Source organism: Noviherbaspirillum phoenicis, assembly GCF_047237965.1.
Classification (GTDB): domain Bacteria; phylum Pseudomonadota; class Gammaproteobacteria; order Burkholderiales; family Burkholderiaceae_D; genus Noviherbaspirillum_A.
In genome coordinates this window covers 288358-346028 of sequence record NZ_JBDFLX010000003.1, presented here as the reverse complement: position 1 = coordinate 346028, position 57671 = coordinate 288358, and the positions used below count along the sequence as shown (strand labels likewise).

Sequence of the window (57671 nt, the reverse complement as noted above, 5' to 3'; positions counted from 1 at the left end):
CGCCGCGGCCGGAGTTATTGCCGCCGAGCGCAATCGGATCGTGGCCGCCGATGATGCGTTCGTCGGTCCAGTAGAGCTTCTGCTGCTCCAGTTCATCCGAAGCAAAGTCTTCGAGCGGCCGCCAGAACGGCCCCGCTTCCAGCACGACGACGGAGAAGCCGCATTCAGCCAGCCGGCATGCGAGCGTTGCGCCACCGGCGCCGGCGCCGACGATGGCGAAATCGACTTCCTCGTCGAGCCCGTAACCGCGCATCGGCATCCAGCCTCCGCGCCTGAATATGTCTGGCGCCCTGCCGCTTCCGGCGCGCGGCGCTTCGGCGTTCATGCTCGTTCCCTGCCTTCCCAAGGATCGCGCTCATCGAAGCCCAGGCGCACATAGCCCCGTGGGCTGGCCGGGCCGCCGAAGCCGATTTCGCTCCATGCGGCCGGGTGGGAGTAGTAGACGCCGGCTATGGTCTTGACCAGGATATCGATGAAGAAGCGCTGCGCCGGCACGCCCTGCCACAGCGCGGGATCGGCCTCGTCGTTCGCCAGCGCGGCGAGCACGGCGTCTGCGCCTTCGTTGTCGAGTTCGCGGAAGCCGGCGCCGCGCAGCCGCATCGCTTCGGCGTCGATGGCGGCCAGCCCGCGGCACCAGGCTGCGGGCATGGGCGGCATGTTGTCATGCCTGAATCCCTCGCCGCGTCGTCGGTGCAGCATGTCATCGATCCAAGGCGTGATCGGTATCGGTTCGGCGCGCTCGGGCTGCGGCAGCACCCGTGCGACGACTGCCTCCAGCAGTGCCCATTCCGCCGCCGTGAAGAAACGGCGTTCCGGGATCGCCGTCAACCGCTGCGAGAGCACCGAGCGCGTCTGGTCGTCGAAGGATGGGCTGTTCCACTTTGCGAGCACATCGTAGTTAGGATACGGCGTATTCATCGCTACCTCTCCATCCGCGCCGTTCTTTGCGCTTCCAGCAGCGACAGCGCCGCGCCGCCGGCCAGGGCCAGCGCCAGGAATGCCGGTGGCGCCGGCAGCGGCGGTCCCGACAGCAGGTTCTGGCGCGCATTGCGCCAGCCGCCCATCTGGCGCGCCACGCCATATGCATGAAAGCCCACGCCCGCGATGCCGAGCGCCGCCGTGATGTTGAGCAGCAGCCGCGCTGGCCCGTAGCGCGCTTGCGGTGAGATAACCGCGGCACGTGCCATCAGCAGCGATGCCAGGGGCGGTATGCTGACCGGCAGCCACATGCACGGGTTCTGGAATGCGCCGCGAAAGTGCAGCAGGCCGGCTTCGCCGGCCGTGCCCCCGATGCCGATCGATGTCAGTGCGGCCAGCGCGCGGCCGGCGGGTAGCCCGGACAAGCGCCTTGCCGGCGTCCTGCGCTGCCGATCGAGATGCTGCGCGGCCAGACCCAGCAGCCCGGACAGCGACAGCGCCGATGGTGCGCCGAGCGGCGCGGCGTAGAACAGGTTCATCCAGCACAAGCCGCCCGGTCGGCGCAGCAGGTTGTACACGTGGAACCCGGTTCCGGCCGCGCCGGCCATCACCGCAGTGGCGTAGGCGCCGCTTTGCATGCGCCGGTTCCGCGTCGCGGCCGCGGCCGTGGTTGCGCCGGATACGCCGGCGCCCGTCGCCATCAGCGCAGATAGTAGCGGTGCGAACATGCCCGGGTTTTCGTAGGCGCCGCGCCAGTGGCCCAGCGCGCTGTCGGCCAGCACGGACAAGCCCAGCAGGGCAGCGGCGGCATGCAGCCGGCGTTCAGGTGCCGTTACGCCGGGTACGGCATGCGGCGCCTGCCGACCCTGACGGCCCATGCGCGCAAGCTGCCGGCCAGCGGCGGCGGCGACGGCGACGAACGTGGCGAAGCCCAGCAGCGTTGCCGCGCGCGGCCTTGGGGCGATGCCGGCCGCGGCCACCGCCGGATGGGCGACCGCGTCCATTATTGCTTATCCCCCGGGAGGATCTTTGCCAGCATCTGCTTGGCGGCGCCGACAATGACGCCGCTCTCGTCGGGGTCGCCCTTCCACAGCGTGCTCATCAGGTTCTTCGCTTGCTTGAAGCTGATGTGCGAGGGCAATGGCGGCACTTCCGGATCGGTCTTGAACTCCAGTACCACCGGCCGGTCCGAAGCCAGCGCTTCTTCCCACGCGGCAGCGACGTTGTCCGGCCGGTCGCAGAAGATGCCTTTCAGGCCTATCAGTTCGCCGAAGCGGTGATAGGGCACGTCGGGGATATTCTGGGTGGCGTCGAAGCGCGGGTCGCCTTCCATGACCCGCTGCTCCCAGGTCACCTGGTTCAGGTCCTGGTTATTGAAGACGCAGACGATCCATCGCGGGTCGGACCAGCGCTGCCAGTACTTCGATACAGTGATCAGCTCGGCCATGTTATTCATCTGCATCGCACCGTCGCCGACCAGCGCAATCACCGGGCGGTCCGGATGCGCGAACTTGGCGGCAATGGCATAGGGCACGGCGGCGCCCATGGATGCCAAACCACCGGAGAGCGAGCACAACTGCCCTTCCCGGATCTTCAGGTCGCGCGCATACCAGTTCGCGCAGGAGCCCGAGTCGCTGGTGATGATGGCCCGGTCGGGCAGCCGCGGCGACAGTTCCCACACCACCCGCTGCGGATTGACGGGATTGGCGCTCTGCATTGCGCGCTCTTCGAGCGTTTTCCACCAGTCTCCCATCTGGCTGGCGATGCGTTCGCGCCAGGAAAGGTCGGTCTTGGCCTGCAAGAGCGGCAGCAGCGCGCGCAGCGTCTCGGCCGCGTCGCCATGCAGATTGACTTCTGCTGGATAGCGGACCGATAGCATGCCGGGGTCGATGTCGATCTGCACCGCGCGCGCCTGTCCCTGTTTCGGCAGGAACTCGGCATACGGAAAGCCGGTGCCTATCATCAGCAGGGTGTCGCAATGCATCATCATGTCGTAGCTCGGCTCGGTGCCGAGCAGGCCGATGGCGCCGGTCACCCACGGCAAGTCGTCCGGCAGCGCGCATTTGCCGAGCAGCGCCTTGGCTGCGCAGGCGCCGAGCCGGTCGGCCACCGCGGTTACCTCGCCTGCTGCGCCGATCGCGCCGGCACCGACCAGGATCGCGACCCGCTGGCCGCTGTTTAGCACATCGGCCGCGCGCGCCAGGTCCGCTTCATAGGGCACCATCCTGGGCCGGCTGTAGCCGATGCCGGAAAACACCGAGCCATGTTGGCGCGGCGGATCTTCCCAGGCTTCTTCCTGCAGGTCGTTTGGCAGCACCACCACCGACACGCCGTTTTCGGCGAGCGCGATGCGCATGCCGCGGTCGACGATATGCCGCACCTGCGAAGGCACTTCGGCTTCCTGCACATAGTCGGCGACGTCGCTGAACATGCGGTCCAGGTTCAGCTCCTGCTGGTAATGGGCGCCGCGCGACGTGCGCGGCGCCTGCCCGGCGATGGCGAATACGGGGACGTGGTCCATCTTCGCATCGTACAAGCCCGTGATCAGGTGCGTGGCGCCTGGGCCGCCGGTGGAGAGGCACACGCCGATCGACCCGGAAAACTTCGAATAGGCCGATGCCATGAATGCCGCCATCTCCTCATGCCGCACCTGGATGAATTCGATGTTGCCGGCCCGGTTCAACGCGCCGAGCACGCCGTTGATGCCGTCGCCGGGATAGCCGAAGATGCGGCGAACGCCCCATGCATGCAATCGTTCCACGAAGAAGTCGCTTACTGTTTTGCTCATGTTTGCCTCGCTTTCCGGAACCTGTCTCGATTAGTGGCGCACCGGGCTTGTGTATGGAAGAAATGATTCATTGCACTTGTTTGCATACGCAACGCACGCCCTGCGACCTTGCATGCAATCAGGATGGGCCCAGGCTTACAAGCGGAAGGGCGGCTGTGCTCCACGATGAGCAAGCTGGTGTGGCAATGCGGGTATCAAAAGAATCGGCTTGGCATCCTGATCTTCCGCCGGAGCGTCCTTATATATTTGTACGAACGTTCATATCGACAGCATTTGCGTCATCGAGTTCATTCACCCGAATCTGCATCGCCCACTCTGCCGGAGAAGGGGAACTCGAAAGCGGGCCTCTATGCGGACGGCCGGAAAATACGCGTTATCGCCGCCGATCCGACAATGCTGATGCGGTGCAATCTGTCGCTGTAGCACACAGTGCAACCATGCATCGCTCAAGCTTGCCTCGCCGATCATAAGCATTTGGCCCCCGGCCTGGTGGTCGTGCCCATGATGCGGGCCGGGGGGTAGTGGATAAAGGCCGGGGAGCAAACCCCGTACCGCCATCAAGATCAGGCCAGGCCGCCTCGTCGCGCAGCATTCTTCCCAAGCGCTGCCAGGTCGAGATCGGCGTCGCCCTGATCGACGGCTTCCTTCAGCACTGCCTGGAGCGCATCGCCGAACGCCAATGGCAAGCCGCGGTTCCGTCCCGCCTCGACCGCCAGGCGTACGTCTTTCTGCCCGAGCGCCAGCTTGAATCCGGCCGGGCTGTAGCGTTGTTCGGCGATCATGCCGCCGTAGCCCTTGTACACCGGCGAGCCGGCAAACAGCGTGCCGGTAATCAATTCGATAAAGCTGGCAGGTGGAATCCCATGCGCCCCAGCCAACGCAGCGCCTTCTCCCATGGCTTCGATGGCGCACGCCAGGGTCAGGTTGCAAGCCAGCTTGATCGCATTTGCCTGCTCGGGCGCTTCGCCGAAGCACCAGGTCTTCTGGCCCATCAGGTCAAGCAGCGGCTGCACGCGCTCGATCAGTTCGTCGGCGCCGCCGGCCAGAATGTTGAGCTTGCCGGCAGCGGCCACGTCGACCCGCCCCAAGACCGGCGCCGCGAGATAGCCGATGCCACGGTCCATGTGCAGAGCCGCCATCTCGCGTGCGAACGCGACAGAGACGGTAGCCATGTTGACGTGGACGCTGCCGGGCGCCATCGCGTCGAGCACGCCGCCGTCGACAAGCACGGCCCGGGTAGCGGCATCGTCGGCCAGCATGCTGAACACAATATCGGCGATGCCGCACTCGGCCGGCGTGGCAGCAGGCTTGGCGCCCTGCTGCGCAAGCGCCTGCATGGGCTGCGGGCTACGATTCCAGACGTGGACCGGCTGGCCGGACTTCAACAGCTTAGCGGCCATGTGACTGCCCATGGCGCCGAGCCCTATAAATGCGATGCTCATTGCTCGTCCTCCTTCAATTGTCAGTGTCGCGGTTGGCAGGGAATAGGGGATTAGACCAGCAATCCCGGACACTCGCAGGAAGCAAAGGTCTGACCTTGCGTTACTGCATGAAACGGTGCCCGAATGTCCGCACGTTCCAATGACTCGCAGGTGAGGTAGCGTCGCCTGTTTGCTCATGTAACCGGGCTTGATGCAGCCGTCGCGTTGCGCGAGGTCGCAGGCTAGCTCTGCTTTAACCTGGACAAACTGCCCTTCAGTTTCTGCCCGCTGACGATGAGATGGCACGCATATGGACAACATCCGGTTGCCTCTGGTGGAAACGCGGGCAGACTGTGCGTGACTGGCCTTCTTTGATTCGGAGCAAATAGGCCAGAAATGCAAACCAAGTTGCATTGGCGCTTGCCTGCAGGCGCAAAGCAGGGAATATGAGACCGCCTGTATTTGACGACATTAAACGTTGGGCTAGGCCAAAACTCACTTCGAGTCATTCAATTTTTCGGTTTAACTCGTCAATAAACCCTGCGCTTCAGGAGAATTGACTTCTCGTGTATGGAAAAGCTTTACTTTCCATTCCTTTCGCGATTCCCATAATTTTCTGATGTCGCTCAATCACTGACGAATAGTTATCATAAAGTAAATGCGCTAAGCTTTCCGAAAGCGGCGCGTTTTTTTGCTAATAGGGAAATGTTTACCGTCCTATCCTTAATTATTTGCAATATGAGCGCCCAGCTTTTTTCCTGACATGGAGGAAATCCGCAGGTCCAAATTTTCCATGTGCAATGCTTTATGAGACTTAATGGAGGCTCATGGATACTTACCGAATTGATGTCGATATTCCCCTGGAAGAAACTGTTCGGCGAGAAAATAAGCTGGCTGATCCGGCTTTATCTCCACGTCCTCTCAGCGCGCGTCCCAGCATTTCCGTGGTAGCCCCTGCATATAATGAACAGGAGGTCCTTCCGGAATTTTATCTGCGCGTCACCAAGGTATTGGCAGCTACAGGCATGCCCTATGAAATCGTTCTGGTCAACGATGGCAGCTGTGATCAAACGCTTGCGTTAATGCATCAGCTAAGAGGAAACGATCCACACCTTACTGTGGTTGATCTGTCCCGTAATTTTGGCAAGGAGATAGCATTGACGGCAGGTTTGGACCATACCTACGGCGACATTATCGTCATTCTTGACGCGGATTTGCAGGACCCGCCGGAACTGATCCCGCAAATGCTCGAGGGTTGGTACGAGGGCTATGACGTCGTCTACGGCGTGCGTACGCACCGTGACGGGGAATCTCTGACAAAAAAGGCAACCGCGAAATTATTTTATCGCCTGATCCAGCATGTCAGCCGGGTAAGGATTCCCAAAGATACGGGAGATTTTCGCCTGATGACACGGCGCGCGGTGGAGGAACTGCGAAAACTTCGCGAGGAACACCGCTTTATGAAGGGCTTATTCGCCTGGATAGGATTTCCGGCGAAACCCATGTATTACCGGCGTGATGCACGAGTTGCGGGTAACACCAAATGGAATTACGCCGGCCTCTGGAATCTGGCAATGGAAGGTATTACCTCGTTTACGGTAGCCCCATTGAAGGTCGCAAGCTATACGGGGTTTGCCGTAGCGCTTACCGCCATGCTCTACGGCATATACGTCATCTGGAAAGCCATGTTTTTCGGTAACCCGGTAAAAGGCTACCCTTCCCTGATGGCGGTCATATTGTTTTTGGGAGGCATACAACTTATGTCCATTGGAATCTTGGGGGAGTATATAGGCAGGATATTCCACGAAGTGAAGGGGAGGCCGCTTTACCTCGTGAATCGCTTGCTGCAATCCTCCCTCCAGGAAAAAGAGATTGGTAGGCCGGAATAAAGCACTGTAATCGGGAACTGATTTCACGGATTGCTGGGATTCAAGAACTAAAGCTGCTGCGGAATTGAGCTCTTCAGATGATGAGAGTGGCATGCGTCACAAAACAGCGTCTTGCGACTGAGTGGCGTTTCCGAAAATTTCCCTTTGACGAAAGCCGCTAAGCCCGAGCATTGCGAACAGGAGATAAATGTCGGGAAATTTAATTGCAATCCAGGCAATGCCGTCCCTCAGAAAACACATGAAAGAGGCGGGCAGCATCCATGGTGATGAATGTCTTTAAAAATTTGGAGTTCATTTCATCATCTTTGTCAATATTTCCATACAGATGACCCGAGGCCTTAGGAAAAAAGAAGAAAATTCCATCCCTTTTGGCATTGATTTCGTTTTTGCTGCAGTAATTTTGGCCTTGGTCTTTGCAGTGGCAAACGACAAGCAGTTTGCGACGGATGGGGCATTTTATTTCATAAGGATTTTGCAGGAAAAGGATTTCACTTACACGGACTGGCATAGACAGTTTTCAAACTATCTGTCGCAATGGCCGCTGGTATTAAGTTTGCAGCTTGGCATGAATAATCCAGGATTTCTGAAAACGATCTTTGGTGCCGGCTTTCTCCTTCCTTACTTTGTAGCTTATTTGATTGCACGGTGGCAGACAAGCAGAGGGGTGCCGCCAATTTTTCTGTATTCCTATATTTTTGCACTGGTGGCAATTACCCTTTCGTGAGACTTTGTCTTGTATGGCGAACATCAGTTGGTTCTGCCCCTGACGTGGCCCATCCTTGGATACCTGCTTCATCCAAAAAATTTTCCGGTTTCCAGTTTATGGGTTCCCGTCGTCTTTTCCTTCTTCATGGTCCTGACCTATCAGCCCGTCGTTGTTGTTTTTACTCTTTTTTTCATGGTGCTGTTCGTCTCTTGTCAAAAGGAATTTGCTTTTCGTCGCGAAGCGATGGATGAATACAAGATGGTCGGGTTGTTGCTGTGTATTTTTTGGGCGATTGGCATTGCAGTTGCGTTACACGGGATTCTATTTCCCAGGTCCCTGGAAAATCGAAGTTCTTTCATTGCCGGGATTCACTACACTGCATTAAATCCTGTTCTGCAGACTACGCTGGCTTCATTGGCGGGATTTCTGATCTATCTGCGCTTTCCGAGAACCAGGCCGATACTGGTTGGCATCGGCGTCATTGCGGGAATCTACATATGGCATTACCGGTTCAGCCTGTTTAGCGCATACATCAGCTTCTCTTCTCGCGCACTGGTACTGTTGCTTTTGCCGCTCCTTGTCCTGGTTACAGCGTGGGCGGTCAAGAACTTTTCCATGTCACGCGTTCGCAGCTCAGGGTTCGCCGCGTTCATGATGCTGCCGGTACTGGCCAACATTGCAAGCACCAATGTGTGGCATGACTTTAGCGAAAAAGTCAGGGCGGTCGCCGTGTGCGGTCGTACTGAATTGGTGCCGGCATCCGAGCATCGACTCAATTCCCATCCCGCAAGCTGGAGCTGGACTTTTCCATCTCTGAGTATCGCGCTTGGCAGTCCGAATGTACGATCACTGCTCGAAAACGCAAACGGTACCTGGCAGCCGTTCGACCCGAAATCCACTCGTCCAATACCTGAGTTCGCTGGTTATGCTCAAAACTCGCCAGGCGATAAAGAGCGTCTCTCGCCCCAAGCGTCAGACAAATTGCCGGCAATGTGCGGTAAAAATGGCTTTCTATGGCTGCAATATGCATCGCCTCAATCGTAAGGCTGGCCCGTTACCAGGTTGCACCGCCAAATACTTACCCGAGCTAACGGAGCCAGGCTGTCCTTCGGCGCCAGCGATGCATTACTGTCCTTGCAGCACTCCCATGTGTGCACCGCGCCGACTGGTGGATGCCTGCTTTCGACTCGGGCATGATTGGCCGGATCGCAAAAGGTATTGCGCGGTGCATCCCGATGTCTGACTGTCGGGAGTAACGGATAGCCGGTCCGCCCGAAGGTGATAAGGTGGTTTTCAGCGAGGTGGCCGGCGTAACGCGCATGATGGTGTTTTGCTTACCGGATGACGACGGCGTTCGCCTTTACCGTGCGGCATCGGCAGCGCCAGGTTTCCCGATGCGTTACCCTGATCGTCCGCGGGACGTATCGTCCGGCGCCATGGATGACAGGATCGAAAGAATCTTTGCAAACTTACAGAAAAGGACAATGTGATGGCCCAAGCATATATCGTGGCCGCCGTCAGGACCGCCGGCGGCAAGCGTGGAGGCCGGCTGTCGGGCTGGCATCCGGTGGATTTGGCAGCCCGGGTGCTGGACGAACTGGTGGACCGCACCGGCATAGACCCGGCGCGTGTCGAGGATGTGATCATGGGCTGCGTCAGCCAGGCGGGCGAGCAGTCCACCAACGTGGCGCGCAATGCGGTGCTGGCTTCGAAGCTGCCGGAATCCGTTCCCGGCACCTCGGTGGACCGCCAGTGCGGGTCCTCGCAGCAGGCTCTCCATTTCGCAGCGCAGGCAGTGATGGCCGGCAGCATGGATGTCGTGATTGCCGCCGGCGTGGAAAGCATGTCTCGGGTGCCGATGTTTACGCCCAGCGCGCTGCCGCAGAAGAACGGCCTGGGCTATTACATGAGTCCGAATATCCGGCGCCGATATGAGGGTGTGCCGGACTTCAGCCAGTTCATGGGCGCGGAGATGATAGGCAGGAAATACCAGCTCTCCCGCGACGATGTCGATGAATATGCCTATCACAGCCACCAGCGCGCGATCGCAGCCACCCGCGAGGGCCGCTTCGACGACGAGATCCTGCCCGTGGAAGTGCGTACCGCGGACGGCGCCGGCACGGCCGAGATGCATACGGTCGACGAAGGCATCCGCTTCGACGTCACCCGCGAGGGCATAGGCGGCGTGAAGCTGCTGCAGGAGGGCGGCATCATCAGCGCGGCCAACGCCAGCCAGATCTGCGACGGCGCCACCGGCGTGATGGTGGTCAGTGAAAAGGCGCTGAAGGAGCTGGGCCTGACGCCGCTGGCCCGCATCCATCACATGACCATGATCGGGCACGATCCGGTCATCATGCTGGAAGCACCGATCCCGGCCACAGTCCAGGCATTGAAGAAGGCCGGCCTGCGCATCGATGACATCGACCTGTTCGAAGTCAATGAGGCGTTCGCGCCGGTGCCCCTGGCCTGGCTCCAGGTCACTGGCGCCGACCCGGAGCGGCTCAACGTCAATGGCGGCGCCATTGCGCTGGGCCACCCGCTGGGCGCTTCAGGCACCAAGCTGATGACCACCCTGGTGCATGCCCTCGGGAAGCGCAACAAGCGCTATGGCCTGCAGACCATGTGCGAAGGCGGCGGCATGGCCAACGTTACCATCATTGAGAGGCTGTAGGCCGGCAAGCAATGCCGGGCGTTCGCTAGCCCGGCACTGGGGGGAACCTGGCCGCCTTCACGCCGACGGTGGAAATCTCACGCTGGCTTTGAGTCCCCCAAGCCTGCTGTCGCCAAGCGTGATCTTAGCGCCATGCATATTGACAATGTCGCGCACGATGGTCAGTCCGAGACCGGCGCCGGCACTGTTGACCTGCTGCGCACCCGGCGCCCGGTAGAAAGGCGCAAACACCTGGCTGCGTTCCTCTGCCGGAACGCCTATGCCGCTGTCTTCCACTTCCAGCAGCGCCGTGCCGTCGGGCTCGCGCGCGACGCGTACTGCCAGCCGCCCGCTCGCGGGTGTGTAGCGGACCGCGTTATCCACCAGATTGGCCACCAGCTCATGCAGCAGCAAGGCATTGCCGGTGAGCTTGACTTCTGTTTCGGCGTCGACCGACAGGTCGATTTCCTTCTTCACCGCCGCCATTGCCAGTTCCATGCATACCTGAAGCGCCAGTTCATTGAGCAATACGCCGGCATGCATCTCGTCGGCCGAACCATGCTCCGCGCGCGCCAGCGTCAGCAGGCGGTTGGCCAGCTGCACGGTGGAATCGGTAGTCCGGGCAATGCCTTCGACAACTTCCCGTATCGCCCTGGGTTCCTGCGCCCGCAATGCCAGTTCCGCCTGGGTTTTCAACACCGTGAGCGGCGTGCGCAGCTGATGCGATGCGTCCGCCATGAAACGGCGTTGCCCCGCGATCAGCTGCCGCAGCCGGTCCATGTAGCCATTCATCGCGTGCACCAGCGGCCGCACCTCGCGATGCACCTGCGCCGGGTTGAAGTCGGACAGGTCGCTGGAACTGCGCGAGGCAACGTCCTCGGTGAGCAGGGTGAGCGGGCGCAGCACGAAGCGCACTGCGAACCACGACAGGATGGCCACCGTCAGCACCAGCGCAGCCTGGCGCCACAAGGTATCGACGAGTATCTTGCGTGACAGCACATGGCGGGCTTCCAGCGACTCGCCCACCTGGATCAGGGCGATGCCGCGCATCGTGTCGTCGTACACCGGCTGCAGCAGGGCGGCCACGCGCACCGGCGTGCCACGATAGGTGGCGTGATAGAAGCGCACCAGGGCCGGATAGATTTCCGAGCGCTTGATCCCGGCCGGCACCGGCGGCAGGTCTTCATAGCCCGACACAAACTCCCCGTGTATGCCGGTGACTTTGTAGTAGAGGCGGCCCAGGCTATCGGTTTCGAAACTGTCCAGCGCCACGTAAGGCACGTTGACGGTCACCCGGCCATCGACAACGGCAACCCGCTCGGCCAGGGCGCGGGTGGAGGCCAGCAGGGAACGGTCATAGGCGAGGTCGGCTGCGTCCAGCGCATTGTGATAGGCCGACACGGAATTGATGAGCACCAGCAGCACCAGCGGGAACAGCAGCCAGCGCAGCAGCGCGCCGCGCAAGCTGCCGAGCCGCTGTGCCGGTGCGCTCACTGCTGTTCCTGCAGCAGATAACCGAGGCCGCGCAATGTCGTGATCACGGCGCGCCCCTCCTGCACCGACTCCAGTTTCTTGCGCAGCCGGTGGATGTAGATCTCGATCGCATCCGGCCTGGCGTCGTCATCGAGCCGGAACACTTCGGCAAACAGCTTGTCCTTGGCAACGACGCAGCCAACGCGGGTGATCAGGGCTTCCAGCACCGCATATTCGCGCGGCGTCAGCGACAGGGGCGCGTCGCCGTAGTGGAACATCCGCGACACCGTGTCGAAGCGCAGCGCGCCGCAGCGCAGCGTCAGTGCCTCGTTGCCCTGGCTGCGGCGCAGCAGCGCCTTGACCCGCGCTTCCAGTTCGCTTAGGTCGAAGGGCTTGGCCAGATAGTCGTCGGCGCCCAGGTTCAGGCCCTGCACCCGCTCCGCCAGGCCGCCACGCGCGGTCAGGATCAGGACCGGCGTCTTGCTGCCGCGCCCGCGCAGCCGCTTGAGCACCTCAAGCCCATCCATCTTGGGCAATGTCAGGTCGAGTATCACCAGCGCATACTCCTGGGTGCGCAGCAGGCTGTCGGCCGCATCGCCGTTGACCGCAAATTCCACCGTCAAGCGGGCATCCTGCAGCGCCTGGCCTATCCAGCGCGACAGTTCCAAATGATCTTCAACCAGCAAAATACGCATGGGACACAGAATCTGAAAGGAAGTTGAAAGGCAAACCGTCGTATGGTTTACCGTTAACAAAAAACCGCCGGGAAAAGACCTTATCATGCGCCGTGCCGTGCGCGCTGACCGCCGTTATTTGCAAATCGGTAGCGTGACTGCGGCATGCCGGCTTCCCGGTTTCGCCGCGTAACCCATGTACAAGGCCGGAAAACATGCGATCCACAACATCTACAAGGCCTTTTCAGTCGATGCGCCAACTGCCGAGCAAGGTCTGGCGCGCCTGCCGCAGCGGCGGTTGCGCCCGGCTGCTGCCGCCCGTGCTGTTGCTGGTCTGCGCTCAGGTCTATTCCGCGGAATGCATTGTACCGTCCAAGCCTGGCGGCGGCTTCGACCAAACCTGCAAGCTGGCCCGCAAGGCACTGGAAGGGCAGGTCCTGTTTCGCCTTTCCTATATGCCGGGCGGCATCGGCGCGGTCGCATGGAGTTCCATCGTCTCGCAACGGCAAGCCGAGCCCGACACCCTGGTTGCCTTTTCCGGCGGCTCGCTGCTGAATCTGGCTTTGGGTAAATTGGGCCGGTCGTCCGTCTCCGACGTGCGCTGGGTGGCTGGCCTGGGCATGGACTACGGCATGGTCGCGGTCAGCGTCGACTCGCCGTATCGGACGCTGGGCGAACTGATGACGGCCATGCGCCGCGATCCCGGCGCCGTCACGATCGGCGCCGGCGGCACCATCGGCAGCCAGGACTGGATCAAGATTGCGCTCCTGGCAAAGCAGGCGGACATCGATCCCAGGAAGCTTCGATTCGTCGCCTTTGAAGGCGGCGGAGAATCGATTACGGCCTTGCTGGCCGGGCATGTGCAGGCGGTGTCGGGCGACGTCTCGGAAGCCTCGCTGCACGCCGTGGCGGACCGCATCCGCGTGCTGGCAGTGCTGTCGGACAAGCGCCTGCCCGGCCCGCTGGCGCAAGTGCCGACAGCGCGCGAGCAGGGATTTGATCTCAGCTGGCCGATCATCCGGGGCCTGTACATGGGAGGGCAGGTGGACGATGCGGATTATCGCCGCTGGGTCAGCCGGTTTGAGCGCATCATGGCCGACAAGTCATTCGACCGGCTGCGCGAAGACCATGGCTTTTATCCCTTTGCGCTGACCGGGGCGCAACTGACCGATTACGTAACCAGGACCGAGGAGTATTACCGGCGCAAGGCGGTCGAGCTTGGTCTGGTGCGCTAGGTCCGTACCCGCCCTGCGTTGACGTTCGGACAACCAACTCTCCTGATTCGCGGCCATTGCGAACCCGACATGCCGGACGCCGAGCCCTGCGTTCGCGCAGACGGCGCCGCGCCGGCGAACGCAACATGGCCTGGCACGGAAGACCGGCATCCGACGGATGGCCGGCTGACAAGGTCAAAAAATCAGCGGGTTGAAAGGAAAGTGAAAGCTGGGGCAGCGTATCGTTCGCCTACAAAATCACCACAGACGAGACGACATCATGCGCACCGCCCCAATTTCATCCCGCTAGATTGCCGGCTTCCGGAAAGTGCCGCAAGTCCTGGGCGCTGATGCACATCGTGCATCAGCGCCCGACATCTGGCTGCGAATGCCGGTCCTCAGGATCTCCTCGCTGCCAGCGCTATATGCCTCACTGTATGAACAACAAGAGAAGCGCTTGGTCGTTCCATACGCGGGCTCCTGTAAACCTGTTTCAAATGAGCTTGTCTGCGCCAGACATGGGCAGACCATCCTTGTGCAAGGAGATTCAAGATGTTGACCGTGCTGGCCTATTCAATGGTCGTCGTTTTCATGTTTCTGATCATGACCAAACGCCTGCCGGCGCTGGTGGCCCTGATCATCGTGCCGATCGCGTTCGGCCTGATCGGGGGCTTCGGCAAGGAACTCGGCCCGATGATGCTCACCGGGATCAAGAACCTGGCGCCTACTGGCGTCATGCTGATGTTCGCCATTCTCTACTTCGGCGTGATGATCGATGCCGGCCTGTTCGACCCGGCCGTGCGCAGAATCATCAGGCTCGTCGACGGCGACCCGATGAAGATCGTGGTCGGCACCGCCGCGCTGGCCATGGTGGTGTCGCTCGATGGCGATGGCGCCACCACCTACATGATCACCGTATCCGCCATGCTTCCGCTCTACAAGCGCCTCGGCATGAGCCGTCTTGTTCTGGCCTGCGTGATCATGCTGGCCGGCGGCGTCTTCAATATCCTGCCGTGGGGTGGTCCGACCGCGCGTGCCGCCAGCGCGCTGGGCGTGGAGGTCAGCGACATCTTCGTGCCGATGATTCCTTCGATGATCGTCGCGGTGGGCTGGGTGCTTTTCGTTGCCTACATTCTGGGCAAGAAGGAGCGCAAACGCCTAGGCGCGGTCAGCCTGCCAGCCGAAGCGCATGCCGGCGCCACGGCGAATGTGACGGTTCTGCAGCCGCCAGCCGCCAGTGAGGCAGTGGCAGGGCAGAGGGATGGCACCACCGGCCGGTGGACCGCTTATGCAGGCGCGACCGAGCCCCAGGCCAACGTCGTCCCGGTCCAGGTCAGGCAGCAGGAAGCCAAACCCGCCGTGACTGACCTGGCATCGGCGCCCGGCGGCGGCATGGAATCCTAGGTCACGGCGTCGGACCCGTGCATCGCACGGCCCAGGCTGATCTGGGTGAACTTCCTGCTGACCGTTGTGCTGCTGGGGCTGCTGATCATGGGCGCGCTTCCGCTTCCGGTATTGTTCATGATCTTCTTTGCCATCGCGGCGATGATCAATTATCCGAAGCTGGAGCAGCAGAAGGAGCGGCTTGCCGCGCATGCGGCCAATGTGCTGCCGGTGGTGTCGCTGATCTTCGCAGCAGGCATCTTTGTCGGCATCCTGCAGGGCACCAAGATGGTGGACGCGATCGCCACCAGCGTCATCGCCGCCGTGCCGGCCTGGATGGGCCCCTACCTGGCGATCGTCACGGGCTTCCTGAGCATCCCCTTCACCTTTTTCATCTCCAATGACGCCTTTTACTTCGGCGTGGTGCCGATTCTCGCCAAGGCGGCCGCCGTGTATGGCATCAGCGCTGCGGAAATCGGTCGCGCAGCCATCATCGGCCAGCCTGTGCACCTGCTCAGCCCGCTGGTGGCATCGACCTACCTGCTGGTAGGCATGTCCGAGGTCGAGTTCGGCGACCACCAGCGTTATACGCTGATCTGGTCGATCACGGCTGCACTGGTGATGCTGCTGGCATCGCTTGTTTTCGGCGTTATTCCGTTCGTGGGCCACATTCATTAGAAGACCACGCAAGGCGGGGATTGCGGCATTCGCAGAGCAATAGCAATGGAAATGGATATGGCAGGCCAGCCAGCCTCTTCGCCTGTCTGGCTTGTCTGACCGGTGCCGTCGATTTCTTGCGGCGTTCGGCGAGATGCCTGCCCACGGAAGTGTATGTCCACTGGATTTCAATTTTCAGCATTGCCACATGCAGCATTAGGGCATGCCAAATCTCGCCCGGCCAGGCTGATACCTTGAACCAATGCACTGTTTCGCCATCGAATCGGCATTGCTCCCTATTTCGACTGCGACATGGATTCCCAACTCGGCCTGGTTTGCATCACCCATTCGGAAGAGGTGCGTTACCGCACCATCACGCGCACGCGTTTGCTGCAACTGGAGCCGGAGCAGCAGCGGCCGCGCCTGGAAAGCCTGTATCGTGAAAATCTCGCCCGCCTCAATACGGCGATCGACTACTGCGAACGCGAGCAAATTTCCCTTTACCGCATGCCTTCATCGCTCTTTCCGTTTTTCGACGAGGAAGTAGGGCGCAGCGCAATGACATCGTTGGCGGACGAGGTCGCTCAGACGGGAGCGCGGGCTCTTGCGCGAAACACACGGCTGGTGATGCACCCGGATCAGTTCGTGGTGTTGAACTCGGATTCGCAAAAGGTGGTGGACAACAGCATCAAGATCCTGCAGATGCATGCCGATATCATGGACCTGTTGCAGCAGCCGCGGTCTCCCTGGGCGCTGCTTGAAATCCATGGCGGGAAGTCGGGGCGGAGCCGGGAACTGGTGCAGGCGATTGCCCGGCTGCCGGAGGCCATCCGCTGTCGGCTGGGTCTGGAAAACGATGAATATGCCTATGGCGCCAGCGACATCCATGCCATCTGTATGGAATCCGGCGTGCCCATGATCTTCGATGCGCATCACCACGTGGTGCACGAAGGCCTGTCCAGCTATGAGGATCCGAGCATCGGCGAGATGCTGGGCAAGGCGCGTGAAACATGGGCCAGGCCGGAACACCAGTTGGTGCATATTTCAAACGGCCGGACGGCTTTCGCAGACCGTTCCCACGCCGACCTGATCGAGGTGATGCCCTCCGCCTTTGGCAGCGTGCCGTGGATCGAGATCGAAGCAAAGCACAAGGAAGTCGCGATCCGCAGGCTGCGGGAAAGCTGACTGCGCGCAGGCCGCCCGCCTGCGACTTTCATGCGGATCATGTTGTCTACTAGAATAGCGACAGAAGCAGTTCAGAGCGATCTGGCTTCTTCGGCTGCATTGGTTGACTTCATACTAAAAATTACGCTTCCCTACAAAAATCCCTTACCGCAGAAGCCATGCTCAAATCAACAGTATTTCCTACCGCCTTACTCCTGCTTGCACATGCAGGCTCAACCTTTGCCCAGCAGGCAGAGAACCGCGACGCCTTTTACTGGATCGGTCAAATCAACAAGGCCTCGGCTGTCATCAATACCGATGAAGGGCTGCTGGACAAGTCGCTGTCACCCAAGGTCGCGGCGGGCATCGCCACCGTGCTGGAACAAGGCAACCAGGCTGGCGGCAAGCGTCCTTCAACGGTCATCACCTTCGAGCCACTGCTGATCAAGGCCGCCGGCCCGGAGGTGACCTTGATCCATGCCGGCCGGTCCAGTCAGGACATGCTGTCCACGGTGCGCGCCGCTGAACTGCGGGATGAAGCTCTCAACCTGGCCGAGCAGCTCAACCGGACTTCGATCGCACTGGTTGGCCTGGCGAGAAAGAATGTCGGCACCATCGTTCCCAATTACACGAATGGCGTGGCAGCACAGCCCAACAGCTATGGCCACTATCTCTTGGGCCACGCCGCGGGACTGGAGCGCGACGCACAGCGCTTGCGCGAAGCGTATGCGCGCCTGGACCGCTCGGCAATGGGCACCACCGTGCTGAACGGCACCAGCTGGCCGCTCAACCGCAAGCGCATGGCCGACTACCTGGGCTTTTCCGCAATCGTCGACAACGCCTACGACGCCGCACAATTCAGTCCCGTGGATGCGCCGGTCGAAATGGGCAGCATCGTGGCCAGCATTGCACTGCATACCGGCAGCTTCGTCGAAGACGTGATGACCCAGTATGCGCAGCCGCGTCCCTGGATGCTGCTGCAGGAAGGCGGCGGCAATACCTATGTGTCGAGCGCCATGCCGCAAAAGCGCAATCCGGGCCTGCTCAATTCAACACGGCAGACCGCGTCCACTGCGATCACGCTCTCCATGGGCCCGCTGATCCGGGCGCACAACATCCCACCGGGCATGTCGGACGCAAAGGATGGCCGCGCGAACGGCGAGATGCTGCGCAGCGCTACCAGCACGCTGCAAGGATGGGAAAAGGTGCTGAAGGCACTGGTCATCAATCCGGAGCGCGCGCTGGAGGAACTGGATAGCGACTGGACCGCGTCGCAGGAACTGGCCGACGTGCTGATGCGCAAGTACAAACTGCCTTTCCGGATCGGCCATCATTTCGCCTCCGAGCTGGTGGATTATGCCAAGTCGAAAAACATCAAACCCAGCGCGTTTCCGTATGCAGAAGCCAAGCGCATCTATGCCGAGGCGGTCCACGGTTACAGCACTGATCCGCTGCCGATGAGCGAGGACGAATTCCGCGCAACGCTGGATCCGGTCGCCATCATCAAGCACCGCACCACCGTAGGCGGTCCGCAGCCGGTGGAAATGGAACGCATGCTTGGCGCTGCAGACCAGAATCTGGCGCAGCAAGGCGAATGGATCAAGGCAAACCGCACGAGGATAGACTCATCGCTGGCCCGGCTTGACAACGACTTTGCCAAGCTGCTGAAGAACCGTTAACTGCCATCGGCGCACGTCCGCGACCAGTGCCGGGTAGTTAGGCCTGGCGGCGGACGTGTGGTACGACGAGGTGGTCGGGTCAGATGACGCTGCAGGAACGGGGTGTTGCCCGTGCCCGCTTATGCCAGGGAGTTGTTTGGCTAAGCGCCTTTGGAGCGCACGATGCATGCGACAGCCATCCGCCGCGCGGCATGCGCTGCACTGAATATGGCAGGCAAGTCTGTGGCGCAACTGGTGCCACGGTGTTGCGCCAGCGATGTTTCCGCGTGAAAAACCTGTCCGCATTGAAGCGCCGGGCACTTGACGCGCCTCAGTTATATCCGGCGACAAGGGCATACCATTTTCTTTTTCGCAGTGGAGGAGGGATGCCGTGAAAAAGATCGCCGCGCTATTCCTGATGACTCTGTCGCTGTTTGCGCACCAGTGCCTAGCGTTGCAAGTACCGGTGGAAGTTCCCTATGCGGTCGCCATGCCCACCACGTTCGAGGCAACGCCCGGCAGCACCGTCACGATCCCGTTACGCATTACCAATAACGGCGGCGGCAACCTGGTTTTCGACTGCAGCATCGCACGAATTTTTAACGGTGGGCCAGACTGCATCGGCTTGCGTCCCAGCGTGGGTGGCGGCGGCCCCGGTGTGTTCCTCGAAGGACAGGCGCCAGAGCCGTTTGACTGGACGCTGATCGACTTTACGCCGGGGCCGACTGCCAATAGCAACGATGTTGTCGATCAGTTCAATGTCACGATCCCTCCTGGCGGAACGGCTGACTTTGTGTTTGGGAGATTCGTCGCCGGCGAGTTTGGCCGGGCAGTCAATCTGCTTGATTTTTCCGTTGCACAGCCGGATGGCACCTTCGTGCATTTCTTTTCCACGCTACGGGTAACAGTAGGAGATCAAGACATCACCGGCCCCTTCGTGACACTGCCGGCCACTGTCTATGTCGCAGAGCCCGCGACGGCGCTCCTGGTCGCGCTGGGCGGTGTGTTGGCCGCCGGCCTGACTGCGCGTCGACGCCGGCGCCCCGAGATCGATACGGGGAGCCAGCTATTCGCTGCGCCAGGCATCAGCGGTTGCCCATGCTTTTCGACATAGCCCGGAGAGGCGACCACGACCCGCTGCAGTCCCACAGATTGCGGCTGCGCGGCGACGAATCCTGAAGCCGGCCCATGCGTACCGCGACATCGAAATGATCGTCGATCAGATTCACGTTCGAATCGGATAGCGCGAAGTGCATGGAAATTCAAGGGCTGACGGAACGATATTCCAACCACGTCCCGCACCCCCGGCCACGGTCGGGGCCAAGTCAAGGCGGCGGTGCGCAGCAGGCAAGCGTGGCGCTGCGCGACGGGTGGGAAGTGCAACAAGGCAAGCCGGTCGCCGTATTGCTCTTGATATTTCCGTACGCTGTTGCGCCGCATGGAGGGCTGCGACTGTGGGGTACCCTACCCCAGTGCAGCAAAGCCTTTGCCTTGATCCGTTACGCAGCGATTGCGTTACTTCCAACTACTTCGTAGAATAGTAATTACTAAATATCGTAGTAAATCTTAATACCCTTCATGATGACTGACCACTGGCACTTTGGACGTCCCGAGCTGGCGCAGGATTACCTGGCCACATTTGAACGCGGACTGACATCGGCGCGCGGGCTCTTCGCCCGGCGCCGCATGGGCAAGACCGAGTTTCTGAAGCAGGACCTGATTCCGGCGGCGACAGCAGCAGGTTACCTGACCGCTTACGTCAATCTCTGGGACAACCGCGACAACCCTGGCGAAGCGCTGCTCGGCGCACTTTACGAGGCCATGCAGGCACGCGGGGTTGGCAAGATGCTGGAACGTCTGCGCACCCCCGTGAAGAAGATGAAAGCGTCCGGCAAGATGCCCGGTGTCGGCGAAGGCTCGATTGAAGCAGAACTGTCGGAGCAGAAAGTGCCTGCTGCTTCGTTGCTGACAGAAGCCCTGCAAAAGCTCGACAAAAGGAAAAAGAAGTTGCTGTTGGTAATCGATGAGGCGCAAATGCTCGCTAGTGAGCCCAACAGCAACTTCGCTCATGCCCTTCGCGCGGCCCTCGATATCAGAAAACACGACATCAAGGTGATCTTTGCCGGCAGTTCCGAAACGACGCTTCGAAGCATGTTTGCCCGCCCATCAGCGCCTTTCTACAACTGGGCTGGCCTGGAGCCGTTTCCACTGCTCGGCGAGGAATTTGTGAATGCCATGGTCGGAAAAGTCGCGGCCATTTCGCGGCACCCGCTGAAGCTGGCTGATGCGCTAACGGCGTTCAAGGAACTGAGGAACACTCCGGAATTCTTCCGGCGCTACCTTGACCGCTACCTCGTCAATCCCATCGAAGGCTCCGACGCTGCGCTCACTTATGCCAGGCAACACATTTTCAATAGCGAAGATTTCGAGCGGCAATGGATGGAAATGCTGCCAGCCGATCAGGCGATTCTTGAAATGGTAGCGAACGGCGCCAGGGACATCTATTCCAAAGAGTCCCGCGAGGCGCTGGCGAAAGCGCTGGGACTCGAAGAGCCCGTCAACAAAAGCACGCCGCAAAACGCGCTCACCCGCCTGACGAACAAGAACGTCCTGACCCGGATCGACGTCGGCCGCTACCAGTTCGAGGATGCGGCGTTTTCCGACTGGATTCGGCACCGGGATCAATAGCGGCACCGACGTGGTCAAAGTGGATAGGCAAGAAGTTGCGCAACCCCGGTTCGCGCCAGGTCATTCGTCGCTGGCTGTCGGCACCGCGTTGAACCCTGATGCAGCCTTGGTGATCCGACAGCGATGCCAAGACAGCCGCAGGCCGATTGGAGAAGCCAATGTACAAGCACATCCTGTTGCCAACCGATGGTTCAGCGTTGGCAAGGCAAGCCTGCCAGGCCGGCGTGCGCCTGGCGCAAAGCGTGGGCGCGACCGTGCTCGCCGTCCACGTGGTGCCCGAGCCGCATCCCGATCTGCTGGCTGACTGGTTGCATCATGACCCGGCGCACACGAAGCGCTGGCAGGAACTCATGGAGCAATTCGGCGAGGATTATCTGAAGGCCGTGGCGGACGATGCACGAGCGCATCAGGTGCACTGCATCTGTCGCAAGCTGCACGGCACCGACGTCGCCCCAGCCATTGTCCGGGCCGCGGTCAGCCATGGCTGCGACCTGATCCATATCGCTTCGCATGGCTGGACCGGGCGCCAGGGCGCCGGAGCGGGGAGCGTGATGCTGCGTGTTGTGCAGGACAGCACCGTGCCGGTCCTGGTATGCAAGCGCACCAGCCCCTTGCCAAACGGTTAGAACCGGGCGCTCCCTGCCCCGTAGCAAGCTGTCGGGTTGCAGCGCGCTAGATGCTGGCCGCCGATCTGCACGCTGCCAGTCGGGTTCCCGGCTGGACTAGTGGTCGTGGCTTAAAATGCCGGCTTTGTCAGTACGGTTAAATCATCAGAATGCCTGCCAAGCTTCCCATTTTTCCCGGCCCGCGTACCGCACGTGGCGCCGTGCTCGCGGTCCTGCTTTCCAACGCAGACCAGGCCGGCGCTGCGCCACTGCGCGGACGCGTCACGCTTGCCGCCATCATTCGCACTTTGAAACGCAAGTATCACTGGCCAATAGAAACAATGAGTTTTCCGTCAAATGCCGCCGATGGCCGCGCGACATGGGCAACGGTTTACAGCCTGCCACCGGAGGTCATCGCCGCCGCGATGGATGCAGGCGCATCTGACTGGCTCAAGGCCAGCTTCATGGGAACGGCTCACACCTGATATCGCGGCCCAGATACGACTCTGCGTCCGCCATCGTTAAATGCTGCAAGGGATCTGTTTCGCCGCGCAATCAAGCGTGGACCTTGGCCAGAGTCGTCCAGCAGCTCGTTCGGTACACACTGAAGAATTCCGAAGGGTACGACAACGTCAGATCAATGCATGATGAAACTTCTGCTGCCACCTTTTAACAAGACGTACCCGTCGTCAAAACGCATTTCATATTCAGTTGATTTCTGCGTTTCCGTCCACGTGTTATCAAGCCGTCCTCCATCTGTTTGCTGGCGATAAATCGGGTGGAGAGGTGGCCGCCAAAGGGACGCCACTCAGGCAATGTCGGGGATTTTGGCGGCCCGACCCAACGGCGTGCAGGTAAGGGCCGTCACAGGAAAGCGCGGCATGCAACGGCGTCTTCCACGGCCAGCGACGACAGAGCCCGGGCCCGCCCCAGAATGGCCCAGAGAATAAAACGCTCGGCCTCTTTTCAACCGTCCGGTGGCAGATAGCAACGCAAAAACAAAAGGGCGGCAAAGCCTTTGAATCTCACTGACTTACTTTTTCATTCCTCCGTCTTAGAAATGAAAATGCATAGGTAAGCTTTCAATAAAGCAACGCCAATTTTCTCCACGGCTTAAATAGAGCGGCTAAGAGCGTTCCCTACTGCGCCATGTTAGAGCGCGTCGGTTCACCCATCGTGCGGGCGAAGCGAATCAAAAATGCCTAGACATGCCTGAAAGCGCTGCTTATACTGGATTCACTAAAACAGACATAATGTCTAAAATGGAGACCGCGATGCGTAAAGGATATGGTTTATATGCTGGCATGGGGCTGGCGTTGAGTGCCGCACTGATTCCCCTTTCAACAGCCACTGCTCAAGAAGCAAGTGTTCCAAAGCTGATTAAGATCGTAGTTCCCTTTTCAGCGGGTGGAAGTAACGATCTGTTTGCGCGCGCCCTTGCGCAAAAGCTAGGCGTCAAGCTGGGAACAAATGTCATCGTTGACAATCGACCTGGCGCAGGAGGGAGCATTGGCACTGAGGCCGTAGCGCGAGCGGATGCCGATGGGGCGACATTGCTGCTGACATCTACTTCGTTCGCCACTAACGCCGCCGTGCAAGCCAAACTGCCGTTTGATCCCATCAAGTCGTTTGCTCCGGTTGCCGTGGTCGCCAAAGGCGCGATGGTGCTTGTTGTAGGCAACGGCACGCCATACAAGTCGCCTTCAGAATTGATCAAGGCTGCCAAGGACACAAAGAACACGCTTAATTACGGATCGGCGGGTCCTGGTTCCATTGGCCAGCTGAGTACAGAATTGCTCAATTCGGCAGCCTCCACCACATCGCTTCACGTTCCGTACAAGGGCGTCAGCAATGCCGTTACAGACATGATAGGAGGAAATATCGACTTCATGATCACGACGTTTGCGTCAGTCGGGGGACAACTGAAATCCGGGCAGATCCGGCCGATCGCTGTCACCTCCAGCCAGCGTTCCAAATTCCTACCCAATGTGCCGGCAATCGCGGAAGTAGTGCCCGGTTATCAGGTCGACGTGTGGTGGGCTATGTTCGCGCCGGCCAAGACAGCACAGCCGCTGGTTGCGCAACTCAACGCCGCCGTCCGGGAGGTGAGTGCACAGCCCGAAATGGTGGCGCTGTTTGCGCAAGAGGGTGCTGAACCGACCGGGCTGACGCCTGACCAGACCACCGCCTATGTCGGTGAGGAGGTCAACAAATGGAAAAAGCTGGCGAGAGAGCGCAATATCAGCGTGAACTGATATCACTGTGTAGTTTCAATCGGGCAGGCGCATGCCGGCTGGTTTCTCAAATGGCGGCGCATACAACTTGGTGTTTCCGCCAAGGTCCGTCGTCAGGGACGCGCCTGCCTGCATGACAAAGGGCAGGCAAGTATCGAATGCCTTCTTGTTGAATCGAAACAGAGGAATGCCAAGAGACACTGCGCCGATCAATTGCTGCCTGACTGAGAACACCGGGCAGGCAATTGCGCCGGTCTCGGCATCCCGCTCGCCAAGCGAAATTGCATAGCCGGCATGGCGGATTGTATCGAACGCCGCTCCAGGCTCGCCCGAAAAGGCAAGCAGGACTTTTCCAGCGGCACCTCTGTCGAGAGGAACCCGTTCCCCCTCGCGTAAATTCATCCGCACACTACGCACATGGTGAAGGCGGTGCAGGCAGACACGCTCTTCGCCCTCCCTGACATACAGCGCCGCAGTCTCCCCCGTTTGCTTGACCAGCTCACGCAGCACCGGGATTACATATTCCTGCAACCGGAAGGATTCCTGGTAGAGCATGCCGAGAAAAAATGGCGTGGGGCCGAGCATATAGCGTCCATCGGCAAGTCGCTTCAAATAGCCGAAATGTTCCAGCGATTCGCACAGCCTCAGGATCGTGCTGTGGTACAGCCCGGTTGCATTCATCAGCTCGGTTAGCGTCATGCCATCGATGCTTTGTTCAAATGCCTGAAGAATCGTAAGTGCTCGGTTGACGGCAGCAACGCCCGGTTCGGTGTCCTGTTCGGTTTCGACTGCTTTCTTCAATTTCGATGTTTTGGTCGGCTTGGCTTGCGAAGATTTCATTGCGTGGCGCCCGGGAGCTGCGTAGTAAGAAGAGAGGGCGAAAGAATGAAGGAAAACAAGCGTTCATGCAACTGCGGTGCATCCTTCAACCCGCGGGCAGCAGCAAAAACAAAAATAGACACGATGTCTATTTTTGTTTAGACTATGTTCGACGGTTGCACAAATCGGTCTGTCGGCCAAGGCCGGCAAAGCGCTTACCTACATCGCATTGGCAAACCTGCTCGCGATTTTCTTCGGAGATGACTATGGCAACGCTACGCAAAAAGGCGTACACACCGCAGGCCCGCGGTCCTCTGCATGGCGTGCGCGTGATTGATTTGTCGCGCCTGGTAGCCGGCAATATGTTAACGCTGCAGCTTGCCGATTTCGGCGCAGACGTGATCAAGATCGAGCCGCTCAAGGGCGACACCTTGCGCGCATTCCGCGTCGATGGCATCGAGACATTCTGGAAAGCGTATGCGCGGAATAAGAAGAGCGTATGTATCGACCTGCGCAGCGCCGAGGGCGTCGAACTGGTCGCCCGATTGGCTGCCCATGCCGATGTGCTGATCGAAAGCTTTCGGCCTGGCGTCATCGAGCGCATGGGCTTGGGGCCCGAGGTCTTGCTTGAACTGAACCCACGGCTCGTTTTTGCCCGGATCTCGGGCTGGGGCCAGACCGGACCGTACAGGCACAAGCCCGGTTTCGGCACGCTGGTGGAAGGGTATTCCGGCTTTGCCGCAATGAATGGCTTCGCAGACCGCGAACCAGTGCTGCCGCCGATGTTCCTTGGCGACATGGCAACCGGCCTTTATGGGGCAAGTGCGGTGATGACCGCATTATGGAACGTGAGGGTCAACAACGGACAGGGCCAGGTCGTCGATCTTTCCCTGTTTGAACCGACGTTGTCGATACTCGGCCCCCACGCCGCCAATTTCAAGCTGACCGGAGCCGTCAAGGAGCGGACCGGCAGCCGCTCAAGTACCACGGCGCCGCGGAATGCGTATAAGACGCTGGACGACAAGTGGCTATGCCTGTCGACCTCGACACAAACCATGGCGGAGCGGCTGTTTGTCGCCATTGGTCGGGCCGACATGAACTGCGATAGCCGGTTCAGTTCAAACGCCGCGCGGCTCGCCAACGTCGAAGAAGTCGAACGGGTTGTGCGAGAGTTCATATCGCAAAAGACGCTTGAAGAAAGCCTGGCACTGTTCGATCAAGCTGGCGTCACTATCGGGCCAATCTGCGACGCCGCGCAGCTGATCAACGATCCCTACGTAATCGAACGCGAAAGTATCGTCGAAATTGAAGATGACGAGCTTGGCCTGATGCCGGTACATAACATCGTTCCCCGGCTGTCGGCGACGCCAGGCAGTTTCCGCATGCCGGCGCCCCTGATGGGGCAACACAGCGCCGAGCTGTTAAAGCCGCTGCTGGAACCGGCTTGCTATCAAAGGCTGGTAAGGGATGGTGTGATCGTCGAGGCTGTTCAAGCAGCGGCGACAGCAGCAAACAGGCCAGCGGCTGCGCAGGCATAACCATGATCTAGGCAAGGTTGCCAACCCGCTACCGGGCTTGGCCTCAGTGAGTGATAACCACATTGGAGAAAATGATGAATCAGTTAGGTCAACCGATCAAATCCCAAGGCGTTTGGAAGGGTCCTGCAATCGACTGGCGCGAAGAAGGGCTTCACATCCTCTCGGACGAAGAACTTGGCGAGATCGACCGTGCGCTCAAGCACCTGCTGTCCCTCGGGGAAGTGGACTTTCCGCAGATTACCGCCGAGACTTTTCCGCTTGATAAAGTCGGCAAACTGATGGCCTCGCTTCCGGACCGGCTGCGCAACGGCCGCGGCTTCCTGATGCTGCGCGGGCTGCCCCGGGACAAGTATTCCGATGACGATATGACGCGGATTTACTTCGGACTGGGTGCGTACATCGGCAAGCCCATGGTGCAATCCTACTTGGGCGATATACTCGGGCATGTGGTCGACGTCAGCGATCTTGAACCAAAGTCGCGCGGCTACCGCAAGGGTGGCGGCCAACTGATGCATACCGATTCCTGCGACATTATCGGGCTGATGTGCCTGCGTACGGCGATTTCAGGCGGTGAAAGCCGGATTTCAAGCGCGCTGGCTATCCACAACCATCTGGCAGAGCATCGCCCCGACCTGCTGGATGTGCTGCGTGAGGGGCTGTACCTGAAGCGCACCGATGAAGACGGTCGTCGCGCAACGAAGACCTACAGCACTGAGCGCGTACCATTTTTCTATGAAGAGGAAGGTGAAATCACGTGCTACCTGCCCACTGGCTACGCGCGCCTCGCCGAGAAAAGCGGACAGCGGCCATTCACGCCGATTGAATCCGAGGCGCTGCTCACGGTACGCAAGATCGCGGCATCGCCAGAATTTTTCCTTGACATGGGGTTCAAGGACGGCGACATCCAGTTCCTCAACAACCGTACGATGGTGCATGGGCGCACCGACTATCAAGATGAGAAAGAGTTGTCCAAGCGCCGCCATCTCCTACGGCTGTGGCTCTCAGTCTCGTCATGGCCGAAGATGCCGGAACCGCAGGTGTTCCATACGCCGGAGGATCACCGCTTGTGGGCGCAATACCGCAAGCCGTTCGCAGAATTGCCGTCCGTACATGACCGTAATCTGCTGCAGCCAGACGCTGAGAAGCGGATGGTCGATTAAACTCCGGCAGTGCTGGTCTGTCATTCCAGGCCGGCCGCCGATATCGAAGAGGCGTTGAGCATGCATGACCATCTGGCACACGCTGCCATTCTGATGCGCAGTAAGCTATTTGTTCCTGGATCGAGACCAGAATTGTTTGCCAAGGCGCTGCGTAGCGGCGCTGATGCAATTTCGATCGACCTCGAAGACGCTGTGCTGGAAGAGCGCAAGGAAGAGGCACGGGCATCGACCGCGACATTGTTGGACCAGCGAGCCGGACTCGTCGATGGCATCATCCTTGTGGTGAGGGTAAATGGCGTGTCGACTAGGCATTTCAGCGCCGATCTCGAAGCGGTGGCCAGGCCCGGCCTTGCGGCGGTGAACCTCCCTAAAGTGGAGTCGCCGGACGAAATCCGGGAAGTCGGCAGCCTACTTGATCGATTTGAGCGTCAGCGCGGCATCAACCGGCCCATCGGCATCTTGGCCAATATCGAATCGCCGCGGGGCTTGCGGCTTGCCGCCGAAATCGCGGCTGCGCATCCGCGCATCATTGGCCTGCAGCTTGGCTTCGGCGATTTGTTCGAACCGCTGGGTATAGATCGCAAGGATGCCGCCGCCGTCCGTCAGGTACAACTCGCGGTACGCCTGGCTGCGGGCGAGGCGGGCGTCGATGCCTATGACGGCGCATTTGCGTCAGTAGGGGACATGGACGGATTCCGAGCCGAAGCAGACCATGCCCGCAAGCTCGGATTCAAAGGGAAGAGCTGCATTCATCCCACCCAGGTCCCGGTGGCAAATGGCACGTTTTGTCCAAGCGCCGAAGAAATCGCATTCGCCAAGCGGGTGGTGAACGCTTGGCGGGAGACCGAATCGACAGGCCGGGGCGCAATCGTCGTCGACGGCAGAATGATCGATCGACCTTTTGTGGAAAGCGCGCGGGGGATGCTTCTCATTGCGCAGCAGCTTGAGGCAGTTGGGTAGCTGCCCTAATTGTGGTGCTAAGGTTTTCACTACCGGGATGGCCAAGCTGCTATTTTGCGTATTGAACAGTTCAACGCAACGTGCTCTTTTATAAGCTGTTGGTTCACCACGGATCAAGAGATTTCTGACCCTATGGCTGTCTGATCCAGCCAGCTGTCCTGCTAGACAATTAAACCAGAGAGGCGACAAATACGCGGATTGCGGCAGACGAGTTCTCTTGCCCGAAATGGACAGCGACGATATCCGCGTTCTGTAACGCACAGTCTTGCAGCCCTGCCGGCAAGTCACCGGTGAGTTCGCACTTCAACGAGGCAGAAATCGCTGCCGCCTAGTTTGAAGCATGACTCAATTATCGAACAGGCTTTTACGCTGGGTTTGATGGCATTGCGCGGCACGTGCTGATGCCAGGTTGGCGCCTGGTTCAGATGAGCACAAAAACGCCGTCGTAATGACAAAAATGCTCTTGGAAGGTCAAAACGACGTTGGGCAACCTATCTTCCTTCCTACGTGCCCGACATGGGAACACACCCGTACTACGCATTACCGCAGCTCGGGCGGGGTACCGGTAGCGCCTCGGTCCATTGCCTTCTCCATGCCCTGTACACCGCGCCAAGTGGCCCCGTCGAATCGCGTGCCGACCAGTATTGCATCCTGGAATTGCGTATCGATGAACTTTGCGCCCCGCAGATCGGCACCGCTGAGATCGGCACCCCGCAGGTCGGACGATGCAAACTCGGCGCCAGCCAGATTGGCGCCGACAAGCTTTGCTTCGCGCAGATCAGCGAAACTGAAATCGGCCCGGGCCAGTTCGGCGCCGGTAAAGTTGGCGCGGCGCAGATCGGACGAAACAAAGCTGGCCCGCATCAAGCCCATGGACTGGTTTTTCATGTCGGCGGATCCGCGCAGTCCGGTCAGGTCGGCATCGCGCAGATTGGCGTGCGACATGTCGCCTATGAAGCGCGCTCCCGCGAGTTTAGCGCCTTGGAAATTGGCGCCTTTGAGCTGCATGGAAAACATCATGGCGCCGGACAGGTCGGCATGGCTGAAGTCGGCTCCTTCACCAAAACTCACGCTCAGCTTGCAGTTCGCCAGGTTGGCATGCTGCAGCCTGCTGCCGTTGAGCACGGCTGCCGCCAGATTCGCTCCCTTGAAGTCGATTGCGGATAAATCCAGGTTGGATAGGTTCTTGGCATAGAAGTCCGCTGGAGCCGTGCCTGCTAGCGCCTGCACGACTTTTTCCCTATCCAGCCGCTCATAGCCGGCCCACTCGTCGGTCGCGTCGGCTGCGCTGTGAAGGGCAGTAAAGAACACCAAGGGGGCGAGCGCCATTGGGTGGAAAAGCGCTGCCTTGCGCATGGGTACGATAGCCATCCCGTTCTCCATGGTTGACGTGCTATGCATGTTGGAATGCTGCCATGCTGGCACAGTTGCCCTTTGCCGTGCATCATGCAGAGCCGAAGGGTTGGCCGCATGGAGGACCAATGTCGCCGGCTCCCTATCGTCTGGCAGGGATTCACAATTTACGGTGCAATACTTGGACGGGGGGTTCCTGTGGCAGGAATTCTTGATTGCCCGGCCCAGCCTGCCATAAACAGGGGCATGGCAACTCCTGCGATGCAAGTCGAGTGCCTCAAAAGGCTCGCGCGGTTCACAAGTAAGCTGGCACAGTCACGCACTGCCCCTGCCCAACCGCGACTGTAGTACATTAGACCGCACCTTACACCCGGTTATTTCTCGTTGAAGTCCTGCGGTTCCAAGGACAATTAATCGCTACCTTTTCATTTGTGCGCGCCTTCTCCCGCTTTCATCGAAAACTAGGAACTGGAACACAGGTCGCCGGCCGACGCCTTGCCGTTGCCAAAGCGTTCGCCGGCGAGACAATCATTGCGGTTTTGAAATCGCTGGCGGCGGTGATTACCGGGTCGAGTGCCATGCTGGCCGAGGCTGTGCATTCCTGGGTAAGCCTGATCGCCGACTGCTTCCGTGCAAACGCTTATCTTGTCGCTTCGCGTCCAGCCGACGAGAACCATCCTCTTGGTTACGGAAGGGAATCTTATGTCTGGGCACTTTTCGGTGCGGCTGGCACCTTCGTATTCGGTGCCCAGGTCGGAGTCTGGCATGGCCTGGAGCAACTGCATTCCAAGGAGCCAGTCTTCGGCTTTTCATTCGGCTACCTGGTACTGGCATGTGCCTTCGGCGTGCAGGCGCATTCATTTGCGCAGGCAGTGCGCTTTGTACGGGAAAAAGCGATTACGCGTGGCCTGGGCATGGTCGGACATTTGCTGACCACCTCCGACACGCTGCTGCGCGCGGTTGTGATCGAGGACCTGCTCGCACTCATGGGCCTGGCCATCGCCGGTCTGTCCATGGCCCTCCATCAATTCACAGGCCGCGCCGAATTCGATGGTGCTGGATCGATCGCCATCGGGACGCTGATGGGCATCGTCGGCTTGTACCTGATTGACATGAACCGCCGGTTCCTGGCCGGCGTTCCGTTACCGCCGGCGCTGCGTACCAAGGTGATTGCCAGTTTCAAGCAAGCGCCCGAAATTCGGCGTGTCACCGCATTTTTTGCCGAGTACATAGGACCGGAAAAAATCCTCATATCGGCACGCGTGGAGTTGACCGGGCAGCACGATCAAGCTGAGCTTGCACGACTACTGCGGCTTCTGGAGCATCGCATCATGGAAAATCCGTATGTCGGCCGCGCTGTTCTGAGCCTGTCCGCACCTGAAGAAACAGACTTGGACTAGGAAATTTCAGGATGGCCGATGGCTACGTTGCAGAGGGCAACCGGCGCACATTCCCTGGCCCATTCGAGTTTTCAATTGATGCCGGCGCTGGCGAAACAGTTTGGACGAGAAAGCGTAAGCTGATGATTTTTACAACAATCCAGGCCTGAAAGACGGCGGAGGAGACGAGATGGAAGAAGTGAATCAAGGTCATGACTGGCGCAACGAAGGCGTCAGGGTGATCAGGCATGACACGCTGGACAGCAATACCGCGCAAACGCCGGGAATGAACCGGGCGGCAGCGATCGATCACGCCAGGGTCGGCGCACAAAAAATCTGGGCAGGGACGGTTACCATCCATCCGAACGCGAAGACGGGCGCCCATCATCATGGTGCGCTGGAGAGCGTGATCTACATCGTCCGGGGGCATGCGCGGATGCGTTGGGGCGAACAGCTGGAATTCGTGGCGGAAGCGGGGCCGGGAGACTTTATCTATGTGCCTCCTTACGTGCCGCACCAAGAAATCAATGCCAGCACCGATGAGCCCTTGGAATGCGTGCTGGTGCGCAGCGATAACGAAGCAGTGGTGGTGAACCTGGATATCGCGCCGGTGGAGGCGCCGGAAGAGGTGGCTTGGGTGGATCCTATTCATCGGCATCCTTAGTCCGCGCCGCGGTCACGCGGTGCGTATGGCAGGAACGGCCTTCGCGCGCGATACCGCCATGCCTTGCGCTGCGCGGGAGAATCCAGCAGGCGCGTTGGCCCGGCAAAGCGGCGCATCTTCTTGTTCAGTTTGGCTGGCGATGCTTAGCGGCTCGCTTGAAGCGAGCTACAGCTACCTGATCAACGGCAAGACCATACGGAAGAAAAGCGAGGCGATCGCAGAGATTGCATTGCCTGACGCCGCCTCCGGCTTTGACAGCGATTGCATTTTCATCAATAAGTTTAACCGCGGAAAAACGCTTAATCCTTGAGTAATTGCGCGACGAGTTCGCGCAGCCACTTGTTCGCGGCATCGTGGTGGTAGCGTTCATGCCAGTGCTGGCGGATTTCGATGCGCGGAAATTTGATCGGCGCTTCCAGCACCCTGATGTTCGCTTGCCCCTGCAATGCGGCAGCCATCCGCGCCGGAACAGTGGCGATCGCATTGGTCTGCGCGACGATGGCCGGCAAGGCCATGAAATGCGGCACAGTGACGGCAATCTGTCGCTGCAGGCGCTGCTTCAGCAGGACTTGCTCGACCGCAGTATCGTGCCCGGTCCCGGTCGATGTCACCACGGCATGGGAGGCCGCGACGTACGCTTCCAGGCTGGGCGCGGACTGGATCAGCGGATGGTCGCGCCGCACGATGCACACGAACTTGTCGCCGTACAGTCGCTGCTGGTAAAAGCCGGCCCTCAAGCTGGGAAAAATGCCGATAGCAAGATCGACTTCGCCGGATTCCATGGCCGCCTGCGCGCCGGTTTCCGGCACCCGGCTGACCCTGACGCCAAGACGCGGCGCAAGACTCTGCAGACTCAGCAAAATCTTGGGCAGGAAAACCACTTCGCCAATTTCGGAAAGATAAAAGGTGAATGCCTTGCGCGTGCTGGTGGCAGGATCGAAGCCGGCATCGATTTGCAAGGCCGCTTCCAGCAATTCACAGGCATGCGAGATCGGTTCCGCCAGTTGCTGCGCATACGGCGTTGGCTGCATGCCCGTTACCGTGCGCACGAAGAGCGGATCGTTAAACAGCTTCCGCAAGCGCGCCAGCGCGTTGCTCATTGCTGGCTGGCTCAGGCCAATGCGATTCGCCGCCAGCGTCACATTGCGTTCCCTTACCAGCGCGTTAAAGGCCACCAACAGATTGATGTCGACCGAGCTTAGGTTCATGCCGCGTTTATAGCATGGGAAAGCCCGCTTTCCGCGGTTCTTCATTCACGCGGTGAATGTGGCGCATACGGTTTGCAGCGTAGACAGATACCGGCGCTTTTCTTAGATTGTCTGCACGGCGTACAACGCAACTAACGAGAAGCGAAATGGAAAATACCGATCTGCAAGAACCGATTTCCCCGCTGGCCCGCAGCGACAGCGCCCGGCCAGCGTCCGCTGGGCCGAAGCAACCAGCCCGTTCGCGGCATGGCATGGTCACGAGCCCCCACGCGCTGGCGTCGCAAGCCGGCCTCGATATCCTCAAGGCTGGCGGCAATGCGGTTGAAGCGGCAATTGCGATCGGCGCCTGCCTGTCAGTCACCTATCCGCACTTCACCGGCCTCGGCGGCGATGCCTTCATGCTGATCGGCGATGCTGCCGGCAAGGTGCTGACGGTCTCCGGCATCGGCCAGGCCCCTGCGCAACTGCCGTCCTGGCTCGGCACCCTGCAAACCATCCCGCAGCGCGGCCCGATGTCGATGCTGACGACGGCCGGCAATGTCGATGCGATGGGGCAGGCATTCGAATTGAGCCGCGACCAGTTGCGTGGCACGTTGTCATGGGCTTCCCTGCTGCAGCCGGCGGTTACCCTTGCCCGGGAAGGATTTCCCTATACGGCTTCCGGCGATTTCTGGCTCAATTTCCGCGCCGATGACATGCATGAATTGCCTGGCGTCGCGCGCCACTTCCATCCAGTCGGGGTTGGGAGCGCCAAAAGCGTGGCAGGCCAGTTGTTGCGCCAGCCGCAACTGGCGCAGACGCTGGAAACCCTGGCCGAGCGTGGTCACCGGGATTTCTATGAGGGACGGCTGGCGCAGCGCCTGGCGCAGGGTTTGCGCGATGCGGGATCGGCATTGACCGCCGCCGACCTTGCCCGCACCCGGGCCCGGGTCGAGCCGCCGCTGGCGCAGCCTTACCGCGGCGGCCTGCTGCTGGCGCATCAGCCGCCAACCCAGGGCGTCACCACGCTCGAGATCATGGGCATACTCGAACGCTTCGATCTGGCGTCGGTGCGCGAGGGGAGTGCCGACTATTACCATCTGCTGGTGGAAGCGGTAAAGCTCGCGTTCACCGATCGCGACCGCTATCTGGCCGACCCCGAATTCAGCCCGGTGCCGTGCGCCGATCTGCTGGCCGCGGCCAGCCTCGATCGCGCCGCCTCGCGCATCAGCATGGCGCGCGCGCAGCCCTGGCCGCATGCATTCCGGCACGGCGACACGGTATATGTTGGCGTCGTCGACAGCATGGGAAATTCCGTCTCCATGCTGCAGACGATTTACTTCGACTGGGGCAGTGGCGTGATGGCCGGCGACACCGGCGTGCTCTGGCATAACCGGGGCGCGGCATTCTCGCTTGATCCGGCCCACCCGAATGCAATACGACCTGGCAAGCGTCCCTTCCATACCCTCAATCCCGGCATATACATGAAGGATGGCGCGCCGCGTATCCTGTACGGCACGCAGGGCGCCGATGGCCAGCCGCAAACCCTGGCGGCCATCCTCACGCGCATGATCGACTACGGGATGGACCCGCTTTCCGCGCTGGCGCGGCCGCGCTTTTTGCTGGGACGCACCTTTTCCGACAGCCGCGATACGCTGAAGCTGGAAGCAGACGCCGGCGCCGATGTGTTCGGCGAACTGAGCCGGCGCGGACATGAAATCGGCATGCTGCCAGCGCAAAGCCCGCTTGCGGGCCAGCCTGGCGCGATCATGATCGACCGGGCGCAAGGCTGGATCAGCGGGGCGCATGACCCGCGCAGCGACGGGCGCGCGCTCGGACTCTAACCGCAGCCAACTGCCCAAAGAAGGCAGGGCTGCATCCCTTGGAATCACGATAAATTGAAGGAGACAGGCATGAAAGTCGATTTGCTGATCAGACGGGTATGCGTCGATGACGACCGTCCGCTGGTGGATATCGCCATCCGGGACGGGCGCATCGCTGCGATCGAGGCTGGCATCGAAGTGGACGCGGCGCAGGAAATCGATGCCGCTGGACGGGCCGTGATTCCCGGCCTCGTCGAGCCGCATATGCACCTCGAGAAGGCGCTGCTGCACAGGCGCCTGCCGCCGACGCAGGGAACGCTGGAGGAAGCGATCCGCGTCACCGGCATTCTGAAGAGCCGGCAGGAGCGGCATGATGTGCTGGAGCGCTCGCGTACGGTGCTCGACATGGCGGTCAGAAACGGCACCGTCGCCATCCGTGCCCATCCGGATGTCGACCTGATCCAGGGCCTGATCGGCGTCGAAACACTGCTGGAGCTGCGTGAGGAATACAGGGACCTGCTCGACATCCAGGTCGTCGCCTTTCCGCAGGAAGGCATCATCAAGTCGCCGGGAACCATAGCGCTGATGGAGGAAGCGATGGGCATCGGCGCGGACGTGGTCGGCGGTTGTCCCTACAATGAGCTGAACTGGGACGATACCGTGCGCCACATCGATGCAGTCTTCGAAATGGCGCAAAAGCATGACGCCGATATCGACATGCATGCCGATTTTTCTGACGAAGCGACGGACCAGCGCTTTGCCGCTGCCGGATACATTGCGCAAAAGACGATAGACAGCCGCTTCCAGGGACGCGTGTCGCTCGGTCATGTCACGAGCCTGGGCGCGCTTGATCCTGAAGAACTCAAGCCGGTGCTCCAGCTGCTGCGCGAAGCAGAGATCAGCATCGTTACCTTGCCCGCGACTGATCTGTATCTCGGCGGTCGCAATGACCAGAAGAATCCAAGGCGTGGGCTGACACCGGTGCGGGCACTGCAAGGGGCCGGTGTCAACGTCGCTTATTCATCCAACAATATCCGCAATGCATTCACGCCCTTCGGCAATGCCGACATGCTGTTGATCGGCAATCTGCTGGCACATGCAATTTCCTACGGCACGCCGGAACACCAGGCCGCGATCCTTGGCATGGCGACCGGGAATGCTGCGCGCGCGATCGGAATCGACGGCAGTTACGGGATTGCGGTGGGCAGGCAGGCTGACCTGGTGATCCTGGATACCGCCCGGGTAGCCGACGCGCTGCTGGATATACCCGCACGCTCCTGGGTCATCAAACGCGGAAAGATAACCGTGGTTACCAGGCACACCTGCGACATCCATCGCCACGGCTGCAAGTGCCCGGCGCATGGTGAAAGCACAGCGGAGAACAAGCAAGGTTCCAGCGCAGCAAACGCTTGATATCGGCAATGACATAATCAGGAGACAAACATGAAAAAGCTACCTCACGAAGTCGTCGCATCACTGCTCGCCGTCACTACCGTGCTCATGGCTCAACTGCCCTGGCACCTGCCAGTCTGGGCCATCTTCATCAGCTGGGCCGGCACATTCGCAATGGGAGGTCCGAGCGCTGCGAACCTGAAACGCATCTGGCCGGTGCTCCCGATCGGCGCCATTGCCGGCTTTCTCGTTGTCACAGGATTCGGCCTGGCTGCAAAAACCTTTTCGGGTAACGGCCTGTTGGTCGCCGAGATGGTGATCCTGTTCTGCCTGAACTGCGGCATGATGATGATGGCTCGCCTGCCGGGCCTGGGCTTCATTCCCGGCATGTTCTTTGGCTTCGCATCGTTTTTCGCGACCATGTTCGGCGGCTTTGGCCCGATGCCAAAGGACCCTTTCAGTGCCCTGTGCATCGCCGCGCTGATGAATGCGATCGGACCGTTGTATGCCTGGATAACTGCCAATTTCTCGGTTCGGCACGTTCCGCATGAGAAAGCGTTTCCGGCGGTTCCTCTCAATGAATTGGGACAGAAAGTTTGAGCGAAGGATCCAGCAGTCGTTCGGGCAAGGGTGACACAGTCATGCGCCGCCCTACCTGAACGAGAACCGAACGCCGCGAGACGTGCGGCTCAGACGTCGATCGCCTTCACCGAGCCGGCCTTCTGCCTCAGCTCGAATTTCTGTATCTTGCCGGTGGATGTTTTCGGCAGTTCGCCAAACTGCACGGTGCGGGGCACCTTGAACCCCGCCAGGCTCTTTCTGCAATGCGCGATGATGTCGGCGGCCGTCGTCTGCGCGCCCGGTCGCAATTCAACGAATGCGCATGGTGTCTCGCCCCATTGCGCATCCGGCTTGGCCACCACCGCCGCGGCGAGCACATCCGGATGGCGGTAAAGCACATCCTCGACTTCGATCGATGAAATGTTTTCGCCGCCGGAGATGATGATGTCCTTGCTCCTGTCCTTGATCTTGATGTAGCCATCGGGATGGGAAACGGCAAGGTCGCCGCTGTGAAACCAGCCGCCGGCAAAGGCTTCCGCGGTGGCAGCCGGGTTTTTCAGGTAACCCTTCATCACGATATTTCCCCTGAACATGATCTCGCCCATGGTGGTGCCGTCCGCCGGGACCGGCATCATGGTCAGCGGGTCGATCACCCGTACCTCTTGCTGCAGGTGATAGCGCACGCCCTGGCGCGCATTCAGCGCGGCCCGCTCGGCTATGTCCAGTTCGCTCCATTGCGCCTGCTTTGCGCAGACGACGGCCGGCCCGTACACCTCGGTGAGGCCATAGACATGGGTCAGGTCAAAACCCATGCGTTCCATGCCCTCGATCATGAAAGCCGGCGGCGCCGCCCCGGCAACCATGGCCTGGATGCCGGGCGGGACGCCCGCCTTCATCGCCTCGGGCGCATTGACCAGCAGGCCGTGGACGATGGGGGCGGCGCAATAGTGCGTCACGCCATGCTCGCGCATCGCATCGAAGATCGCCTGCGCCTCCACTTTACGCAGGCAGACATTGACGCCGGCCCTGGCGGCCAGCGTCCACGGAAAGCACCAGCCGTTGCAATGGAACATGGGCAGGGTCCAGAGGTAGACCGCGTGCTTGGGCATGTCCCATTCGAGGATGTTGGAAACCGCGTTGAGCGCCGCGCCGCGGTGATGATAGACCACGCCCTTCGGGTTGCCGGTCGTTCCGCTGGTGTAATTGAGCGAGATCGCATCCCATTCATCCGCCGGGCCGGTCCATGCGTGGTCGGCATCGCCGCTGCTGACGAACGCTTCGTAGGTCGTGCTGCCGATGGGGCGCGATGCGCCCGCATACAGGGCGTCTTCCGCATCGATCACCAGCAGGGGAGAACTGCTGGTGCGCAGCTTGATTGCCCTTTCCATGACCTGCGAGAATTCCGGGTCCACGATGACGGCCCTGGCTTCGCCATGGTCCAGCATGTGGGCAATCGCTTCGGCGTCGAGCCGGGTATTGAGGGCATTGAGCACCGCGCCCGCCATAGGCACGCCGAAATGGACCTCCATCATCGGCGGCGTGTTGGGCAGCATCACGGCGACAGTATCGTTCCTGCCTATGCCGTGCCGCGCCAGCGCGCTGGCCATCTGCCGGCAGCGGCAATATACCTCGCCCCAGGTCCGCCGCAGCGCGCCATGCACCAGGGCAAGCCGGTCGGGATAGACGCTTGCTGCGCGCTCGATGAACGAGAGCGGCGTCAGCGGCGCGTGGTTGGCTTCATTCCGTGCAAGATCCTGATTGAATAGTGAGGTCATGGCGCCTTTCCTTGAGCAATTGAGAAAGCGGATGGAGTTGAGCCATGGCGTCGCATGACGCCATGACAGTGGTCATGATGCCACGGCGCTCCTAGTCCTCCGCATGCCGCCTGTCAAAGTCCCAGACCGCCTCGAATCCCATCATCTTGCTGAAGGCCATGAAGTCGGCCATCGGCGCCGGGTTGTCCAGCGAGCTGCGCGTGCGGTGCAGATGGCCGTACGCGGTCTCGAGCGCATGACCGGCCGACAGGAAGCCCAGGGCGGGATAGATTGCGAGCGCGAAGCCCATTTCTTCCAGCACCTTGGGCGGCAGCACCGGCGTGCGGCCGGATTCGACAATGTTGACCAGCAGCGGCAAGTCGAAGGTCGCGCCTATCTTCGCCAGTTCTTCCTCGCTCTCCGGCGACTCGACGAACAGCACGTCCGCGCCGGCCTTGGCATAGGCCTCCGCCCGGCGCAGCGCCTCATCCAGCCCCAGCGTAGTCCGGGCGTCGGTCCGGGCAATGATCAGCATGTCGCCGCTGCGTGCCTCGACCACCACCTTGATTTTCCTGACCATGTCCGCAACCGGGATCACCCGCCGCCCGGGCGTATGGCCGCACTTCTTGGGAAATTCCTGGTCTTCCAGCTGTATGGCCCCGGCGCCGGCGGCTTCATATCCCTTCACCGTATGCGCGACGTTGAGCAGGCCGCCATACCCGGTGTCTCCATCGCAGATGATGGGCGTGTTCGACATGGCGCACATCGCGCGCACCCGGTCCACCATGTCGGTATAGCTCGCCAGTCCGGCGTCGGGCAGCCCGAGGTAGGATGCGACCGTGCCATAGCCCGTCATGTACAGTGCCTCGAAGCCCATCCTGTCGGCGATGCGCATCGAAATCATGTCGTAGATGCCCGGCGCCGCGATCAGCCGGCCCTTCCGCAGCATGTCCTTCAGCGATGTTTTCCTCATGCCTGTGCTCCCTCGTATTCGTTGCGGTCCTGGTAGACGCGGAATTGCATGCCGTGATGAGCCGCCATGCGTTCCTCGAAGGATTCCACTTCCGGTGTGATATTGACGCCGCGGAATCCGCCCCGCACCGCGCAGGCGTCCACGTCCTTGTAGGCCGATTTCCACGAGGCGGGCAGGGGCTGGGCATCCGGCAGCGACAGCCATAGCCTGAGCAGGTGGCGCTTGCGGTCCGGCTCTTCGTGGTCCACATAATCGGTGCGCGAGTGGAGGATGATGTGATTGTTAATGAGCTGCACGTCGCCGGCTTCAAAGTTCATCCGGAAGCACACTTCGGGACGTGCCAGCACCGCGTCGAAGTAATCCAGCGCCTCGATCTGCTTCTCGGACAGGCGCGGCACTTCGGGGAAGCTCAGCTGCGCCGACTTGATATGGTTGCGGATGTGGCGGCATGCGAAGTGGCCCTGATGGTTGCCCAGGATGGCCGCCTGGTAGTAGGGCGGCTCTTCGGCCGCTTGCTCGCCCTGGCGGCTGAAGGTGAACGGCTCATACAGCAACTGCAGCAGGTCCGGTCGTTCCTCCAGCATGATGTTGTGCGCAGTAATCGAGCTGGCGATCAGGCTCTCGCCGCCGGAAACCGAGGTGCGCAGCACCATCAGGCCGACAATATCGCTGCCGTCGGCATGGAAGTCGAGTGCGGACTTCGTGTTGTAGCCGCGGCCCTGCGTGCTGCGGTAGGTGCCGCCGGCATCGCGCACATCGGACATGAACTGGCTCTGCTTGCCCTGCGGCCGTGGCACGCCGAGGTGCAGGCCCAGGCCCCAGAAGAAAAGCCGGGAGTCCTCGATCGACCAGCGCTCGACCGGGAAGCCGCGCAGCATCTGGAAGCCGCGCCCCTGCTGCGTCGCCGGGATGCAGCTTTTCAGGCGCTGCATCGCCGACTCGCCGAACGGGAAGTCTTGCGGGACAAGGTCATACAGGGATTTGCCGCAGTGTCGCGCATGCTGCAGTCCCGTCTCGAAATCGGCCAGTTCCTGCTCGGACAGCCGGACGGCCCAACTCTGGTCGTTTTGAAGGTCCGCGGCCATCCAGCCGCGTGGCGCAGTGATAGGGGTAATCATGAGAGAGCTCCGTGATAAGGGTAAGGTCATTCGGCTTTCAGGCCGACATCGGCGACCAGGTGCTGCCAGAACTGGTAATCCTTCTGCACCTGCTGCGCGGTTTCGGTAACGGGGGCGCCCACCGGCACCGCAGCCTGGGCGGCCAGGAGCTCGACCATTTCGGGGGTATGGATGGTCGCCGTGATTTCTTTCTGGAGGTATTCCAGCACCGGGCGCGGCGTGCCCGCCGGCGCGAACAGGCTGTAATCGGTGTAGGCTTCGAAATCCTTGGCGCCGGACTCCATCATGGTGGGCACGTTCGGCAGCGCATCCGTGCGTTTCGCCCCGGTTACCGCTAGCGCGCGCAGCCGGCCGGAGGTGATGAACTGTTTGGCCGTCAGCACGCTGGTCACGCCGATGGTGGTGACGCCCGACACCACGTCGGTCATTAGCGGCGCGCCGCCCTTGTAGGGCACATGGACCGGCTCGACGCCCTGCGACTTCACATACATCGCGCCGACCAGGCGCGTCATGTTTTCCGAGCTTCCATAGGAATACTTTTCCGGATTCTTGCGCATCATCTCGGTGAGCTCCTTCACGCTATGTGCCGGGACATCGGAGCTGACCACCACCACCAGCGGCGACGTGGCGACCTTGGTAATGGGCGTCAGGTCCTTGAACGTATCGTAGGGCAGCTTCTTCATCAGCAGCGGATTGAGCAGATGCGTGTTGACGACCAGGACCATCGTGCTGCCGTCCGGCGGCGATTTGGCAACGAGATCAGTGCCTATCACACCGTTTGCCCCCGGCTTGTTTTCGACCACGATGGTGCGATTCAGACGCGTGCGCAGCCGGTCGGCCAGGTGGCGCGCAACGATGTCGGTGCCACCGCCGGCCGAGTAGGGCACCACGAGACGCATAGGCTTGTCAGGCAAGGGGCTCTTTGCGTCGCCCTGCGCATGCGCGTGCGGCGCGAGGACGGCCAGCGCGGCAGCGGCCAGCCCGGCTCCGATGGAGTGAATGGTCAGACGTCTTGCGGCATTCATACAGTCTCCTTACGTTTTTATAGAGCAGCCCTTTTTCACGGGGCCGGTTGCTGATGCGTCGCCGATGCCATTCCCTCAAGAGGCGCGGCGCTCCTTTGATACCCGGTGTGCAAAACGTGTGGCGAAGCAAGCCGAGGGACGGCGTCCCTGGGCACTTGAACCTTTTCTGAAGCCTTGGACCAGGATGGCCATCCCGGTCGTGATTTCTTACATCGTGCGCTGCGGCGCCAGGCGCACGTCCATCTGATAAGTGAAAGAGGCAGCCGGATGGACGGTGCGCGTCACTTCCAGCAGCTGCATCTGCTTGCCGTAATAGCGACGCGTAATCACAAGGACCGGCTGGTCGCGCTCTATGCCCAGGATCAGCGCTTCCTTCTCGGCTGGCATCGCGGCGGCAATCTCCTGCTTGATCTCCACAATCAGTGCGCCAGTCTTTTCAATCTGCGTGAAGATCGGCATTTCATGGTGGGGAAAGTCGCCGAGTGTGAGGCCGATGTCGTAGGGCACGAATACATCGGCCAGCGTCACCGGCAGGTCATGTTCCATCGCAGTGCGCAGCATCACCAGGTGCCACCAGCGGTCCCCCGCGCGGCCGCCGACGCGCTGGCTGAAGCCCGCATCCGCGACGACCTCTGCCCGTTCCAGCATCTCGAACCGCGTGGTCTTGGTGTACTGCAGCAAGTCTTCGACGCTAGTGAACGACTGCGTATAGTGGGCATCCACCTGGCTTGCGCGCACTACGCTGCCGACGCCCGGCTGGCTGCTGATCAGGCCCAGTTCCTGGAGCGTACGCAGCGCTGCCCTGACGGTATGGCGACTTACTTCAAAGCGCGTCGACAGGTCTGCCTCGGACGGCAATATCTCGCCGACGTGAAAGACGCCATGCGCTATTTCATTGGTCAATGTGCGCGCGATGACTGCGTGTTTCGCGCTTCCCATCGATATCGTTGCAGTCGACATGCCATCCCCCGTGCCGGCCTGTCGGCCGCGTCTAGTCTACTTGTGCATACCTGTACGTACAGGTTAGGCGCGTCTGCATTGCGTGTCAACCAGAAAATCGCCGATCGAGGACGCGATGCGCCCGGTTTGGCTAGCGCCTGTTCGCCGCAGACCAGGCCGACAGTTCGCGCAGCAGCAGCGCCAGGTCCTGATAGAGCAGTTTCACGGTCGCTTCCAGTTGGTCCAAGATGGCGTCGCGCGCCTGCAGGTCTTCTATCGTGTATTTGCCGCCTCTTCCAAAGATCAGCCCGGCGCGGCGGCGCTCTTCATCGGAATCCTGCGTGCCCAGCCGCCCGTCGGCCTTCCATTGCGCGACCAGCAGCCGGCTAAGTGGTGTGTCTACATTTCCGCCCCGGCTGTGGTTCAGGAATCGCCATATGGACGCAGGATATGCCGCGGACCCGTTCTCTCCATTCCACAGGTCGGTGAGCAGGTTGCGCTCATGTCGCAGCAATCCCGTCGGCGTATAGGACAGCGTGGCATATCCAGTTCCGGCCTGCGCCGACCCGCCGAGCACGTTGACGATATTGGCGGACGCGGCTTCCGGGCTGTGCAGCGCGATGCCGCCCGAAATGATGGCAGTGGCCGCTCCCAGCACCAGGCCAGCCACCGTAAAGCTGCGCAGGCGTTGCTCCTCCGCCTTCTGCAGCTGATTGCGCAGTTGACCGCTGCGCTCGTTTTCGCAATCTATTTCGCCCGTCACGCTGGCCACCTCCAGCATGGTGAGGGTGACCCGCTCCACGAGATTCTGGCGTGCTGTCAGCAGGCGTTCGAAAGGCAGGCTGTCATCCCTGGCATTGGCGATGACCATCAGTTCCGGCAAAACCCCGATCACGCTCGCGGTGTCGACAGCCGTCCTGGAGAAGGGAGAGACGGAGGGCAGGGGCAATGAGGAACTTCGATCTTCCTGGGTGTCTGCAGGCACTGGAAGCAGGCTCGCCACATGGGATGCGCGAGCACACGTGCCGTCCGGAAATGCCTGGAACGGCGCTTCATCCATGGCATTGCCGCTCATGCCTGCGCAACCTCCCAATGTGACGGTCAGGCAGAGAAAGGCGATGGAAACGCCCCTTGTCAAGCCGGGCTTGCGTGAGCGATTGGACTGCGGGGCACTGGGGGACAAAGGCGGCGGTATGGGCATGGCTCTTTCTGCTCGATGATTCCGCGTATTTTTCCATGCCAGTTTTTCGAGGTTATTGTTAGGGAACATAACAGTTGTTCAATATAATCAAGCTCGGCCGGGCGCAATGCCTTGCAAGACCTGACATACACCGGAGACCTGATCATGAATCCACCATCGAACGAGCTTTCGCCTGTTGCCATGCAAGCTCCGCCGCTACGCCGCCTGTGCCGTATCACGGCGCGCGTTGCGCCGCTGGTCTCGCTGGGAGAGGCTGCCTACGGCGAGCGGCGCTATGTCCCCATCATCGGCGGAGAGGTGGAGGGCGAAATGCTGTCGGGCGCAGTCCTCGCCGGCGGCACGGATTGGCAAATCCAGCGGCGGGACGGAACCCTGGACATCAGTGCACAGTATGTGATCCGCGCTGCCGACGGCGCATTGATCGAAGTGGAGAGCCGCGGCTACCGGCATGGCCCTGCCGACGTAATGGCCCGTCTGGCAAAGGGCGAACCGGTGTCGCCGGATGACTATTATTTCAGAACGGCGATGCGTTTCCAGACCGGCGCGCCGGCGTGGCAATACCTCAATTCCGTGCTGGCGATAGGTAAGGCGATGCGGCGGCCGGATGCGGCGGTGCTCGATGTGTTCCTGGTAGGCTAGCAGCGCCATGCGCATCGTTGGCGGGAAGCTTGCGGTTCCGGACCAGTGCATAGCTTGCCAGGCGCAGTGCTCCAAATGGTTTTTCCAGCATCCCCGACGTATTTCTACGCTCGGAGCTGGAAGCCATTGCCAGGCGCTGCAAGCGTCTGGCCGGCTTTGGCAAGAACCGCCTGCGTAGCCATGCCGCCCCGAGTGCCGTGTCGATCGGCGGTTTCAGCAAGATTTGATTAATAAGAGGAGACGCAAGCAAATGAACAAGAGCCAGGCAAACAGCCGCTTCAAATTGAAAGTGATTGCCGCCATGGTGCTGGCCGGAATGGGTGCGGCAGGCACTGCGCACGCAGACGTGACGATAGGCGTCATCCTGTCGCTCACCGGACCCGCAGCATCGCTAGGCAAGCCGGCTGAAAACACCATACGCATCTGGCCGGACCAGATCGGCGGCCAGAAGGTAAGACTGGTCGTCCTCAACGACAACAGCGATGCGACCGAAGCAGCCAAGCAGGCATCCAAGTTGATTACCGAAGAAAAGGTGGACGTCATTGTCGGCCCGTCGATCACCCCGCCATCGATCGCTGCGATGGAGGTTGCCGGCCGCAATGCAACGCCCATCATTGCGCTGGGCGGCGGCAATGTGATCATCGAGCCGCAGGAAGGTCCTCGCAAATGGGCATTCAAGATGGCTGCCCCGGAATCGCTTTCGGTCGACAAGGCTATTGAGCACATGAAGGCCAGCAACATCAGGAATGTAGCCATCATTGCCGTCACGACCAGTTATGGCGAAGGCTTCCTGAAGGCATTCAATGCACAGGCACAAACGGCAGGCGTCAAGGTCGTCGCGACGGAGCGCATCGGCGCTCAGGACGTGTCTGCGACTTCACAGGTTCTCAAGGTGCTCGCGTCGAATCCGGATGCGGTTTATATATTCAGCTTCGGCACGCCTGGCGCGACGCCGCATATTGAACTCGTCAAGCGCGGCTACAAGGGCGCGATTTACCAGACGCACGGGGTCGCCAATGCGGACTTCCTGCGTATTGGCGGCAAGGACGTTGAAGGCGCCTATATGGCCGTGGCGCCCGTGCTGGTCGCCGAGCAGCTTACGGCCGGCAATCCTATGAAAAAGCAGGGCGTCGAGTACGTGACGCAGTATGAAGGCAAGTACGGCCCGAATACCCGCTCCCAGTTTGGCTCGACCGCGTGGACTGCATTGAACTGGCTGCAGGCCACTGTGCCGGTGGCAATGAAGAAAGCGCAGCCCGGCACGGCAGAATTCCGCCAGGCCTTGCGGGATGCGCTTGAAGGGATGCATGAAGTGGTCAGTCCGGAAGGCGTCTTCAACATGAGCCCGGCAAACCACAATGGCCTGGATGCGCGCAGTCAGGTAATGGTACGGATAGACGGAGGCAAATGGAAATTAGTCGAAGACAAAAAATAAGGCCTCGATTAAGGCTGGAAAATTGGCGCTTAATGAATCAGGATCGCATCCTGGCTTCCATTGCTGGGTATTGCACTTGAAGGAATGTGGCATGTGGTCATTGGTCGTTCGTTATCCTGAACTTTCCGATGACCTTCCTTTGCGCGGGGGGGGAGGGGAGCGATGTTGCGCAGCGCATGCTGCTTGCGTCAGTACCAGGTACGGTCCGGCCCATATCCACGTGAACCTCGGCCCGGGATGACCCGGCGACGTGAACGCAGTGCTCAGGCGAGGCGTCCGCGAAGGCTGGCAACGTGCAAGCCGCATGGAGCGGGTGGCGTCTAGCCTGTTCGTCACGTATCGTGCGCAGGGCGAGCAGGTAGCGAAGCCGCACCCATCCGCGTATCCCTATCTGGCAGGTCGATGACGAACGTTTCCCGGAAGGCTGAATCTTCTCCCTTCTCGGGATAGCCGCGTGGATTGGCGACCACCCTGCAAGAAAACGGTTTGCCATCTCTGACCCCCGACGCCACAAAATCATTTGCGCAGTGCAAGTGACCGTGCATCCAGATATCGGACAAGGGCAATAAATCGTCCAGGGCATTGCAAAAGCCAGCGGTTCCTGGAGCTAAACCGTAGCGCGGGTCGGCGCTGTCCAGGGTGGGAGCAAAGTGGGTGACAGTGACTGTGATGCCTTCAAACGGCGCTGCCAGCGCGGCGCGCAGCCAGTGTTGACATTCGTGCGCAAGCGACCGAATATCTTCGGCCAGCATGGGCTTGCCGTTTCTTAAGGTGGTGTTCTTGCTGAGGTAAAAGTTGGCCGCCCGATAAGCCTTGTGCAGCGCCTTCTCTTGTTCGGCGATGGCGGATTTTAATCGTGACAGCGCTTCGAAGTCACTCCATAGGGTAGTTCCTATAAAGCGGGTTGTGCCTACGGTGATGGTTTCGCGTTCCAGCCATTCAATCCCGAGAATCTCGCATGTGGCACGCAACCTGCGGTAGGTAGCGTCGTAATCGAGTGCATCGAATTCATGGTTGCCGGGCAGGTAAAAAACACGCGGCCATTCTGCGGCAGGTCGGCGAGGCGAAAATCGGCTCAAGCCGAAGTCATCTCCCTTGAGTAAAGAGCCTTGCTGATAGGAACCCACGTCGCCCGCAAGGATGAGCAGATCCACTGCGGGAGCTGCACATGGCATAAAGTCGGGATAATTTTCAAGATGAAGATCGGAGATAAGCTGGATACGCATGCTCCGTATGTTAGCGTATCCAGAGCAAATCCCTAGTTAAGCTATACACCGCCTGCGCAAGCCGTTTCTGGCTCTTTGCATAATAAGTCGCCCAATATGAAAGAGCTTGGGGCCATTCGATACGCTCCATTAAGAGCCGAGTTCTGCCTCCTTCATGTAGAACCCGACATGAAAAGGCCTTGATACTTAATTCGTATCGGAAAACGTAAAACTAATATTGGACCGTCAGTTAAACGGTCGTCTATCCTTTGTCTCGCAACGCATGGCAATAACCGTAAAGAGGGGATAAAGGACCTATGAGAACCGCTCTGGGACATTTAAAGGTGATTGACCTTACACGCGTCCTGGCGGGACCGTGGGCCACACAGAATCTGGCCGACATGGGCGCCGATGTCATTAAAGTCGAGCGGCCGGGGATAGGTGACGACACCCGAAGCTGGGGACCGCCTTTCCTCAAAGACAGCGACGGCCGGAACACTACCGATGCGGCCTACTATTTCTGCACGAATCGCGGCAAGAAATCGATTACCGTCGATCTGGCTTCCGCCGAAGGGCAGCAGATCGTCCGCGACTTGGTACGCGATGCTGATGTATTGGTAGAGAACTATAAGGTCGGGACCCTGGCCCGCTACGGTCTCTCCTATGATGACCTGCGACTGCATAACCCGCGCCTGGTGTATTGCTCCATCACCGGTTTCGGTCAGGACGGCCCTTATGCATCGCGTCCTGGTTACGATTTCATATTCCAGGGTATGGGTGGACTAATGAGCATTACCGGACATGCCGATGGCGAACCGGGCGGCGGTCCTGTCAAAAGCGGCGTGGCGATTTCTGACCTCCTGACAGGTATGTACGCAACGACTGCGATCCTTGCAGCCCTAGAACATCGCAATGTCAGCGGTAAAGGCCAGTACATTGACATGGCCCTGCTGGACTGCATTGTTGCCATCAACAGCAATCAAGCTCTGAACTACTTCCTGTCCGGAAAAATTCCCCAGCGCATGGGCAATTCTCATCCCAACATGGTCCCTTATCAGGTGTTTCGCTGCAAAGAGGGAGATGTCATTGTGGCGGTGGGTAACGATACCCAGTACGTTGCGTTTTGCAATGTCATCGGCAGGCCGGAACTGGGGAGGGACCCGCGCTTCGCAACGGTCGCACAGCGTAATCTGAACCGCGGCGAGTTGATTCCGCAGGTCGCAGAAGCCATGCTGGCGCGCACCATGTCCGAATGGGTGGAGTGTATGGAAGCGGCAAACGTGCCCTGCGGCCCGATCAACAATCTGGAGCAGGTATTCGAGGATCCCCAGGTGCAGCACCGGCAAATGAAATTGACACTGCCGCACCCGGTAGCAGGCGAAATGGCCAATCTCGCCAACCCCATCCGTTTTTCCGATACACCAATCCGCTATGAACGTGCGGCCCCCACCTTGGGCGAACATACGGACGAAGTGCTCGCCACGCACCTGGGCATGCCGGTTGAACGGATAGCATCACTGAAAGCACGGGGCGTCATCTGACGGCCATCAAGGAGGATAGGACACCATGCGAACCACAATTCGAATGAACAGGGTGCAGCCATGACGACATTGCTCAGCCAGTTCCGCCTTGCCCGCCTGCCGGCGGAAGCCGAAGCATTCCGTGCGGAGGTCAAGGCGTTTTTGTCTACCCAGATGCCGCCGGTGCCGCCCGACATAAGAGCGCGCTCTTGGATGGGCTTTTCCGCCGAATTCAGCCGCAGGATGGCCGAGCGCGGCTGGGTTGGCCTGACGCTGCCGCGCGAGTACGGCGGCGCCAGTCTGAACGCGTTTTCCCGCTTCGTTCTTGTGGAGGAATTGCTGGCAGCCGGCGCCCCGGTATCGGCGCACTGGATTGCCGATCGCCAGAGCGGGCCGCTGATACTGAAATATGGCACCGAGAAGCAGCGCCGCTTCTACCTGCCTAGGATCTGCGCCGCCGAAGCGTTTTTCTGCATCGGCATGAGCGAGCCGAACTCGGGCTCCGATCTGGCCAGCGTCGGCACCCGCGCCATACGCATGGAAAGCGGCTGGCGCCTCAACGGCCGCAAGATCTGGACCACGAACGCGGAGCACTGCGAGTACATGATTGCGCTGGTGCGCACCTCCGGTGGGCCGGAGGATAGGCACAAGGGCTTGTCGCAGTTCATCGTGGATTTATCGCTGCCAGGTGTAACGGTGCGGCCGATCCGCGACCTGAGCGGCGACGCCCATTTCTCGGAAGTGTTTTTCGATGACGTGGCGCTGGCGGACGACGCGCTGATAGGCCAGGAAGGCGGCGGTTGGGAACAGGTAACGGCGGAGCTGGCCTTTGAACGCAGCGGGCCGGAACGCCTGTACTCCAGCATCGTTCTCCTCGACCACTGGATCGGCTGCCTGCGAAAGAGTGGCGAGGCCGGTCTGCATGCCGCTACCATCGGCCGCTTTGTCGCTCATCTGGCAACGCTGAGAAACATGTCGATTACCGTGACCAGCCAGTTGGTGTCGGGACAGAGCCCGGTGGTTGGTGCGGCATTGGTCAAGGATATCGGCACGGAGTTTGAGCAGAGCATTCCCGCGGTCATCGAGGCTGCCATCGCTGCCGATCCGTCTGCCGAGACCGATGCCGACTTGTACCGCACGGTGGCTTATCTGAGCCAGATAGCGCCCACGTTCTCGTTGCGCGGTGGCACGCGGGAAATCCTGCGCGGCATGATCGCCCGCGGGCTTGGTCTGCGATAGAAAGGACGACCATGTTTGCTGAAGCAATCGAAGAGATCTTGAAGGACCAATGCACCCCGGCCGCAGTGCGCGCGATAGAGGGCGGAAAAACGCCCGCCCGGCTTTGGTCGGCCATCGCGGACGCCGGCTATCTGGAATTGCTGGCGCCGGAAGAAGCGGGCGGCGCAGGCTTGCCACTGGCCGAGCTGTTTCCGATACTAACGACGCTCGGGCGCTACGCGGCGCCGCTGCCGCTGGCGCAGAGCATCGCGGCCCGCGCGCTGTTATCCCACGCTTCCGAAATTCCGGGCGGCATGCTCACGTTTGCACCGGCCTTGCGACGCATGGAAGACGGCCGCTTGGTCTGCCCATTGGTGCCCTTCGGTACCTTGGCCGAGCAGGTGCTGGCAGAAGATGCGGGTGGCCTGCTATTGCTGGACTGCGCCAACGCGCTGCGTACGCCGACCGGTGTGTATGGCAGCCAGGTGGCAACGCTTGCCTGGAGCGCGGATTCGCCCGGCTGCCGTCTGGTCGGCGCCGGCGCCGAGCTTGCCTCCTTCAGCGCTGCGCTCTATGCGGCGCTGCTGGCCGGCGTCATGCAGCGGGTGTTTGACATGACCCTGCAGTATGCGAACGACCGCTCGCAGTTTGGTAAGTCGATCGGCAAGTTTCAGGCCATCCAGCACCAGATCAGCGTCATGGCAGAGCATGTGGCAGCCGCATCAATTGCCGCCGAGGCGGCCTTCCAGTCCGATACCGGCCGGCCCGCGGGGCTGGCCGCGGCAATTGCCAAGTCCCGTACCAGCGAGGCAGCGCAGCTTGTGGCATCGACTGCCCATGCCGTGCACGGCGCCATCGGCATCACAGAAGAGTACGACCTGCAGCTGTTCACGCGGCGCCTGCACGAGTGGCGCATGGCGCACGGTTCCGAGATGCACTGGGATCTGATCATTGGCCGTGCCGTGCTCGGCAGCGAAGCACCCAGCGTCACGGACTTCGTGCGCGCGCTCGGCGCCTGATCAAACTTAAAACGAAAGGGCGCATACGCCCGGAGGAGACGACTGATGAAGCAACAGAAAACAGGATTTCGATCACTCACGCTGCTTGCGATTGCCTCGGCAGGCATGTTGCTGCCACTGGCACAGGCCCTGGCCGACACCTTCCCATCCAAGCCGATCAAGTTCATCGTGCCCTTTCCGCCGGGCAGCGGCACCGACACATCGGCCCGTTATTTCGGCAAGAAGCTCACCGAACTTACCGGACAGCCAGTGGTTGTCGAAAACCGTCCCGGCGGCAACGGGTTCATCGCGGTGCAGGCGGCGCTGTACGCGCCCGCCGACGGCTATACCGTCTTCGTCGGCAGTAACTCCACGCTGGCTGTTAACGTGGCGTTATTCAAGAAACTGCCCTATGACCCGCAGACCGACTTTGCGCCGCTGTCGATGATGATGCGTGCCCCAGCGGTGCTGGTGGTGCCGCCCGATTCTCCCTTCAAATCCGTGTCGGATCTGGTCAACACCGCCAAGACCCAGCCAGGAAGGCTCAACTATGCGGCTGGCTCGGCCGGGTACCAGTTGATGGCGGAACTGTTCAATGACATGGCTGGCGTGAAGACCGCGCACGTGCCGTACAAGGGTGCCTCCGAGGCGCTGACCGGGGTGGCATCCGGCATGGTGGACCTCACCTTCTCCGACATCACCGCGGCCCAGACTCTGGTCAAGGGCGGCAAGGTGCGCGCGCTGGCGATCGCCTCGGACCGCCGTGCACCCGCGCTGCCGGACGTCCCTACCACCGCCGAAGCCAAGCTGCCCACGTACAAGGCGTATGTCTGGGTCGGCGCGATGGTGCCGGCCAAGACGCCCAAAGCGGAAGCGGAGAAGCTGGCGTCGCTTCTGGCGCAAATCGAGCGCTTGCCGGAAACCCGGGAGTTCTACGAACGCCAGGGTGCCGAGACCATGAACGGCGGCGCCGAGGAAATGCGCCGCTTCCAGGCTGAGGAGATCGAACTGTGGAAGCAGATTGTGATGAAAGCCAAGGTTGAGCAGCAATAACCGGTCATGAGAGCGATCGCAATACAGGGCGACGCACGTGAGCGCGGCGCTAACGCGCTGGTTGACCTAGACCTGACTGCCCCCGCTCCCGAAGCCCACGACCTTCTGGTACGGGTCGAAGCGGTATCGGTCAATCCACTGGACCTCAGGATGCGCAACGCGCGCTCGCAAGCCAGCGGACCGCGCATCCTTGGCTGGGATGCGGCCGGCACGGTGGTCGGCGCGGGCTCCGCCGTCACCCTGTTTCGACCGGGCGACCGCGTCTACTACGCCGGCAGCATCAGCAGGCCGGGAACCAATGCCGAGCTGCATCTGGTCGACGAGCGCATCGCCGGTTCCATGCCGGCGACACTGACTTTCGCCCAGGCGGCTGCACTGCCACTGGCGTCGCTGGCGGCTTGGGAAGCGCTGTTCGAGCGCCTGACTATCTCAACCGCGGCGCCGGACGCAGGCAGGACGCTGCTGGTCATTGGGGGCGCCGGCGGGGTAGGTTCCGTGGCCATCCAGCTGGCCAGGGTGGTGGCGGGCCTGCGCGTGATCGCAACCGGTTCGCACGATACCTCGCAGGCCTGGTGCCGCCATCTGGGCGCTGATTTGGTGCTGGACCATGGTGTGGACCTCGTGCTGCAGCTGGCGGCGCATGGCATTGGCACGGTCGACTACATCCTGTGCCTGGCGTCGCCCGACCGCTATTTCAGCGCCATGGCGCGGCTGATTGCGCCGCAGGGCCATATCTGCGCGTTGGTAGAAAGCGCCGGCCCACTGCCGATGAACGCGTTACGCGCCAAGAGCGTGACTTTCAGCTGGGAAGGCATGTTCACCCGCTCGCTTTACGGCACGCATGACATGATCGAGCAGCACCATATATTGAACAGGGTCGCGGCTCTGGTCGATTCGGGTCGCCTGCGTCATACGGCGCGGACGGTGCTGCAACCGATCAATGCCGACAATCTGCGCCATGCGCACGCGCTGCTGGAAGCCGGCGGCATCGTCGGCAAGGTCGTGCTATCGACGCAGGCGCATTCATGAACAGCCTGCGATGCAGCAGGCAGGAGAATCCATGCTTCCACTAAACGGTATCCGGTTGCTCGATCTGAGCACCGTGGTGTTCGGCCCCTATGCCAGCCAGATGCTGGCCGACTACGGCGCGGACGTGATCAAGATCGAAGCGCCGGAAGGCGACTCGACCCGCAAGACAGGCCCGACCACCGAGCCCGGCATGAGCGCGATCTTCCTCGGAGTTAACCGCGGCAAGCGCAGCGTGGTGCTGGACTTGAAGACGGCGCCGGCAAGAGAGGCGCTGCTCAAATTGGTTGATACCGCTGATGTGCTGATGCACAGCATCCGCCCGCAGAAGCTGGCGGCAATCGGGCTCGACCCGGAAACGCTCCGCGCCCGCAATCCACGGCTGATCTACGTCGGGCTGCACGGTTTTGCGGAGGACGGCCCGTACGGCGGCATGCCAGCCTACGACGACATCATCCAGGGCATGTCCGGCAGCGCCGCACTGATGGAGCGGCAAACCGGCACGCCCCAGTATTTTCCGACCATCGCTGGCGACAAGACCTGTGGCCTGGTAGCCGGGCAAGCCATCCTGGCGGCGCTGTTCCAGCGGGAACGCACCGGTAAAGGGGCGTATGTCGAAGTGCCGATGTTCGAGTCCATGGTCGCGTTCAACCTGGTCGAGCACTTCTACGGCCAGCATTTCGAACCGCCGCTCGCTGACGCGGGCTACCCGCGCGTGCTCAACCGGTGGCGTCGGCCCTATCAGACCATGGATGGCTTTATCTGCGCGATGCCTTACACCGACCTACATTGGCAGCGGTTTTTCACCGAAGCAGGCCGGCCAGATCTCGCGGGCGACGAGCAATTCATGAACATCACGACACGCACCCGGCATATCGAGGCGTTGTATGCGATCGCGGCAGACGTTATCGCCAGCCGCAAGACCGCCGACTGGTTGGACACCTTTGGCCGGCTGGAGATACCGGCAGCGCACATGCGACGGCTAGAAGAGCTGGGGCAAGACGAGCACCTGCGCCAGACCGGGTTCTTCCAGACGGTCGATGATCCACGGATGGGCCGGCTGGTCTTTCCCGGCGTGCCGGTGAAGTTTGACGGCGCACGTCCGCCGGTACGCATGGCGCCGCGCCTGGGCGAACACACTGCCGAAGTGCTGGCCGAAATTGGCCTGGCTCCGGCCCGAACCGAATAACCAAGGAGACCTCGTGAGCAAACTCGAACAGATACAGCAACTCGGCCAGGGATTTTACTGGCAGGACCTGGCGCCGGGGCAGCGCTTCAAGACCTTTCGCCGCACAGTGACCGAGGCGGACCTGATCGCCTTCATCGGTGTGACGGGCATGGTGGAAGCGATGTTCATCGATGCCGAGCCGCTGGCTGGCGGCATTAGCGGGCGCCCGGTCCCGGCGGCGCTTACCTATACCCTGATCGAAGGCTTCCTGTTGCAAACGATGATACAGGGCACCGGCCTGGCCATGCTCGAACTGACGCAGAAGATCCATGCGCCGGTCAGAGTCGGCGACACCGTGCATGCGGTTGTCGAAGTCGATGCCATCCGTCCGACCTCGAAGGGCGGCCGCGCAGTGGTCGATTCCACCATCACGGTATTCAACCAGCATGGCGATCTGGTGATGACCTACACCGCGCGGCGATTGTTGGCCGGACGCGGCGACGCCGGCTGAACAACGGTTCGTCCAATGTCCTGACCGTGACATCGCGGCGGGCCAGCCGGAGTTCAAGCAGGCGCTGTTCCAGTCAGCTTCAACAGATGAAAAGCTGAAATAAAACAAGCAAAGGAGATAGCAAATGGATTCGTTCCGCTTACACACACTTGGCTCACGCCTTGCGCAGGCATGCATGGTCGTTGCGGTCGGCATTGGCGCGTTCGCCGCTCCGGGTGCCCACGCGCAGGCTTCCTATCCCAGCCGTCCGATCACGATGGTCGTCCCTTTCCCGCCGGGCGGCCCAACCGACCTAGTGGCACGCGTGCTAGCCCAGAAAATGACGGAACAAATGGGCCAGCAGATCGTTGTCGACAACCGTGGCGGCGCGAACGGCAATATCGGCTCCGGCTTCGTCGCCAAGGCCCCGGCCGATGGCTATACCGTGCTGTATAACACCTCATCCATCGCACTTAGTCCGGCGCTGTACAAGAAGCTGTCCTACGACGTGCAGCGCGATTTGGTGCCGGTCGCCCTGACTGCGACCGTGCCGCTGGGGCTGGTGGTCAATCCATCGCTGCCGGTGAGCAACGTCAGTGAATTCATCGCGTATGTGAAAGCGCATCCCGGCAAGCTATCGTACGGCTCGGCTGGCGCCGGAAATGTGACCCACCTCGGCGCGTTCCAGTTTCTCCAGACCGCCAACATCGACGCAGTCCACGTGCCCTACAAAGGCAGCGCGCCGGCGGATGCGGATCTGGTAGGTGGGCAGATCCAGTTCATGACAGATACGGTCAACTCGATTGCCGGCTTTGTACGGGAAAAACGGCTTCGCCTGCTGGCCGTGACCACGTCCAAGCGGATAGACCTGTTCCCCGATGTGCCAACGCTGGCCGAATCCGGCATGCCGGGTTTTGAGGTCAGCGCCTGGCAGGGAGTCATGGCGCCAGCCAATACGCCGCAGCCGATCATCAATCGCCTGAATACCGAACTGATGAAGGCGCTGCAAAATCCCGACGTGCAGAAGAAACTGGCGGTCCAGGGCGCGATCCCGCTCGGTTCGACGCCCGAAGAGTACGGTGCGTATGTCAAATCGGAACTGACACGCTGGGCGGGGATCGTGAAGCAGACCGGCGTGTCTCTGGAGTAGCCAGGCACTGATCCGGCAAATGATCGGGCCGCGCCTGCGGCATACGTGCCGCTACGCTGGCAGCGGAAATTCCTGGCAGGCGAGCAAGCGAAAACGGCGCGCCGCCGGGCTTTCCATCTCGGGCCGGTAGATCAGGGCCAGCCCGATTTCGGCCGCCGGCGGAAGGTCATCCAGCGCCCGGTAGGCGATCTTCTCGCTGACGAAGCGCTGCATGACCGATGGCACCAGCGCCACGCCCAAGCCGCTCTCCACCAGCGATAGCACGGTCTGCACCTGTACCGCCTCCTGCGTAATGCGCGGCAAAAAACCGGCCTGCTGGCAGGCGAGCATGGCGGCGCTATGCAGTCCGGCCGCCTCAGTGCGGGTGTACATGATGAAGGACTCATCAGCAAGGTCGCCAAGCGCGAGCAGGCCTTTTTTCACGAACCGGTTGCCGCGTGGCAGGGCGGCGATGAACTGGTCACGCTCCAGCGGCACTAGGGTAGCAGCCGAACTGTGCAGCAGGGGCGTGCGCACCAAGCCGATGTCCAGCGCATCTTCCTCAACCATCTGCATGATGCGAGCCGATGTCGCCTCGCGTAGGATCAACTCCACGCCTGGATATTCGGCGCGATAGCGCGGCACCAGTTTCTGCAGCAAGCCGAAGGTCGTGGAGCCGACGAAGCCGACGTGCAACGCACCGCCGGTGCCTTCGGACGCACTGTGTGCAATCTGGGCGAACTGGCTGCCGTGAAACAGCAGCCGCCGCGCTTCCGCCAGCGCCGCTTCACCGCTGGGTGTCAGGCTCACTCCACTGGGCGAGCGCACGAACAGCTTGGTGTCCAGTTCGGCTTCCAGCTTCTGGATCGACACCGATAACGGCGGCTGCGCCATATGCAGGCGCTCAGCCGCACGGCGGAAATTGAGTGTTTCGGCGACGACGACGAAATGACGGATGCGGCGCAGGTCCATGGCAGGGGCTTTTTCGTAGGCGCGCAGTATAACCCCTTTGCCTGGCCGAAACATGCCGTGTCTGGCGGAACGCTGTTTAGCCCTTGAACACTGGTTCGCGCTTCTCCAGAAAAGCGGCCACGGCTTCGGCATGGTCGCCCGTCTGGTGCGACAGCGACTGGTAGGCAGCCGACAATTCGAGCAGTGTGTCCAGAACGTGAATGAATACCTTCGCGCAGCAGGCGTTTGCCTAGACGGACCGCATGCGGCGGATTGGCCGCGATCTGTTCGGCCAGCGCGCGCGCAGTCGGTATCAGTTCCTCCGGCGCGACCACGCGCGACACCAGGTTCCAGTCCAGCGCCTGCCGAGCGTCGATCAACTGCCCGGTGAAGGTCATTTCTGCTGCCCGCGCCAGCCCGATCACCCGCGGCAGCAGCCAGGCGCCGCCATCACCCGGAACGATACCCACCTTGACAAAACTCTCCGCGAACTTGGCGTTGGTCGAGGCAATCCGGATATCGCACATGCAAGTCAGGTCGAGCCCGGCACCAATTGCCGCACCATTGACAGCGGCGATGACCGGCACTTCCAGGTTGAACAGAGCTAGCGGCAGCCGCTGGATGCCCTGGCGGTATTCCTGCCGGATTTGCAGGCCGCTGACCGCACCGGAAGCCTGGCGTTCCATGTCCTTGATATTGCCGCCCGAGGAGAACACGCTGCCTGCGCCGGTGAGGATGACTGCGCGCACGCTGCGGTCGTTTTCGATGCGCTGTATCGCGGCGAGAAACTCTTGCACGGCCGTGTTGCCGGTAAGTGGATTGCGGCGTTCCGGTTCATTCATCGTCAGGGTAACGATGTGTCCTTGCTGTT

General features: G+C 60.8%; 50 protein-coding genes and 3 pseudogenes (2 of these 53 only partly in view). 33 read left to right on the top strand and 20 right to left on the bottom strand.

Translation table 11 applies throughout. The features are described from left to right. The 5 genes from ABC383_RS23815 to ABC383_RS23795 all read right to left on the bottom strand — a co-directional run. Positions 1-325 carry the beginning of a GMC family oxidoreductase gene (locus tag ABC383_RS23815; RefSeq protein ID WP_413017863.1) on the bottom strand. 1310 nt of this gene lie to the left of the window's left edge, so only the first 325 of its 1635 coding nucleotides appear in the window; its start codon is at positions 323-325; the stop codon falls past the left edge of the window. Then, positions 322-918 (bottom strand): gluconate 2-dehydrogenase subunit 3 family protein, encoded by a 597-nt coding sequence (locus ABC383_RS23810; RefSeq protein ID WP_413017862.1) that lies wholly within the window; start codon positions 916-918, stop codon positions 322-324. The genes ABC383_RS23815 and ABC383_RS23810 overlap by 4 nt, the downstream gene beginning before the upstream one ends. 2 nt (positions 919-920) lie before the next feature. Then, entirely contained in the window at positions 921-1922 is a 1002-nt protein-coding gene (locus ABC383_RS23805; protein ID WP_413017860.1) for a hypothetical protein, read from the bottom strand. After that, entirely contained in the window at positions 1922-3706 is a 1785-nt protein-coding gene (locus ABC383_RS23800) for a thiamine pyrophosphate-requiring protein (protein WP_413017858.1), read from the bottom strand. The genes ABC383_RS23805 and ABC383_RS23800 overlap by 1 nt, the downstream gene beginning before the upstream one ends. A gap of 563 nt (positions 3707-4269) precedes the next feature. Beyond that, the gene (locus ABC383_RS23795) at positions 4270-5148 is read right to left on the bottom strand and encodes an NAD(P)-dependent oxidoreductase (RefSeq protein WP_413017856.1); all 879 of its coding nucleotides are present in this window, start codon (positions 5146-5148) and stop codon (positions 4270-4272) included. A gap of 806 nt (positions 5149-5954) precedes the next feature. Between ABC383_RS23795 and ABC383_RS23790 the strand changes: the two genes are divergently transcribed. The 4 genes from ABC383_RS23790 (at position 5955) to ABC383_RS23775 (ending at position 10393) form a co-directional block, all read left to right on the top strand. Continuing rightward, the gene (locus ABC383_RS23790) at positions 5955-7016 is read left to right on the top strand and encodes a glycosyltransferase family 2 protein (RefSeq protein ID WP_413017854.1); all 1062 of its coding nucleotides are present in this window, start codon (positions 5955-5957) and stop codon (positions 7014-7016) included. Positions 7017-7341: 325 nt separating this feature from the next. Beyond that, positions 7342-7740, top strand: coding sequence for a hypothetical protein (locus ABC383_RS23785; RefSeq protein ID WP_413017852.1), 399 nt, complete (start codon positions 7342-7344; stop codon positions 7738-7740). Between the two features lie 9 nt (positions 7741-7749). Further along, positions 7750-8766, top strand: coding sequence for a hypothetical protein (locus tag ABC383_RS23780; protein ID WP_413017851.1), 1017 nt, complete (start codon positions 7750-7752; stop codon positions 8764-8766). 445 nt (positions 8767-9211) lie between these two features. Then, positions 9212-10393, top strand: coding sequence for an acetyl-CoA C-acetyltransferase (locus ABC383_RS23775; RefSeq protein ID WP_413017849.1), 1182 nt, complete (start codon positions 9212-9214; stop codon positions 10391-10393). A gap of 57 nt (positions 10394-10450) precedes the next feature. On the opposite strand, the gene ABC383_RS23770 is transcribed toward ABC383_RS23775, so the two are convergent. Together ABC383_RS23770 and ABC383_RS23765 are read right to left on the bottom strand one after the other, a co-directional pair. After that, on the bottom strand, positions 10451-11866 hold the full coding sequence (locus ABC383_RS23770; RefSeq protein ID WP_413017848.1) for a sensor histidine kinase: 1416 nt from the start codon (positions 11864-11866) through the stop codon (positions 10451-10453). After that, positions 11863-12540: a response regulator gene (locus tag ABC383_RS23765; RefSeq protein WP_413017846.1), complete on the bottom strand. Its 678-nt coding sequence runs from the start codon at positions 12538-12540 to the stop codon at positions 11863-11865. The genes ABC383_RS23770 and ABC383_RS23765 overlap by 4 nt, the downstream gene beginning before the upstream one ends. A gap of 230 nt (positions 12541-12770) precedes the next feature. Here ABC383_RS23765 and ABC383_RS23760 point away from each other — a divergent pair, with 230 nt between their 5' ends. From ABC383_RS23760 to ABC383_RS23725, 8 genes and pseudogenes are all read left to right on the top strand, one after another. Beyond that, positions 12771-13754 (top strand): Bug family tripartite tricarboxylate transporter substrate binding protein, encoded by a 984-nt coding sequence (locus ABC383_RS23760; protein ID WP_413017844.1) that lies wholly within the window; start codon positions 12771-12773, stop codon positions 13752-13754. 531 nt (positions 13755-14285) lie between these two features. Further along, positions 14286-15794, top strand: a pseudogene (locus ABC383_RS23755) (CitMHS family transporter). Between the two features lie 291 nt (positions 15795-16085). Beyond that, positions 16086-16958 carry an apurinic/apyrimidinic endonuclease family protein gene (locus ABC383_RS23750; RefSeq protein ID WP_413017842.1) on the top strand — a complete coding sequence of 291 codons (873 nt, stop codon included), beginning with the start codon at positions 16086-16088 and terminating at the stop codon, positions 16956-16958. Positions 16959-17116: 158 nt separating this feature from the next. Further along, positions 17117-18616 (top strand): argininosuccinate lyase, encoded by a 1500-nt coding sequence (locus ABC383_RS23745; RefSeq protein ID WP_413017840.1) that lies wholly within the window; start codon positions 17117-17119, stop codon positions 18614-18616. A 370-nt stretch (positions 18617-18986) separates the two neighbouring features. Continuing rightward, complete coding sequence (locus tag ABC383_RS23740) at positions 18987-19709, top strand: PEP-CTERM sorting domain-containing protein (RefSeq protein WP_413017838.1); 723 nt, start codon at positions 18987-18989, stop codon at positions 19707-19709. Positions 19710-20173: 464 nt separating this feature from the next. Then, positions 20174-21283, top strand: a complete 1110-nt coding sequence (locus ABC383_RS23735) for an ATP-binding protein (protein WP_413017836.1) — start codon at positions 20174-20176, stop codon at positions 21281-21283. Between the two features lie 158 nt (positions 21284-21441). Next, positions 21442-21909 (top strand): universal stress protein, encoded by a 468-nt coding sequence (locus ABC383_RS23730; RefSeq protein ID WP_413017834.1) that lies wholly within the window; start codon positions 21442-21444, stop codon positions 21907-21909. Positions 21910-22058: 149 nt separating this feature from the next. Then, complete coding sequence (locus ABC383_RS23725; protein ID WP_413017832.1) at positions 22059-22373, top strand: hypothetical protein; 315 nt, start codon at positions 22059-22061, stop codon at positions 22371-22373. Between the two features lie 280 nt (positions 22374-22653). Here ABC383_RS23725 and ABC383_RS23720 read toward each other — a convergent pair. Further along, positions 22654-22854: pseudogene (locus tag ABC383_RS23720) on the bottom strand (integrase); the annotation flags it as partial. Between the two features lie 242 nt (positions 22855-23096). On the opposite strand from ABC383_RS23720, the gene ABC383_RS23715 reads away from it, so the two are divergent. Next, complete coding sequence (locus ABC383_RS23715) at positions 23097-24143, top strand: tripartite tricarboxylate transporter substrate binding protein (RefSeq protein ID WP_413017830.1); 1047 nt, start codon at positions 23097-23099, stop codon at positions 24141-24143. Positions 24144-24158: 15 nt separating this feature from the next. On the opposite strand, the gene ABC383_RS23710 is transcribed toward ABC383_RS23715, so the two are convergent. Continuing rightward, positions 24159-24962, bottom strand: a complete 804-nt coding sequence (locus ABC383_RS23710) for an IclR family transcriptional regulator (protein WP_413017828.1) — start codon at positions 24960-24962, stop codon at positions 24159-24161. Between the two features lie 245 nt (positions 24963-25207). Between ABC383_RS23710 and ABC383_RS23705 the strand changes: the two genes are divergently transcribed. The 3 genes from ABC383_RS23705 (at position 25208) to ABC383_RS23695 (ending at position 28599) form a co-directional block, all read left to right on the top strand. Next, on the top strand, positions 25208-26479 hold the full coding sequence (locus ABC383_RS23705; protein ID WP_413017826.1) for a CaiB/BaiF CoA transferase family protein: 1272 nt from the start codon (positions 25208-25210) through the stop codon (positions 26477-26479). A gap of 71 nt (positions 26480-26550) precedes the next feature. Continuing rightward, positions 26551-27639: a TauD/TfdA family dioxygenase gene (locus tag ABC383_RS23700; RefSeq protein ID WP_413017824.1), complete on the top strand. Its 1089-nt coding sequence runs from the start codon at positions 26551-26553 to the stop codon at positions 27637-27639. A 60-nt stretch (positions 27640-27699) separates the two neighbouring features. Next, a complete protein-coding gene (locus tag ABC383_RS23695; RefSeq protein WP_413017822.1) occupies positions 27700-28599 on the top strand; it encodes an HpcH/HpaI aldolase/citrate lyase family protein in 900 nt (299 codons plus the stop codon). Positions 28600-29139: 540 nt separating this feature from the next. Here the strand turns inward: ABC383_RS23695 and ABC383_RS23690 are convergent. Further along, a complete protein-coding gene (locus tag ABC383_RS23690) occupies positions 29140-29970 on the bottom strand; it encodes a pentapeptide repeat-containing protein (RefSeq protein WP_413017820.1) in 831 nt (276 codons plus the stop codon). 413 nt (positions 29971-30383) lie between these two features. Between ABC383_RS23690 and ABC383_RS23685 the strand changes: the two genes are divergently transcribed. From ABC383_RS23685 to ABC383_RS23670, 4 genes are read left to right on the top strand one after another with little or no spacing between them, the layout of a single operon-like run. Beyond that, positions 30384-31352, top strand: coding sequence for a cation diffusion facilitator family transporter (locus tag ABC383_RS23685; protein ID WP_413017818.1), 969 nt, complete (start codon positions 30384-30386; stop codon positions 31350-31352). A gap of 11 nt (positions 31353-31363) precedes the next feature. Further along, a complete protein-coding gene (locus ABC383_RS23680) occupies positions 31364-31501 on the top strand; it encodes a hypothetical protein (RefSeq protein ID WP_413017816.1) in 138 nt (45 codons plus the stop codon). 20 nt (positions 31502-31521) lie between these two features. Then, positions 31522-31995, top strand: coding sequence for a cupin domain-containing protein (locus ABC383_RS23675; protein WP_413017814.1), 474 nt, complete (start codon positions 31522-31524; stop codon positions 31993-31995). Between the two features lie 25 nt (positions 31996-32020). Beyond that, the gene (locus tag ABC383_RS23670; protein WP_413017812.1) at positions 32021-32305 is read left to right on the top strand and encodes a hypothetical protein; all 285 of its coding nucleotides are present in this window, start codon (positions 32021-32023) and stop codon (positions 32303-32305) included. Here ABC383_RS23670 and ABC383_RS23665 read toward each other — a convergent pair. Further along, entirely contained in the window at positions 32295-33203 is a 909-nt protein-coding gene (locus ABC383_RS23665; protein WP_413017810.1) for a LysR family transcriptional regulator, read from the bottom strand. The two genes, ABC383_RS23670 and ABC383_RS23665, sit on opposite strands and share 11 nt — an antisense overlap. Before the next feature lie 146 nt (positions 33204-33349). Here ABC383_RS23665 and ggt point away from each other — a divergent pair, with 146 nt between their 5' ends. From ggt to ABC383_RS23650, 3 genes are all read left to right on the top strand, one after another. Continuing rightward, positions 33350-35026, top strand: a complete 1677-nt coding sequence (gene ggt, locus ABC383_RS23660) for a gamma-glutamyltransferase (RefSeq protein WP_413017808.1) — start codon at positions 33350-33352, stop codon at positions 35024-35026. Positions 35027-35095: 69 nt separating this feature from the next. Beyond that, on the top strand, positions 35096-36418 hold the full coding sequence (locus tag ABC383_RS23655) for an amidohydrolase family protein (RefSeq protein ID WP_413017807.1): 1323 nt from the start codon (positions 35096-35098) through the stop codon (positions 36416-36418). A gap of 30 nt (positions 36419-36448) precedes the next feature. After that, on the top strand, positions 36449-36997 hold the full coding sequence (locus ABC383_RS23650) for a DUF1097 domain-containing protein (protein WP_413017805.1): 549 nt from the start codon (positions 36449-36451) through the stop codon (positions 36995-36997). Positions 36998-37086: 89 nt separating this feature from the next. Here the strand turns inward: ABC383_RS23650 and ABC383_RS23645 are convergent, their stop codons facing one another. The 6 genes from ABC383_RS23645 to ABC383_RS23620 all read right to left on the bottom strand — a co-directional run bounded on the left by ABC383_RS23645 (position 37087) and on the right by ABC383_RS23620 (position 43842). Further along, complete coding sequence (locus ABC383_RS23645; protein ID WP_413017803.1) at positions 37087-38733, bottom strand: acyl-CoA synthetase; 1647 nt, start codon at positions 38731-38733, stop codon at positions 37087-37089. 91 nt (positions 38734-38824) lie between these two features. Continuing rightward, entirely contained in the window at positions 38825-39685 is an 861-nt protein-coding gene (locus ABC383_RS23640) for an isocitrate lyase/PEP mutase family protein (protein ID WP_413017801.1), read from the bottom strand. Continuing rightward, positions 39682-40803, bottom strand: a complete 1122-nt coding sequence (locus tag ABC383_RS23635) for a TauD/TfdA family dioxygenase (protein WP_413017799.1) — start codon at positions 40801-40803, stop codon at positions 39682-39684. The genes ABC383_RS23640 and ABC383_RS23635 overlap by 4 nt, the downstream gene beginning before the upstream one ends. A gap of 26 nt (positions 40804-40829) precedes the next feature. Beyond that, positions 40830-41828 (bottom strand): tripartite tricarboxylate transporter substrate binding protein, encoded by a 999-nt coding sequence (locus ABC383_RS23630; protein ID WP_413017797.1) that lies wholly within the window; start codon positions 41826-41828, stop codon positions 40830-40832. Positions 41829-42035: 207 nt separating this feature from the next. After that, on the bottom strand, positions 42036-42788 hold the full coding sequence (locus ABC383_RS23625; RefSeq protein WP_413017795.1) for a GntR family transcriptional regulator: 753 nt from the start codon (positions 42786-42788) through the stop codon (positions 42036-42038). Between the two features lie 130 nt (positions 42789-42918). After that, a complete protein-coding gene (locus ABC383_RS23620) occupies positions 42919-43842 on the bottom strand; it encodes a hypothetical protein (protein ID WP_413017793.1) in 924 nt (307 codons plus the stop codon). 237 nt (positions 43843-44079) lie between these two features. Between ABC383_RS23620 and ABC383_RS23615 the strand changes: the two genes are divergently transcribed. Next, positions 44080-44607 carry a DUF3237 domain-containing protein gene (locus tag ABC383_RS23615; RefSeq protein WP_413017792.1) on the top strand — a complete coding sequence of 176 codons (528 nt, stop codon included), beginning with the start codon at positions 44080-44082 and terminating at the stop codon, positions 44605-44607. A gap of 250 nt (positions 44608-44857) precedes the next feature. Further along, the gene (locus ABC383_RS23610) at positions 44858-46042 is read left to right on the top strand and encodes an ABC transporter substrate-binding protein (RefSeq protein WP_413017790.1); all 1185 of its coding nucleotides are present in this window, start codon (positions 44858-44860) and stop codon (positions 46040-46042) included. 332 nt (positions 46043-46374) lie between these two features. On the opposite strand, the gene ABC383_RS23605 is transcribed toward ABC383_RS23610, so the two are convergent. Then, positions 46375-47268, bottom strand: coding sequence for a metallophosphoesterase (locus ABC383_RS23605; RefSeq protein WP_413017788.1), 894 nt, complete (start codon positions 47266-47268; stop codon positions 46375-46377). Positions 47269-47564: 296 nt separating this feature from the next. Here ABC383_RS23605 and ABC383_RS23600 point away from each other — a divergent pair, with 296 nt between their 5' ends. The 8 genes from ABC383_RS23600 to ABC383_RS23565 all read left to right on the top strand — a co-directional run bounded on the left by ABC383_RS23600 (position 47565) and on the right by ABC383_RS23565 (position 55870). Further along, entirely contained in the window at positions 47565-48788 is a 1224-nt protein-coding gene (locus ABC383_RS23600; protein ID WP_413017786.1) for a CaiB/BaiF CoA transferase family protein, read from the top strand. 60 nt (positions 48789-48848) lie between these two features. Continuing rightward, positions 48849-50006, top strand: a complete 1158-nt coding sequence (locus tag ABC383_RS23595) for an acyl-CoA dehydrogenase family protein (RefSeq protein WP_413017784.1) — start codon at positions 48849-48851, stop codon at positions 50004-50006. Between the two features lie 11 nt (positions 50007-50017). Next, positions 50018-51004, top strand: coding sequence for an acyl-CoA dehydrogenase family protein (locus ABC383_RS23590; protein ID WP_413017782.1), 987 nt, complete (start codon positions 50018-50020; stop codon positions 51002-51004). A gap of 45 nt (positions 51005-51049) precedes the next feature. Then, a complete protein-coding gene (locus tag ABC383_RS23585; protein ID WP_413017780.1) occupies positions 51050-52036 on the top strand; it encodes a Bug family tripartite tricarboxylate transporter substrate binding protein in 987 nt (328 codons plus the stop codon). A gap of 6 nt (positions 52037-52042) precedes the next feature. Next, entirely contained in the window at positions 52043-53065 is a 1023-nt protein-coding gene (locus ABC383_RS23580; RefSeq protein WP_413017778.1) for a zinc-binding alcohol dehydrogenase family protein, read from the top strand. Between the two features lie 31 nt (positions 53066-53096). Then, entirely contained in the window at positions 53097-54251 is a 1155-nt protein-coding gene (locus ABC383_RS23575; protein WP_413017776.1) for a CaiB/BaiF CoA transferase family protein, read from the top strand. Positions 54252-54264: 13 nt separating this feature from the next. Next, positions 54265-54741, top strand: coding sequence for a MaoC family dehydratase (locus ABC383_RS23570; RefSeq protein WP_413017774.1), 477 nt, complete (start codon positions 54265-54267; stop codon positions 54739-54741). Between the two features lie 175 nt (positions 54742-54916). Next, positions 54917-55870 carry a Bug family tripartite tricarboxylate transporter substrate binding protein gene (locus ABC383_RS23565; protein ID WP_413018473.1) on the top strand — a complete coding sequence of 318 codons (954 nt, stop codon included), beginning with the start codon at positions 54917-54919 and terminating at the stop codon, positions 55868-55870. A 51-nt stretch (positions 55871-55921) separates the two neighbouring features. Here ABC383_RS23565 and ABC383_RS23560 read toward each other — a convergent pair whose 3' ends face one another. Together ABC383_RS23560 and ABC383_RS23555 are read right to left on the bottom strand one after the other, a co-directional pair. Then, positions 55922-56821, bottom strand: coding sequence for a LysR family transcriptional regulator (locus ABC383_RS23560; RefSeq protein ID WP_413017772.1), 900 nt, complete (start codon positions 56819-56821; stop codon positions 55922-55924). A gap of 76 nt (positions 56822-56897) precedes the next feature. Next, a pseudogene (locus ABC383_RS23555) lies at positions 56898-57671 on the bottom strand (crotonase/enoyl-CoA hydratase family protein); it runs 22 nt beyond the window's last position.

What these genes read in the sequence shown, in the direction of transcription:
- ABC383_RS23810 (WP_413017862.1), bottom strand. Translation starts at nt 918, where the DNA reads ATGAATACGCCGTATCCTAACTACGATGTGCTCGCAAAGTGGAACAGC.
- ABC383_RS23805 (WP_413017860.1), bottom strand. Translation starts at nt 1,922, where the DNA reads ATGGACGCGGTCGCCCATCCGGCGGTGGCCGCGGCCGGCATCGCCCCA.
- ABC383_RS23800 (WP_413017858.1), bottom strand. Translation starts at nt 3,706, where the DNA reads ATGAGCAAAACAGTAAGCGACTTCTTCGTGGAACGATTGCATGCATGG.
- ABC383_RS23795 (WP_413017856.1), bottom strand. Translation starts at nt 5,148, where the DNA reads ATGAGCATCGCATTTATAGGGCTCGGCGCCATGGGCAGTCACATGGCC.
- ABC383_RS23790 (WP_413017854.1), top strand. Translation starts at nt 5,955, where the DNA reads ATGGATACTTACCGAATTGATGTCGATATTCCCCTGGAAGAAACTGTT.
- ABC383_RS23785 (WP_413017852.1), top strand. Translation starts at nt 7,342, where the DNA reads ATGACCCGAGGCCTTAGGAAAAAAGAAGAAAATTCCATCCCTTTTGGC.
- ABC383_RS23775 (WP_413017849.1), top strand. Translation starts at nt 9,212, where the DNA reads ATGGCCCAAGCATATATCGTGGCCGCCGTCAGGACCGCCGGCGGCAAG.
- ABC383_RS23765 (WP_413017846.1), bottom strand. Translation starts at nt 12,540, where the DNA reads ATGCGTATTTTGCTGGTTGAAGATCATTTGGAACTGTCGCGCTGGATA.
- ABC383_RS23760 (WP_413017844.1), top strand. Translation starts at nt 12,771, where the DNA reads ATGCGCCAACTGCCGAGCAAGGTCTGGCGCGCCTGCCGCAGCGGCGGT.
- ABC383_RS23750 (WP_413017842.1), top strand. Translation starts at nt 16,086, where the DNA reads ATGGATTCCCAACTCGGCCTGGTTTGCATCACCCATTCGGAAGAGGTG.
- ABC383_RS23745 (WP_413017840.1), top strand. Translation starts at nt 17,117, where the DNA reads ATGCTCAAATCAACAGTATTTCCTACCGCCTTACTCCTGCTTGCACAT.
- ABC383_RS23735 (WP_413017836.1), top strand. Translation starts at nt 20,174, where the DNA reads ATGATGACTGACCACTGGCACTTTGGACGTCCCGAGCTGGCGCAGGAT.
- ABC383_RS23730 (WP_413017834.1), top strand. Translation starts at nt 21,442, where the DNA reads ATGTACAAGCACATCCTGTTGCCAACCGATGGTTCAGCGTTGGCAAGG.
- ABC383_RS23725 (WP_413017832.1), top strand. Translation starts at nt 22,059, where the DNA reads ATGCCTGCCAAGCTTCCCATTTTTCCCGGCCCGCGTACCGCACGTGGC.
- ABC383_RS23715 (WP_413017830.1), top strand. Translation starts at nt 23,097, where the DNA reads ATGCCTGAAAGCGCTGCTTATACTGGATTCACTAAAACAGACATAATG.
- ABC383_RS23710 (WP_413017828.1), bottom strand. Translation starts at nt 24,962, where the DNA reads ATGAAATCTTCGCAAGCCAAGCCGACCAAAACATCGAAATTGAAGAAA.
- ABC383_RS23705 (WP_413017826.1), top strand. Translation starts at nt 25,208, where the DNA reads ATGGCAACGCTACGCAAAAAGGCGTACACACCGCAGGCCCGCGGTCCT.
- ABC383_RS23700 (WP_413017824.1), top strand. Translation starts at nt 26,551, where the DNA reads ATGATGAATCAGTTAGGTCAACCGATCAAATCCCAAGGCGTTTGGAAG.
- ABC383_RS23695 (WP_413017822.1), top strand. Translation starts at nt 27,700, where the DNA reads ATGCATGACCATCTGGCACACGCTGCCATTCTGATGCGCAGTAAGCTA.
- ABC383_RS23690 (WP_413017820.1), bottom strand. Translation starts at nt 29,970, where the DNA reads ATGGCTATCGTACCCATGCGCAAGGCAGCGCTTTTCCACCCAATGGCG.
- ABC383_RS23680 (WP_413017816.1), top strand. Translation starts at nt 31,364, where the DNA reads ATGGCCGATGGCTACGTTGCAGAGGGCAACCGGCGCACATTCCCTGGC.
- ABC383_RS23675 (WP_413017814.1), top strand. Translation starts at nt 31,522, where the DNA reads ATGGAAGAAGTGAATCAAGGTCATGACTGGCGCAACGAAGGCGTCAGG.
- ABC383_RS23670 (WP_413017812.1), top strand. Translation starts at nt 32,021, where the DNA reads ATGGCAGGAACGGCCTTCGCGCGCGATACCGCCATGCCTTGCGCTGCG.
- ABC383_RS23665 (WP_413017810.1), bottom strand. Translation starts at nt 33,203, where the DNA reads ATGAACCTAAGCTCGGTCGACATCAATCTGTTGGTGGCCTTTAACGCG.
- ggt (WP_413017808.1), top strand. Translation starts at nt 33,350, where the DNA reads ATGGAAAATACCGATCTGCAAGAACCGATTTCCCCGCTGGCCCGCAGC.
- ABC383_RS23655 (WP_413017807.1), top strand. Translation starts at nt 35,096, where the DNA reads ATGAAAGTCGATTTGCTGATCAGACGGGTATGCGTCGATGACGACCGT.
- ABC383_RS23650 (WP_413017805.1), top strand. Translation starts at nt 36,449, where the DNA reads ATGAAAAAGCTACCTCACGAAGTCGTCGCATCACTGCTCGCCGTCACT.
- ABC383_RS23645 (WP_413017803.1), bottom strand. Translation starts at nt 38,733, where the DNA reads ATGACCTCACTATTCAATCAGGATCTTGCACGGAATGAAGCCAACCAC.
- ABC383_RS23640 (WP_413017801.1), bottom strand. Translation starts at nt 39,685, where the DNA reads ATGAGGAAAACATCGCTGAAGGACATGCTGCGGAAGGGCCGGCTGATC.
- ABC383_RS23635 (WP_413017799.1), bottom strand. Translation starts at nt 40,803, where the DNA reads ATGATTACCCCTATCACTGCGCCACGCGGCTGGATGGCCGCGGACCTT.
- ABC383_RS23630 (WP_413017797.1), bottom strand. Translation starts at nt 41,828, where the DNA reads ATGAATGCCGCAAGACGTCTGACCATTCACTCCATCGGAGCCGGGCTG.
- ABC383_RS23625 (WP_413017795.1), bottom strand. Translation starts at nt 42,788, where the DNA reads ATGTCGACTGCAACGATATCGATGGGAAGCGCGAAACACGCAGTCATC.
- ABC383_RS23620 (WP_413017793.1), bottom strand. Translation starts at nt 43,842, where the DNA reads ATGAGCGGCAATGCCATGGATGAAGCGCCGTTCCAGGCATTTCCGGAC.
- ABC383_RS23610 (WP_413017790.1), top strand. Translation starts at nt 44,858, where the DNA reads ATGAACAAGAGCCAGGCAAACAGCCGCTTCAAATTGAAAGTGATTGCC.
- ABC383_RS23605 (WP_413017788.1), bottom strand. Translation starts at nt 47,268, where the DNA reads ATGCGTATCCAGCTTATCTCCGATCTTCATCTTGAAAATTATCCCGAC.
- ABC383_RS23600 (WP_413017786.1), top strand. Translation starts at nt 47,565, where the DNA reads ATGAGAACCGCTCTGGGACATTTAAAGGTGATTGACCTTACACGCGTC.
- ABC383_RS23595 (WP_413017784.1), top strand. Translation starts at nt 48,849, where the DNA reads ATGACGACATTGCTCAGCCAGTTCCGCCTTGCCCGCCTGCCGGCGGAA.
- ABC383_RS23590 (WP_413017782.1), top strand. Translation starts at nt 50,018, where the DNA reads ATGTTTGCTGAAGCAATCGAAGAGATCTTGAAGGACCAATGCACCCCG.
- ABC383_RS23585 (WP_413017780.1), top strand. Translation starts at nt 51,050, where the DNA reads ATGAAGCAACAGAAAACAGGATTTCGATCACTCACGCTGCTTGCGATT.
- ABC383_RS23580 (WP_413017778.1), top strand. Translation starts at nt 52,043, where the DNA reads ATGAGAGCGATCGCAATACAGGGCGACGCACGTGAGCGCGGCGCTAAC.
- ABC383_RS23575 (WP_413017776.1), top strand. Translation starts at nt 53,097, where the DNA reads ATGCTTCCACTAAACGGTATCCGGTTGCTCGATCTGAGCACCGTGGTG.
- ABC383_RS23565 (WP_413018473.1), top strand. Translation starts at nt 54,917, where the DNA reads ATGGTCGTTGCGGTCGGCATTGGCGCGTTCGCCGCTCCGGGTGCCCAC.
- ABC383_RS23560 (WP_413017772.1), bottom strand. Translation starts at nt 56,821, where the DNA reads ATGGACCTGCGCCGCATCCGTCATTTCGTCGTCGTCGCCGAAACACTC.